The 57671-nt window shown below is 60.4% G+C and carries 48 protein-coding genes and 2 pseudogenes (1 of these 50 only partly in view); 20 read left to right on the top strand and 30 right to left on the bottom strand.

Annotation, left to right across the window (positions count from 1 at the left end; translation table 11 throughout):
• From E2H86_RS18445 to E2H86_RS18430, 4 genes are all read right to left on the bottom strand, one after another.
• Positions 1-758, bottom strand: partial view of a DUF1269 domain-containing protein gene (locus E2H86_RS18445; protein ID WP_133330376.1) — the 5' portion only. Its footprint begins 496 nt before the window's first position; the window shows 758 of its 1254 coding nt (coding positions 1-758); the start codon lies at positions 756-758; the stop codon falls past the left edge of the window.
• Between the two features lie 95 nt (positions 759-853).
• Positions 854-1489, bottom strand: coding sequence for a hypothetical protein (locus tag E2H86_RS18440; RefSeq protein WP_133330374.1), 636 nt, complete (start codon positions 1487-1489; stop codon positions 854-856).
• Positions 1489-3357: a dynamin family protein gene (locus E2H86_RS18435; RefSeq protein ID WP_133330372.1), complete on the bottom strand. Its 1869-nt coding sequence runs from the start codon at positions 3355-3357 to the stop codon at positions 1489-1491. The genes E2H86_RS18440 and E2H86_RS18435 overlap by 1 nt, the downstream gene beginning before the upstream one ends.
• A complete protein-coding gene (locus E2H86_RS18430) occupies positions 3332-5449 on the bottom strand; it encodes a hypothetical protein (protein WP_133330370.1) in 2118 nt (705 codons plus the stop codon). The genes E2H86_RS18435 and E2H86_RS18430 overlap by 26 nt, the downstream gene beginning before the upstream one ends.
• Positions 5450-5776: 327 nt before the next feature.
• Between E2H86_RS18430 and E2H86_RS18425 the strand changes: the two genes are divergently transcribed.
• The 7 genes and pseudogenes from E2H86_RS18425 to E2H86_RS26300 all read left to right on the top strand — a co-directional run.
• Positions 5777-6106, top strand: coding sequence for a hypothetical protein (locus E2H86_RS18425; protein WP_133330368.1), 330 nt, complete (start codon positions 5777-5779; stop codon positions 6104-6106).
• An 86-nt stretch (positions 6107-6192) separates the two neighbouring features.
• Positions 6193-7161 carry a DUF932 domain-containing protein gene (locus E2H86_RS18420; protein ID WP_133330366.1) on the top strand — a complete coding sequence of 323 codons (969 nt, stop codon included), beginning with the start codon at positions 6193-6195 and terminating at the stop codon, positions 7159-7161.
• A gap of 92 nt (positions 7162-7253) precedes the next feature.
• Positions 7254-8258, top strand: a complete 1005-nt coding sequence (locus E2H86_RS18415) for a YqaJ viral recombinase family nuclease (protein WP_133330364.1) — start codon at positions 7254-7256, stop codon at positions 8256-8258.
• Positions 8259-8333: 75 nt separating this feature from the next.
• On the top strand, positions 8334-9245 hold the full coding sequence (locus E2H86_RS18410; RefSeq protein ID WP_133330362.1) for a recombination directionality factor: 912 nt from the start codon (positions 8334-8336) through the stop codon (positions 9243-9245).
• A gap of 42 nt (positions 9246-9287) precedes the next feature.
• Positions 9288-9785, top strand: coding sequence for a RadC family protein (radC, locus tag E2H86_RS18405; RefSeq protein WP_133330360.1), 498 nt, complete (start codon positions 9288-9290; stop codon positions 9783-9785).
• 105 nt (positions 9786-9890) lie between these two features.
• On the top strand, positions 9891-10067 hold the full coding sequence (locus tag E2H86_RS26000; protein WP_165976089.1) for a hypothetical protein: 177 nt from the start codon (positions 9891-9893) through the stop codon (positions 10065-10067).
• Positions 10068-10265: 198 nt separating this feature from the next.
• Positions 10266-10493 (top strand): annotated as a pseudogene (locus E2H86_RS26300) (lysophospholipid acyltransferase); the annotation flags it as partial.
• 418 nt (positions 10494-10911) lie between these two features.
• On the opposite strand, the gene E2H86_RS18400 reads toward E2H86_RS26300, so the two are convergent.
• Genes E2H86_RS18400 through mads1 form a run of 4 tightly spaced genes read right to left on the bottom strand, consistent with a single transcriptional unit; the run spans position 10912 to position 18638 of the window.
• The gene (locus E2H86_RS18400; RefSeq protein ID WP_133330358.1) at positions 10912-13596 is read right to left on the bottom strand and encodes a TnsA endonuclease N-terminal domain-containing protein; all 2685 of its coding nucleotides are present in this window, start codon (positions 13594-13596) and stop codon (positions 10912-10914) included.
• Positions 13586-15514 (bottom strand): site-specific DNA-methyltransferase, encoded by a 1929-nt coding sequence (locus E2H86_RS18395; RefSeq protein WP_133330356.1) that lies wholly within the window; start codon positions 15512-15514, stop codon positions 13586-13588. Before E2H86_RS18395 ends, E2H86_RS18400 begins: the two co-directional genes overlap by 11 nt.
• Complete coding sequence (locus E2H86_RS18390; protein WP_133330354.1) at positions 15511-18429, bottom strand: ATP-dependent helicase; 2919 nt, start codon at positions 18427-18429, stop codon at positions 15511-15513. Before E2H86_RS18390 ends, E2H86_RS18395 begins: the two co-directional genes overlap by 4 nt.
• Entirely contained in the window at positions 18426-18638 is a 213-nt protein-coding gene (gene mads1 / locus E2H86_RS18385) for a methylation-associated defense system helix-turn-helix domain-containing protein MAD1 (protein ID WP_133330352.1), read from the bottom strand. Before mads1 ends, E2H86_RS18390 begins: the two co-directional genes overlap by 4 nt.
• Before the next feature lie 123 nt (positions 18639-18761).
• Between mads1 and E2H86_RS18380 the strand changes: the two genes are divergently transcribed.
• Both E2H86_RS18380 and E2H86_RS18375 read left to right on the top strand, forming a co-directional pair.
• Positions 18762-22037, top strand: coding sequence for a sacsin N-terminal ATP-binding-like domain-containing protein (locus E2H86_RS18380; protein WP_243744075.1), 3276 nt, complete (start codon positions 18762-18764; stop codon positions 22035-22037).
• A gap of 166 nt (positions 22038-22203) precedes the next feature.
• Positions 22204-22365: pseudogene (locus E2H86_RS18375) on the top strand (DUF4113 domain-containing protein); the annotation flags it as partial.
• Positions 22366-22434: 69 nt separating this feature from the next.
• Here E2H86_RS18375 and E2H86_RS18370 read toward each other — a convergent pair.
• Complete coding sequence (locus E2H86_RS18370) at positions 22435-23388, bottom strand: YagK/YfjJ domain-containing protein (RefSeq protein WP_133330346.1); 954 nt, start codon at positions 23386-23388, stop codon at positions 22435-22437.
• Positions 23389-23709: 321 nt separating this feature from the next.
• Positions 23710-23910: a helix-turn-helix transcriptional regulator gene (locus E2H86_RS18365; protein WP_133330344.1), complete on the bottom strand. Its 201-nt coding sequence runs from the start codon at positions 23908-23910 to the stop codon at positions 23710-23712.
• A 738-nt stretch (positions 23911-24648) separates the two neighbouring features.
• Here E2H86_RS18365 and E2H86_RS18360 point away from each other — a divergent pair.
• Both E2H86_RS18360 and E2H86_RS18355 read left to right on the top strand, forming a co-directional pair.
• On the top strand, positions 24649-25533 hold the full coding sequence (locus tag E2H86_RS18360) for a hypothetical protein (RefSeq protein ID WP_133330342.1): 885 nt from the start codon (positions 24649-24651) through the stop codon (positions 25531-25533).
• Positions 25534-25925: 392 nt separating this feature from the next.
• On the top strand, positions 25926-28100 hold the full coding sequence (locus tag E2H86_RS18355; RefSeq protein ID WP_427593320.1) for a methyl-accepting chemotaxis protein: 2175 nt from the start codon (positions 25926-25928) through the stop codon (positions 28098-28100).
• 49 nt (positions 28101-28149) lie between these two features.
• Here the strand turns inward: E2H86_RS18355 and E2H86_RS18350 are convergent, their stop codons facing one another.
• The 9 genes from E2H86_RS18350 to E2H86_RS18310 all read right to left on the bottom strand — a co-directional run bounded on the left by E2H86_RS18350 (position 28150) and on the right by E2H86_RS18310 (position 37988).
• On the bottom strand, positions 28150-30096 hold the full coding sequence (locus tag E2H86_RS18350) for a response regulator (RefSeq protein ID WP_133330338.1): 1947 nt from the start codon (positions 30094-30096) through the stop codon (positions 28150-28152).
• Positions 30086-30952, bottom strand: a complete 867-nt coding sequence (locus E2H86_RS18345; RefSeq protein ID WP_133330336.1) for a sensor histidine kinase — start codon at positions 30950-30952, stop codon at positions 30086-30088. The genes E2H86_RS18350 and E2H86_RS18345 overlap by 11 nt, the downstream gene beginning before the upstream one ends.
• Positions 30945-31955 carry an ATP-binding protein gene (locus tag E2H86_RS18340; RefSeq protein WP_133330334.1) on the bottom strand — a complete coding sequence of 337 codons (1011 nt, stop codon included), beginning with the start codon at positions 31953-31955 and terminating at the stop codon, positions 30945-30947. Before E2H86_RS18340 ends, E2H86_RS18345 begins: the two co-directional genes overlap by 8 nt.
• The gene (locus tag E2H86_RS18335; RefSeq protein ID WP_133330332.1) at positions 31952-32356 is read right to left on the bottom strand and encodes an anti-sigma regulatory factor; all 405 of its coding nucleotides are present in this window, start codon (positions 32354-32356) and stop codon (positions 31952-31954) included. Before E2H86_RS18335 ends, E2H86_RS18340 begins: the two co-directional genes overlap by 4 nt.
• On the bottom strand, positions 32353-32715 hold the full coding sequence (locus tag E2H86_RS18330; protein ID WP_133330330.1) for an STAS domain-containing protein: 363 nt from the start codon (positions 32713-32715) through the stop codon (positions 32353-32355). Before E2H86_RS18330 ends, E2H86_RS18335 begins: the two co-directional genes overlap by 4 nt.
• A gap of 4 nt (positions 32716-32719) precedes the next feature.
• Positions 32720-33571: an STAS domain-containing protein gene (locus E2H86_RS18325; RefSeq protein ID WP_133330328.1), complete on the bottom strand. Its 852-nt coding sequence runs from the start codon at positions 33569-33571 to the stop codon at positions 32720-32722.
• A gap of 232 nt (positions 33572-33803) precedes the next feature.
• Entirely contained in the window at positions 33804-35195 is a 1392-nt protein-coding gene (gene gabP / locus E2H86_RS18320) for a GABA permease (RefSeq protein ID WP_133330326.1), read from the bottom strand.
• Between the two features lie 402 nt (positions 35196-35597).
• Positions 35598-36941 carry an MFS transporter gene (locus tag E2H86_RS18315; RefSeq protein WP_133330324.1) on the bottom strand — a complete coding sequence of 448 codons (1344 nt, stop codon included), beginning with the start codon at positions 36939-36941 and terminating at the stop codon, positions 35598-35600.
• Positions 36942-37046: 105 nt separating this feature from the next.
• Complete coding sequence (locus E2H86_RS18310; RefSeq protein ID WP_133330322.1) at positions 37047-37988, bottom strand: 2-hydroxyacid dehydrogenase; 942 nt, start codon at positions 37986-37988, stop codon at positions 37047-37049.
• Between the two features lie 99 nt (positions 37989-38087).
• Between E2H86_RS18310 and E2H86_RS18305 the strand changes: the two genes are divergently transcribed.
• Positions 38088-38975, top strand: coding sequence for a LysR substrate-binding domain-containing protein (locus tag E2H86_RS18305; RefSeq protein WP_133330320.1), 888 nt, complete (start codon positions 38088-38090; stop codon positions 38973-38975).
• 94 nt (positions 38976-39069) lie between these two features.
• On the opposite strand, the gene gudD is transcribed toward E2H86_RS18305, so the two are convergent.
• Both gudD and E2H86_RS18295 read right to left on the bottom strand, forming a co-directional pair.
• Positions 39070-40425 carry a glucarate dehydratase gene (gene gudD / locus E2H86_RS18300; protein WP_133330318.1) on the bottom strand — a complete coding sequence of 452 codons (1356 nt, stop codon included), beginning with the start codon at positions 40423-40425 and terminating at the stop codon, positions 39070-39072.
• Between the two features lie 19 nt (positions 40426-40444).
• The gene (locus E2H86_RS18295) at positions 40445-41797 is read right to left on the bottom strand and encodes an MFS transporter (protein ID WP_133330316.1); all 1353 of its coding nucleotides are present in this window, start codon (positions 41795-41797) and stop codon (positions 40445-40447) included.
• Positions 41798-42058: 261 nt separating this feature from the next.
• On the opposite strand from E2H86_RS18295, the gene E2H86_RS18290 reads away from it, so the two are divergent.
• On the top strand, positions 42059-42757 hold the full coding sequence (locus E2H86_RS18290) for a FadR/GntR family transcriptional regulator (RefSeq protein WP_133330314.1): 699 nt from the start codon (positions 42059-42061) through the stop codon (positions 42755-42757).
• A 25-nt stretch (positions 42758-42782) separates the two neighbouring features.
• On the opposite strand, the gene E2H86_RS18285 is transcribed toward E2H86_RS18290, so the two are convergent.
• From E2H86_RS18285 to E2H86_RS18270, 4 genes are all read right to left on the bottom strand, one after another.
• On the bottom strand, positions 42783-43793 hold the full coding sequence (locus E2H86_RS18285) for a zinc-dependent alcohol dehydrogenase family protein (RefSeq protein ID WP_133330312.1): 1011 nt from the start codon (positions 43791-43793) through the stop codon (positions 42783-42785).
• Between the two features lie 102 nt (positions 43794-43895).
• Complete coding sequence (locus E2H86_RS18280) at positions 43896-44486, bottom strand: HAD family hydrolase (protein WP_133330310.1); 591 nt, start codon at positions 44484-44486, stop codon at positions 43896-43898.
• A complete protein-coding gene (gene tesB, locus E2H86_RS18275) occupies positions 44483-45352 on the bottom strand; it encodes an acyl-CoA thioesterase II (protein WP_133330308.1) in 870 nt (289 codons plus the stop codon). Before tesB ends, E2H86_RS18280 begins: the two co-directional genes overlap by 4 nt.
• An 89-nt stretch (positions 45353-45441) precedes the next feature.
• Entirely contained in the window at positions 45442-46014 is a 573-nt protein-coding gene (locus tag E2H86_RS18270; RefSeq protein ID WP_133330306.1) for a GNAT family N-acetyltransferase, read from the bottom strand.
• 164 nt (positions 46015-46178) lie between these two features.
• Here E2H86_RS18270 and E2H86_RS18265 point away from each other — a divergent pair, with 164 nt between their 5' ends.
• The 3 genes from E2H86_RS18265 (at position 46179) to E2H86_RS18255 (ending at position 49269) form a co-directional block, all read left to right on the top strand.
• Positions 46179-46865, top strand: coding sequence for a histidine phosphatase family protein (locus E2H86_RS18265; protein ID WP_133330304.1), 687 nt, complete (start codon positions 46179-46181; stop codon positions 46863-46865).
• Positions 46866-46964: 99 nt separating this feature from the next.
• Positions 46965-47873, top strand: a complete 909-nt coding sequence (locus tag E2H86_RS18260; protein ID WP_133330474.1) for a histone deacetylase family protein — start codon at positions 46965-46967, stop codon at positions 47871-47873.
• Positions 47874-48027: 154 nt separating this feature from the next.
• A complete protein-coding gene (locus E2H86_RS18255; RefSeq protein WP_133330302.1) occupies positions 48028-49269 on the top strand; it encodes a TIGR03862 family flavoprotein in 1242 nt (413 codons plus the stop codon).
• Between the two features lie 131 nt (positions 49270-49400).
• Here the strand turns inward: E2H86_RS18255 and E2H86_RS18245 are convergent, their stop codons facing one another.
• The 4 genes from E2H86_RS18245 to E2H86_RS18230 form a co-directional block, all read right to left on the bottom strand.
• Positions 49401-50729, bottom strand: coding sequence for a DEAD/DEAH box helicase (locus E2H86_RS18245; RefSeq protein ID WP_133330300.1), 1329 nt, complete (start codon positions 50727-50729; stop codon positions 49401-49403).
• Between the two features lie 55 nt (positions 50730-50784).
• Positions 50785-51696, bottom strand: a complete 912-nt coding sequence (gene yedA / locus E2H86_RS18240; RefSeq protein WP_133330298.1) for a drug/metabolite exporter YedA — start codon at positions 51694-51696, stop codon at positions 50785-50787.
• Between the two features lie 133 nt (positions 51697-51829).
• The gene (locus E2H86_RS18235) at positions 51830-52309 is read right to left on the bottom strand and encodes a LabA-like NYN domain-containing protein (protein WP_133330296.1); all 480 of its coding nucleotides are present in this window, start codon (positions 52307-52309) and stop codon (positions 51830-51832) included.
• A gap of 63 nt (positions 52310-52372) precedes the next feature.
• Complete coding sequence (locus E2H86_RS18230; RefSeq protein WP_133330294.1) at positions 52373-53143, bottom strand: DUF2076 domain-containing protein; 771 nt, start codon at positions 53141-53143, stop codon at positions 52373-52375.
• Positions 53144-53297: 154 nt separating this feature from the next.
• Between E2H86_RS18230 and E2H86_RS18225 the strand changes: the two genes are divergently transcribed.
• The 3 genes from E2H86_RS18225 (at position 53298) to E2H86_RS18215 (ending at position 55717) form a co-directional block, all read left to right on the top strand.
• Positions 53298-53954 carry a YciC family protein gene (locus tag E2H86_RS18225; protein ID WP_133330292.1) on the top strand — a complete coding sequence of 219 codons (657 nt, stop codon included), beginning with the start codon at positions 53298-53300 and terminating at the stop codon, positions 53952-53954.
• Positions 53955-54015: 61 nt separating this feature from the next.
• A complete protein-coding gene (locus E2H86_RS18220; protein WP_133330290.1) occupies positions 54016-55095 on the top strand; it encodes an endonuclease/exonuclease/phosphatase family protein in 1080 nt (359 codons plus the stop codon).
• Positions 55096-55291: 196 nt separating this feature from the next.
• The gene (locus E2H86_RS18215; RefSeq protein ID WP_133330288.1) at positions 55292-55717 is read left to right on the top strand and encodes a VOC family protein; all 426 of its coding nucleotides are present in this window, start codon (positions 55292-55294) and stop codon (positions 55715-55717) included.
• A 48-nt stretch (positions 55718-55765) separates the two neighbouring features.
• Here E2H86_RS18215 and csiR read toward each other — a convergent pair whose 3' ends face one another.
• Positions 55766-56458, bottom strand: a complete 693-nt coding sequence (csiR, locus tag E2H86_RS18210; protein ID WP_133330286.1) for a DNA-binding transcriptional regulator CsiR — start codon at positions 56456-56458, stop codon at positions 55766-55768.
• Positions 56459-56641: 183 nt separating this feature from the next.
• On the opposite strand from csiR, the gene glaH reads away from it, so the two are divergent.
• Entirely contained in the window at positions 56642-57628 is a 987-nt protein-coding gene (gene glaH, locus E2H86_RS18205) for a glutarate dioxygenase GlaH (protein WP_133330284.1), read from the top strand.
• Positions 57629-57671 lie beyond the last annotated feature (43 nt).

Below are 57671 nucleotides of genomic sequence, written 5' to 3'. Positions count from 1 at the left end.
ACATGGTCGGCCGACTTCAGCGAGCTGTCGAAGAATGCCTGCATCGCCACACTTGCGGGTGCGTTTTCCTCACCTCGCCACCAGTTCCAGGTGCGCTGTCCGAGGATACGGGCACCGTGGTACGAAGCGTTCAGGGCGGCATTCAGCAGCGCTTGCTTGTTGATCTCCCTGGAAATTTCCAAGCGGGAGGTTTCGTCCCAGATGGTCGGCTGGGTTTCAGCAAGAATCGGCGAAGAATTACCGGTGACATCGTCAGGCACAGTGGAATGGCGCACACTCGGATCGAGTTTTTGCGCCAGCGACACATTGGCTGACGCCAGCATGCTCTGCACCTGGCCCGCGTATTCACTTGGATTCAACTCAGGGTTGTTCTGCACGTCCTGTTCCAGCTCTCTGGCCAGCCAATTGACCGCGCTCTTTCCCTTGTCGAGGTGTTGTTGCAACGACGCTTTGTGCTGATGAGTTCGCGAGATCGAGTTGATCAACGTACGTGCAACAGCCTCGACCTCAGCATTGCCCTGCCAAAGTTGCGGGTACTTTTTGAGCTCTTGGGTGAGCCACTGGTCCAGCGGCATCTCGTTGCGGTGCTGGTCATAAGAGCGAATGAAGCTCCAGATGACCGCAACCGCCTTCGGTGCGCTGGCTGTATCAGTGAAGGCAACCTGGTCGAGCAGGTCGGCTTGGCGCTCCTGCTCGCGTTCTTCGAGAAGCCGTTGCACAGTAGTATCAGGGGAAGAAAGTACGTTTGAGGAACTCACGACGGGCTGTCCTTGACCGGTTCAAAAAGGAGGAAGAAGACGATCCGACTGCAACATTCGGGCGCCGCGACAATGCCGGGCACCCGAGCAAGCCTCTACAGGAATGCTTTGACCAATACGGCTACGAGAACACCAAGATTCAAGCCAAGCGCCGCACAGATCCAGATAAAGCGCCGCTTGGACAACTGTTGCACCGTCTGCGACTGAGCCTGCTGCGCTGCAATCGTGGACGCGATTTCATCCAGTCTGGCCAACGACTGTTGCTGGTCATCGCGGCGTTCAGCACGCTGGCTGTGAATATCTGCAGCCAGCGCTTTCAACGCGGCGTTCAGGTGATGCAGTTGGGCGGCGCCAAGTTTGCTCAAGCGCTCCTCGACACCGGCGATCCCTTCGGTAACCAGGCGAGCGCTTTCGACAACCTGCAAGCCAGCATTCTCGAACCGGCCATCCTGCGCAGACTCAACCTTCTGAACCAGTGTCTCGATGCGCTTGGACACCTGGCGGACGCTGCCAAGGTCGTCGCCCAAGTCCTCGAACGCGCTGTGCAGCTTTTTCAGCTCCGACCGTAGGCTGAGCACGGTGGACTCGAAGTCGCCCTTGAGTGTGAGCGACAGCCCCCCGCTCACTTCCTCGATGCTTCGCTTCACCGGCGCATTGATGTGCTTTTCCAACAGCGCTGACAGCTCTTGATCAGCGGCTAAGATTTCGGCATCCAAATCGGATCGTTCCATCAGAACTTCTTCCCTTCCAGCATTTTGTCGAGTTCGCCCAGCAGCACATGGAGGTAGAACATGTCGTAGAGCTGTTCTATCGCATTGAGCGGACGGCGGATGGCTTCCCGGACGCGATCGAGCTCGGCCTTGAACGCTTCGAGGATGTATTGTTCAAACTTGTGCGAGTGTTCCATGCTGAACTGCATGCGCGCTTTGAATTCCGCGTGGGCCTGTTCAAGATGGTGGCGCTTGCCTTGTATGCCCTTCACCGCCTGCTGGCGCTCTGCTACGGCTGTTTTCATCACGGCAAGCCGCCGCTCGTAATCCGAGTATTTTCGCTTCAGGCCATTCGCCTGATGCTCCATATACTTGCGAATTTCCTCGGTGGCGGCTTCGGTGTAGGCGTCCACGACCTTCTCGGCCGCCCCCAGCAGCATGCTGTGATCGGTACGGAAGTTCTCGCTTGACCACCAGTAGCCGTCGGTAAGGTACCCGTTCATTTTCTGATAGAAGCTGTTCAGCGCGCTGGTCGTGGGAGGCGAAAGCTCGGCCAGTCGGGAATTGGCCTGACGATGGGCGTGGCGCTCACACATCGCTTTCCATTTGGCCTGGATACCGTTCTCGAACTGCATGGCAAGCGACTTCAGGGCACTGACTGATTCCGTAGTACTCGGCAAAGGCTGAGTGAAGTAGCGGCGAAGATCATTGCCCCGGTAAACCTTCAGGTACCGGTGCAGGCAACGTCTGTGATGATGTAGCGCGCCGCTTTCTTTCTGGCAGTCATTCAACAAGCCCTCGCTCTGCATCAGCGCATCCAGTGCCTGCTGAAGGGCGACCTCCAACTCCTTCCTGTGCTTTTCGTATTGAACCTGCTCTCGCTCAAGCCTTACATCGATCAAGGTTTTCATCTTGAATGCGGAGGCCAGACGCCCGTACGGGCTTGCAGATTTTGTGATGCCGGCCAGTAATTCACTTCGCAACCGCAGGATCAGTTTCACGGCTCTCTGGTGATATACCGGGTCGGCACTGAGGCTTCCCAGCGAGTCGCCAAACTCCAGTGGAAACAACATCTTTTCCACTTCCGGCGGCGGCATGTAGTCGTGGGTACCCAGCTCTTGGTAAATATAGGCTCTCACCTGATCCACCGTGCGCTCGTCCTGCCCGAACCAAGTCTTGAAACTGGCAGGCGAGAACGTATAGGAGAGCACCACACGATAGCGGTTGGGTTGCAGCATCCAGTCACCCAACGCCGCCAGCTTGAGCTTGTTGGGATGAAGGAAGCCCAGGTCATCTGCACGCCCGACCAGCAAGATCAGATCGGCCGTGGCCACATACTTCTCCGCCACTCGCGCGACCTGAGCCTGCTCAGCCTCGTTAACAGCATTGATGCCCGGGATATCGAGAATGCGCAGGTCCAGGCTCAGCGCATCCCCTCCCCCTTGCTCGAAGAACATCGATGGCAACCGCACAGACAACACCTCAACGGACTGTGCCCAGCCCTCCTCCATCTCAGTGCGTATCGCGGAAAACTGTACCCTTGCGGCTTCATCATCCAACGCCCCACCGTCATCGCCGATGTACCAGTGATCATCCTTCGAGCGGCCGTAACGAATCGCACAGGCCGTCGAAGACTTGCCCATGCGTTGATCGCCTCGCAATACACTGGAAGCGCGCTCCAGAGCCTCACCGGTCACGCCCAGCAAATCCAGAATCAGCGTGGTCTTGCCGACCTGAGTGGCGCCATAGACGGCGACCGTCACATGGCTGGAGCGGTTGAAGTCTCCAGCCAGGCTTGGGTCCATTTCGTCGATGAAGCGCTGATACGCGTTATAGGCCCAGCGATAGCGGTTGCTGTATTTCTCAAGCCACATGGCGGCTTTGCGCATCGTCGATGGCTTTGACCAGGTTCACCCGAGCGTGCTCCAGGCGCGTCAACCCACGTGCCAGTGCGTCTTTTACCGTGAGGTCGGCGCCCAGGCCATAGGCCACCCGCAGGTTGCGCACCAGGCGCTCTTCGAGGGTTTCCATCAGGTCGTCGTAGAGCTCCAGGCCCTTCTTGATATGGGCCTCGGCGAACTGGTTGAGGCTTTCGGCGATGAAGCCCTTGCGCGCCGCATCATAGCGCTGAATTTCGGAAGCACCGCGATAGGCGATGAAACCAAGGGTGATCGCCCCGGCAGCGGCCATGGACAACGAAGCGCCCAGCGAAGCAGCAGCGGTCTGGCCGCCCGTCAGCGTGCCCGCGATGGCCGGGATGGTGTCGATGGAGCCGTCGATGACCACGTCCACTGCGAGGATTGCCGCAAGGGTATTGAGCAGCGGCTTGGCCGAGGCGGCGACCTTGGGGAGGTCTTGCTGAATGGACGAAGCGAGCTTGCCGAAATCGAACGCTTCCAGTTCGGTGCGGGCCAGCTCAGGAGTACGGATGGCAACTGCCTGGTTGAGACGGAAGTACTCCATGGTCATCGCGGGCAGCGCCTTGAGCACCTCTTCGACATGCTCCGCTTTGAATCGCTCGACGTCATTGGTGGTAGTACTACCCTTGGAAAGCAGCAGACGCAGATCATGCTGCAGCTCCTGGGTACCCACCGCAGGCACTTCGAGAGAGGCACCCTCGTAACCCAGCAGTTTGTTCAGGCCCTCATGCTTGATCGCAGCGAGCTCCGTGGATTTGATTTCCTGAATGCCGAGTTCTTTCGCGGACATGTCCGAGATGGCCAGGTAATCGGACTCCAGCGGGGATTGCAGAATCTTGGTCCCGTTGCACCAGCAATCGATGATTCGCGACCTGAAACGGGTTTCGTTTTCACCGGATTGCAGCGTGAGGAAGTTCGCCGCATGCCTAAGCTTGTTGGTGAAGTTCTCTTCTTCCTTAATGTACCTATCCTCAGCAATTTTCTGGACCTGATTGAGATAGGACATGGTGTGCTCGCGCAGCCGTTTGGCATAACGGTTCCGGTAGCGCTCCGACGCCTTGGTGAAAACCTCTCGCATCCGCTCGGCCTGGCGCTCGGTCAGGTGTTCGCTAATGCTCTGAGCGTCCAACTCACTTTCCAGCGCCGCCTTGACTGTTGCCAGTTCCGTGTCCAGCAGCTTCTCCAGCTCCCGCAGACGACCTGCGTCCGAGCCGCCTGCAGACAGCGCATATTTGTTGATGACTTGGATGAGTTGGCTGCTCCAGGCAGAGCGGTAGGAGTCGTCGCCAACGCCGGTGAATATCACACGGTCTTGCTCGTCAGAGCGGATCTGGAACACTTCGGCCACAGTGCCTGCCAGTTCATCCATCTGCCCTGGGGTGAGCGTTTCAGTCTTGGTGACGGCGATGGCAGGTTTGCGATCGGGGAAGTAGCGGGCAACCAGATCGTTGAGGATCTGCTTCTGGCTGTTGTCGGCGACGCGGGTGCGGTCGGTGACCAGAATGCTGCCCAGGGAGTGCACCAGGGTGTGGCGCATGAGGCCCTGCCACTCGACGTTGTCCGGGTTCAGCATTTCGTAGCCTGGGAGCAGTACGAAGCCGCAGCGCTGGCCGTCGAAGTAGCGACGTGGGACGTAGAGCTTGGGGAACAGGCAGTCGAGGTCGCCAGAATTGTCGTAGCCGCTGATCAGCGCCCGGAAGACACTCTGGGAGACCTCTTCTTCTTGCTCGTTGCCTTGGGCGTCGTACTTGACGACTACAGCGTAGGGCGCGTCGCAGTCCTTTTCGAGGATGAACACCGGGATACGCTCGCCACGGCCTTGGTTGTCTGCCAGCCAGCTATCGCCCAGCTCGTAGAGTTCGCGGACGAGGCGGGTCTTGCCGGCGCTTTGGCTGCCGGCTACGCAGATGTAGTAGACCGAGGAAAGCTCGCGGGCGATGCGCAGTTTACGCAGGATCGAGACCAAGGCTGGGCGGGGGTTGCTACGAGTCTTCAGCTCGGCTGAGATCTTGAGCACAACGGCTACAGCGGTTTCCATGTCTTTGATCAGGGGGGCTTTCATCAACTACTCCTGTTGAAACACGCGCAATGTTGGTGAGGTCATCGGCTTGTAAAGGGATTTCTTGATTATCTAACCGACGCAATGATGGCCATTAGCCCGCCATCAACTCAAGTCTGTATTTATCCTCGGACGCTCTTCTCTTTGGCACGTTTACTCTTTCAGCAAAAGTGGCGAATTGGCCCTTTAAATGCTGATGAATTGCTATAGATATCAACAGTGAGGTCACCGATCAGACAGACGTGAGAAAGATATTCAGCAAAAAATCGACTCAAAAAAATTTCAATCACACATAACCCCAACGACATCATCACCATTGAGGTTCCCCCCATGTCGTTGCAATGCCCTCTCTGCCACTCCCCTAGAATCGCCTCCTTCCATCACGCCATGAAGGTCGGTGCGACCATCGGCACCGTGGGCGGTGTTGCGCGTGGCGTCAGCGCGGCCCTATCTGGCGGTCAAACTGGCGCAACCATCGGCGCTATCGCCGGACCGGTCGGTATCACCCTCGGCTCCGTATCGGGTGCCATATTCGGCGGCCTGGCCGGCGGTGTCGGTGGCTGCGTGCTCGGCGCCCAGCTCGGTGAATCACTCGACCGCCACATCTTGGCCCATAACCTCTGCCTGCTATGCGGTCATCGGTTCAACCTGCCGACCTGATTGGCCCTCTCTCTTTTCATTTATCTGTCCGGTGCTGCGCCTCGCGCAGCGCTTTATGCCTGCCTGTATTAAAAGGAATCACTCACATGGCACATCTCATCGAAACCATGGCCTACGCTGGCGCTACCCCATGGCATGGCCTGGGCAATCAGCTCAGTCAGAAGCAACCTATCGAAATCTGGCAACGCGAAGCTGGAATGGACTGGCAGATTCTGGAAAGCCCCGTGCATTTCAAATCGGATGCTATCGGCCACCTGGGCGCGATCCACTCCTTCCCCGAGCAAAAGGTGCTCTATCGATCCGACAGCAAGGCGCCGCTGTCGGTGGTCTCTCAGCGCTACCACACGGTGCAGCCCCGAGAGGTACTCGAATTTTATCGTGACCTCACCGAAGTTTCCGGCTACGAGCTGGAAACCGCCGGCGTGCTTAAAGGTGGTCGTAAGTTCTGGGCTCTGGCCCGTACTGGGCAAGATACGGCGTTGAAGGGCAACGACCAGGTCAATGGCTACCTGCTACTGGCAACTTCCTGCGACGGCACCCTAGCCACCACTGCCACACCGACCACCGTGCGCGTGGTGTGCAACAACACCCTGACCATTTCCCTGAACGGCTCTATCAGCGCAATCAAGGTGCCGCACAGCACACGCTTCGATCCACAGGCAGTGAAGAAACAACTGTGCATCGCTGTCTCGCAATGGGACGAGTTCATGTATCGCATGCGCGCCCTGGCTGAACGCAAGGTGCAGTGGCATGAGGCAATGGGCTTCTTCATGAATGTGCTGTGTGACGTAGCCCCCAATAGCAAACTGCCAGAAGTGCTGCAGAATGAGCGGGCACTGCGCAAAGTCCAAGGGTTGTATGAAGGCAAAGGCCGAGGAGCGACGCTTGAATCAGCCCAAGGAACTGCGTGGGGCTTGCTCAACGCCGTGACGGAGTATGTCGATCACGAGCGACGCGCTCGGAGTACTGAATACCGCATGGACTCCGCCTGGTTCGGCCAAGGTGCTGTGATCAAACAACGCGCACTGGACGCCGCCCTGCAACTCGCTGCTTAGTCTCTTCTTTATTCCCCGCTCATTTTTCTCACGGCTAAACGCCTGGTCAGCTTCTGCTGGCCGGGCGTTTTTTATGCCCACAGGAAATCATCATGGCAACGCAAACACTGCAAAACCCCAGCGGCAAATCCCTTCCTGCCTTGCGCCTGGTCAGCACCAAACAGCTGCCCCGCGAGGACTGGCTGGCCGTGCGTAAACGAGGCATCGGCAGCTCGGATGCCGCTGCCGCAGTAGGCCTTAACCCTTACAAATCTCAGCTGGAGCTGTGGCTGGAGAAAACTGGCCGTGACGCCTCACTGCCCAAGCTCGACCCTCAGGATGAAGAGAGCCCGGCCTATTGGGGCAACGTCCTCGAACCTATTGTGGCGACCCACTACACCAAGCGCAATGGTTACCGGGTGCGGCGTGTCAATGCCGTGTTGCAGCATCCTGATCCTCAACTGCCGTGGATGCTGGCGAACATCGACCGAGAGGTCATCGGCGCCGACGATGTACAGATCCTTGAATGCAAAACTGCCGGCATAAACGGCGCACGCCTCTGGAAAGAGGGCGTACCAGAATTTGTGCAGTTACAAGTGATGCACCAGTTGGCTGTTACTGGCAAGCAAGCGGCCGATGTCGCTGTTCTACTCGGAGGCCAGAACCTGCAGATCCATCGCATTCAACGCGACGAGTCGATGATTGCCCGGTTAATCGATCTGGAGCGGCTGTTCTGGGATTACGTGGTCAGTGACACCCCACCACCGGCCGATGGCACGGACTCCGCAGAGGCAGCATTGCGTTGCCTCTACCCAGAGGACAACGGTCAGACGCTAGACTTCACTCAAAACATGGAACTAGCCGCCACCTACCGGGAGCTCAAGGCTGTTCGCCAAAGCATTGCTCAGCAAGAGACTCGCGAGGCGCAGCTCAAGCAAGTCCTGCAACAGGCCATGGGTCCAGCCACCCGTGCTCAGTTTGCCGAGGGCTACATCAGCTGGAAGAAGTCCAAGGACAGCATCGGGTTGGATGTCGAACGGATGCTCAAGGACAAACCCTACCTTCAAATCCGCTACAGCAAGTTGCGAGAAGGCAGCCGCCGATTTTTGATTGACTGAAGCACACCCTCACTCAAGCCCACCCGGACCATACGTCCCAGTGGGCTTTTTATTTTCAGATGCTGGAGAACCATCATGCTCAAAGGCTTAGTTATCACCCCACCGGTACTCGGGCGCATTTCCATCGGCAAGGTAGTCGAGAAAAACGGCAAGCGCCTGCCGGAGAAAGACGATCAGTTCACCATCACGTCCCAGGTACAGAGCCGCGACGGCTGGTTACCGCACCCATTGAATGAAGAGCTGCGTAATGGGCAGGACGGCAAGCTGCGCAGTATTCCAATCCGTTTGCTGTTCAATGAGCCCGATCTGAATTTTCGTGCCGACTACAGCCTGTTCGACCGCACCACCGGTAGGCCGATGTGCGTCGGCAATGGCGACACCTGCAAACGACAGTGTGAGGATGGGATCAAGACTTTGCCCTGCCTTTCGCCGGATGGCTGTTCATTGGCCCAAGGCAACGCCTGCAAACCCTATGGTCGGCTGAATGTGGTGATTGGCGACGACGATCCGCTGGGCAGCTTTGTGTTTCGAACTACCGGTTTCAACAGCATTCGCACCCTGGCGGCACGGTTGCAGTACTTCCAGGCCATCTCAGGCAACCGTCTGGCCTGTCTGCCGCTGGAGTTGCGCCTGCGCGGCAAATCCACCCGGCAGAGCCATGGCACACCAATTTTCTACGTGGACATCACGATACGCAGTGGCCTGAGCATGGAAGACGCCTTACAGGAAGCCAAGCGCCTGGATGAAACTCGGCAGGTCTCGGGCTTTGACCAAACCGCCTTGGATCACGCGGCACGTCAGGGCTTTAACAATGGCGCGTTTGAAGATAGTGAAGAAGACACCGGCGTCATCGTAGAGGAGTTCTTTCCCACCAGTGAGACCGTGCACAGCCACGCAGAACACCAACCGGCAACGCCTGAAAAAACATCACTGGCCCAAAAGCTGGAATCTCAAGCCAGCCGGCACTCTAGACCCAACGTCCAGTAACCGCGCGCCTCAATCCCCTCGTATTCGCACAGGAAGACCATCATGAAATATTACAAGCTCATAGCCGGTGAAACGACCGGTACCTATGTCATGGAATCCCTTGTCACCGAAGCTGACATCCTGCAGATGGCGCAACAACTGGCGATGAGTCGTTTGTCGAATGGCCGGGCATTGACTGAGTCAAAGCAGGTTTTCAGCCTGCTGCAAACACTGCTGCAGTACCACGAGCATGAAGTCTTTGCATTGCTGCTGCTCGATACCCAGCACCGGGTCATTGGTTTCCGAGAGTTATTCAGAGACACCCTAAACGGAGCCAGCGTGTACCCTAGGGAAGTGGTAAAGATCGCCCTGGAACACAACGCTGCGGCCGTAATTCTCGTACATAACCATCCCTCCGGTGACCCGGAGCCCAGTCAAGCCGATCGCGCACTGACCACAACCCTCAAAAATGCTGTCAACATGATTGGCACCCAAATATTGGATCATGTCGTCGTGGGTAATGACGGCTGCGTATCGCTGGCAGAGCGGGGATATCTGTAGGGGCGCTGTGCCCTTGGAGACATGCGCCAGCCAAGCCGCACCAGCAGGTCGCAACCGATACATCCGGGGCCAGAACCTACATCACCACGACGCCAGGAGATTTCCATGGCATTGATACGCTTCCTAATCGCACTTCTCACCTTCATCGGTGCACTGGCAAGCGCTTTTGCACTAGTGCTGGCGGTGATCCTGATTCTGCGATTTCCGCCGATATTGATCGCAGTTGGCATTGCCTGCCTGCTCTTCAGCTGGGTGCTCAAGCGCTTCCCCAAAATCGGATAAACGACATAAGGCAGACAGGAGGCTGAAGTGCCTCCTGTCTGTCTAAATGCTGTTTTCTTTTTTTGTCTGAACTGCGAAAAGCTTAGACCCTAGCCGAACTCAGCGGGTCTGCCCCGGCATCCTTTTTCAGCGACATATACACCACTGTCAGGTAGATTCGATGATCGGCTGAGTCATGCCCCCCGCCCGCTCCCGTGACGCGATGCGGTGCAGATCAATCTGGTCAAGTGCTTTCTGGAAATGGACGCTGCTCAGCGCGAGCGTTTAGTGGGACGGAGCCTGAATGACAGGCAAGTCCGTGACCGAAAATGCCTGCGCCTCGTTCTGCCCGGCCTAGCGCTGCATAAGTCTGAAACGTGAAGACAACGATCTCGAGGTGCTCAGGGCGCGCCGGCCTGTGGTAAGGGCGTGGCCCGCATTACTAGTACCTCATCACCGAGGATTTGACTGTTTAATCTTCAACTAGCTAAAGCCAGGCAGCAAGTCGTACTCGACCAGAACCGATAGGCTGCGAGCGCGCCCAGACTGGCGTAAAACCAGCCCAGTCTTTTTGAGGGTCAGAAGCCTCTGGTGAACCGACAGTGGAGTGACTTTAAACAAGCGTTATATGTTGGCCTGAGCAGGTGCGTGAACGTTAACCAGGGTATAGCCTGAATGAACTCCAAATACTGCCCCTGCTTTTGGGTGAATGTTTGTGCCGATTGATGGTGAGATCCGTCGTTGCGCGCCACAACGAAAGCCCCGCTTTGCGGGGCTTTTTTAATGTTAGCCAACTGAGAGAGGGTCCACCTGGTGGGCTCAAGAAGTTGAGACACCAGCTCCGCTTACGATGCAACTCCCCGTATTAGAGCAACACTCGGAAATTTCTCTTGTCGGCGTCCGACGATTTGAGGATTCGGTACTCCATCCCACTGGCCACGGCGATCTGCTGGGCGAAGTCCTTTTTGGCCTGCACCACGGCATCTTCGATCTGGTTGTCGGCTTTCACCTCGACGATGACGTACTTCAGGCTGCCATCCGGCTCTTCACGCTGGAAGATGAAGTCGGGATAGTAGCTGCGCACAGTCCGTGAATTAGGGTCGATGTACTGAATAAAGAAGTCGGACTGACCGTGCGTCAGCATTCCGGTGAAGTAGATCTTCCTTACCCGCTGCTCGCGCATCAGGTCCCAAAACAGCCAGTTCTCCGAGCCCGAATCGAAACAGTAGGTGTCGAGGTGGAAGCTCTTGGCGCGCTCCTCGTCCTTGATCTGCGCGTCGTTCATCCGGACGATCTTGTCCTTCGCCGCCGACACCTCGTAGTAGCCGTTAGCAGGCGCTTTAATCAGGTCGACCTCGTACTCGTCCTTCTTCTCATACTCGTCAAGATCAAACAGCTTACGGAAGAGGCGTGGGACGATCTCGTCATAGAGCAGTTCATTGAACTCGTTGGTGATGGCCACCAGTTCGTCGATGCCTTCGCTGGTCGCGCTGAGTAGCTCCTCAATCTCTAAGGGGCTTCGATTCAAATAGCGAGATACCTCGGCCACCAGCGATAACTGTGAGAAGGTACGCTTTTCCCGACGCGAGGTCAGGTCGAAAGTTCGACTACTGGAGACACGCGCCGCGTCGGCGGCAGTCAAGCCGTCTTGCTGCGTTTCGATCAGGCGGTACTTCTCGACCAGCGCATTCCAGCTTTCCTTGTCGGCGCGCTCGATGCCCAGCGTCTGGCCGGGCACCATCACCTTCTCGCGCATCTGATAAAGCTTGCGCACGCGCACCAGCTTGATCTTTACCGGGGGCGCGACCACCCGTACTTCAACGCGCTCCTTGTCCTTACCGGTTTTCTGCAGCTCGTCGGCGCTTATGTGGAAGTTCTGTTGGAGCTCATCGTTTAGGGTGTTGAGGTTGTCGACCGAAAGGAAGATGTGACCTGTGTGTTGTGCCCCGCCGATGGCGCGCAAGCAGCGCATGGTGGCTTGGAGGACGAACACCTTGGACTTTGGCTCCCGGAACAGACCAACACCGAACAGCGATCGGCAGTTCCAGCCCTCACGCCCCTTGTTGACCAGCAGGATGAACTGCTTTTCCGAGCCTTCAGTATCGAGCCGGTTGAACTCACGGATGTCGTCGTTGTTAGTGATTTTACTGTCGCCCACGTTGACGAGGATGCGTGAGGTCGGGATGCCGTGCTTGAGCAGTGCGCGCTCGACGGCGGGTTTCAACTCTTCGGTCAGCTCCTCTACGGTGGCGGCAAAAAAGGCCAGTTTGGGCAGCAAACCTTCCGGTCGCAACTCACCTGATTCCTTCAGGAAGTTTTCGATGGCAATGTCGACAAACTCGTCGGTTCGAGTGTTGGCATAGCCGTGCAGTGTCACCTTTTTGAGGAAGCCCTTGTCGATGGCCTCCTTCAGGCCGTAGGCGTAGACCACCTCAGGCAAAACCTCGCGGCCGACGTAGGGCGTGCCGGTGTAGTTGTAGCAGGCCACCACCCGCGTCCCCGCCGCATTCAGACTGGCCGCGAGGATATCGATGGTTGTACGTAGGCTGGTGTCGGTTTCCTTGGCCCCGACCCCCATGTCCTTGGCCAATGTCTTGCCGAAGGCATGGTGGGCCTCATCAACGTAGATACCAAGTTGCTCCAGGCGGCGCAGCTTCTCAAAGCGCTGGTTGGTGGTCAGCTCACCTTCTTCTTCCGGCTGATCGAAGTTGTAGAGGTCGGCAGCATCGGCATAAACGCCGGTGGCAGAGAGCGTTTCGCCGGTGGCGCCGAACAGCTTGTCGACAGAGTTTTTTTCCTTGTGCTTACGCTTGAGGATGATCTTCTGCGTATTGGAGACGATGATGTTGAAGCGCGAACGATCCAGAGTGTCCAGCGAGGTACCGGCCTCTTCGAGGAAGTGAAAGCGCAGGTGTGTGGTCAGGAAATTGACGTACTCCGGCGGCACCACACGGGTTAGATCAAAAGACTCAATTTCCTTCAGCGACTGCAGCACCGTCTTATCCGGCGCGAACACCAACGCGTTATGGCAGTAACGCGCGTCCTTCTCGAATTTGTTACCCAGCAGGAACTCGTAGAAGATGCAGGTCGCCATCAGAATAGTTTTGCCGGTGCCCATTGTTAGAGCGAATATGTAGTTCGGATAGGCGCGCGAGTTCTTGCGCATCGCCGCGAACACTGCCTTGTACTGATCCTGCGTAATCTTGTCGAAAAGGCCCACCTGACCCGCATTACCGGATACCACACCACCTTCGGCTCTGTCGGCAAAACGTCCTTGCTTCTCGAACCACTGTTTAAAGATTTCCTCGACCTTAACGTTACCGAGGAACTCTTTGAGGAAGACGTAAGTTTCCAGTGCCTCAAACTGGGGCTGGCGCAGGAAGGCCTTGGGATTCTTCTCCGGATTGTTGAAGTCAAGGAATTTTCGGGTGAGCTCCTTATAGTTCTGGCGAATAGCACCTCGATTGGCTTGATAGAACTGCCAGAGGAACTGGAAGAAGGCGAAGTCGAGCGATGCGCTCACTGTTTTGGTTACGCGTTTAGTCGCCATGGCTTACGCTCCCTTCCCAGGACTCCGACAGCAGATCGGTGATCTTCACGCGGATCGTGCCCGCATCGTCTGGAACCTTATATGCTCCTTTGACCATCTCGCTCTTACCGGGAATATCCACCGCTGTCGGTTGCAATACTGCGCCATCATAGTTCCAGTCGATCAACACTGATTCGACCAACTCCTTCCAATCGTCGACAGACGACTTCTGCAGCGAGAGCTTCTGCAACAGATTCATTGGGTAGAATTTCTCGATGACCAGCTCGCCGTTTTTAATGACGACCTGGGCCTGCGAGTCGCGCTTGAACTCTAGATCGGCCTTGTCGCGCAGGATGTCTACCACCTCGACGTCGATTTTGAAGGGTTTGGCCGCGTATTCCAGTTCCGCCCGTAGGGTAGGCTCGTGGCCCATGCAGACGAGAGTGATCTTCTCGACCGGACGGTTCGGGCTTTCGTTCTGCTTGCGCTCCCATGCCTTATAGTCGAAGCCTGCAATAAGCTCGTTCAGGTCGGCGCGCGTAGCGATACGATTGACCGGCATGATCTTGACCATGCGCCCGTCCTTCTCACCGTCGAACACGGTGCTGAACTCCAACTTCTGTACTTCAAGCGCCTCGATCAGCAGCTCCTTGGCCTGCACAGGGTTGCGGAAGATGTCGTAGTGGTTGACTGTGTGTAAATCGAAACCTGTATAGATATTTGGCTGAGCATCAATCGACTGTTGTCGAAGCTCTTCAGCTGCCTTGATTAGCCTTTTACTTGTAGTTTGAATTGCCCCAAGATTAATATCCGCACCGATAAAGCGACGACCGAGCCTCATCGCAACAGATTGCGTTGTCCCAGATCCCATAAAGCAGTCGAAAACCAAGTCACCAGCCTGCGTTGTTGTCTTAATTATGCGCTCCAGCAGTTGCTCGGGTTTTTGTGTGGGGTAATTTGTTCGAGCATTTGACATCGGATTGTCGAGGTTTATGTCGCCCCACATTGAACCAACCTCTTCCTCGTCCTGGGCTAGATCATCCCAGAAGTCGTCGGCCTGAACCCCTTTTGAATCAGACAGATATTGCTTATAAGACCAACCCGCTCCGACTGTTTTTGGTGGAATAAGTCGCCCCTCTTTCTGCCACTGCTCAAAGCGCTCCTTAGAGTAAGATTTCAGTGAGGTAATCCTATATGGGCCTCGAGGATCATTGTCTAGATTCTTGAACCGTTTGAGATATTCTTCAGAGTAATCTGAGTAGTCATGCTCAAACTGGAACTCCCCCGCCTTTGAGTAAAAGAGAATTACATCGTGATTTGCAGGAAATTTATGCGCACGCGCCTTACTGCTTCCCGCGAATGGCGATCTTTTCCAGCAAATTGCATTTTGGAAATTCTGCCTTCCAAAAAGTTCATCCATGATCGACTGAAGGTGATGCGCTCTTCGTGTATCAAGGTGCACAAATATTGAGCCATTTGGCGAGAGCAGCTCTCTTAAGAGTGCCAGTCGCTCATACATAAATTGCAAGTACTCGTCATTTGTCCAAATATCGGCATACTGTTTTTCTTCAAACGAATTAAGGTCGTTATCAACCGCCTTCCCTTTGAGCTCAATCTTCTTCTTGTAGTCCGCCTTTGAGTCAAACGGCGGGTCAATGTAGATTAGATCCACCTTGCCTCGGAACTCCTTCAGCAGGTGACTCATCACCTGAAGGTTGTCGCCCCAGAAAATCTTGTTGCGCCAGCCGTCCACCTCTTCTCCGTGGACCTCTTTTAACTGCGCGGGAAAATACTGTGTCGAAGTAAAGGGGCGTTTGCCGCGCCAGTTGAGCATCGGGTAGCCCTTGATCGGCTCGAACTGGTACTTTTCGACGTCTGTGACGCTGCTATCAGGCGTAGCCAGTTGCAGGCTTTCCTGTGCGGATGTGTTCTTGCTCATTGATCGTTGTTCCTGAATTTCCAAATTTTGTTGTCGCAATAGGCACGCATATCGCAGCTCTGGCACAGTTTGGCCGGGCGGGCTGCGATCTGGTAATCGTGCCGTTCGATGCGCGCCACGATGTCATCGAAGCGCGCAATGGTCTTGCCGATGGCTCGGTCGTCTTTTGTGAAGGATACGTATGGATTGCCGCCGTCTTCGCCGGTGTAGTAGAGGTGCATCCGGCTGACCTTCTGGCCGGTGCGCTCTTCCACCAGGTGGGCGTACACCTCCAACTGGTGCTGGTACTGGCGCAGGCGATCCCGATCCTTCTCCATGTTGGGCTTCTTCTCCGACTTGAAGTCAATGATCTCGACTGTGTCGTGCTCGCCCCGGATCAGGTCGACGCTGCCCTTCAAGATGTACTGATCCTTAATAAGCGATATCTCGACCTCAGCCTCCTTGATGCGATCCCAGTGGCCGTTCTCACGCTCGTAGTAACGCTGCACGTGCTGTAGCGCCGCCTGTTGCGAGGAGGGCGCGAGGTAGACGCGCTCCTTTTTTGAGAGCATGACGTAGTTGATCGAAAACCAGCCCTTGATGGCATCGAAGGAAAGGCTGCCTTCCTCACCGCGCAACACGACTTTATGGATGTCCTCGATGGTCTGGTGCACTAGCGTACCGAACAGCATCGGACTTTCGCGGATGGGCGTGAACTGTAGCTCTTTGAAGAAGCGGTACTGCTCGGCGCAGTTCTCGAACACCGTTATGTGCGAGGTGAAGGAGTATTCGCGCTTGAGGTTGATCTGCTTGACGGCCTCGAAGGTCAGCGCCGACAGATCAACATCACGCCAATTGGGCAGCTCGTAAAACAGCCGCTCGAAGTATTTGGACGGCGACTTGCCGCGCCCCTGCTTTTCTTGCGCGGCCAGCACCAACAGGTTCTGGGCACGCGAGAAGGCGGTGTAGAACAGCCGCCAGAAGTCAAAGTTCTTGATGTGGTCGAGCGGCTCGAAGCGTTCCTTGGAAAGGTAGCCGCCATCTTCCAGCAGCACATCGAGCGCGCTGTATTGCTTGCGCGGCACCGCCTCCAGCGAGCCGCACACCACCACCGGAAATTCCAGGCCCTTGGACTGGTGGATCGTCAGGAACGAGACACAGCCCTTGGGTGCGTACTCGGCCTCGTCCTCGTACTCGCCGATGCCGCCATCCTGCAGGAAGCGCAGGAACTGGTTGAACAGGTCGCGCAGGTTTTTTTCCAGCCACTCGGGGTTGAGCACGCTGACAAAGTGCAGGTACTCGAACTTGGTGAGCAGTTTGGAAAAGGTGCCGAGGTTGCGGGCGGCACGCCCTTTGTCCACGCCTTGGACGGCCTCCTCAGTGAGGAAGCGCGAGAACAGCGGGAATTGCAGCAACTGGTAGAACAGGCCAGAGAAGGCATAGTCGGTGTTCTGCGTGAGCACGGCGTGGCGTTTGGCCATCGGGCGTGCCCAGTCCAGCAACGCCTTGTTCTCCGGCTTGCGCAGCTCGTCGATGAAGGGCTTGAAGCACTGGTGGTCGTAGTAGTCCCAGATGGGCAGCGTGACGCCTTCGGCCCACGCCCGTACTTTGGGGAACTGCGGGAACAGGAAGATCAGCGCCCCGATCATCAGGCGGATTTCCTCGCGCTCGAAGAACATATTTGAGCGGGGCGAGAACACGGGTATACCCTGGGCTTCGAGGAAGTGCGCCAGTGCTACCACCTTGTCGCTCTTGACCGAACGAAACAGGAAGGCGACCTGATTCCAGTCCGAGAGTTGGCCGGAGTTCTTCAACCCGTTGAGGAGGGCCAGTACCTCGGTGTGCCAGTTGGTGATGTCGCCATTGTCGTCACTAGCGGTCAGTCGCACCGCCGCAGGCAGATCGGGGAAGTCATCCTCGCGCGGGACGATCTGCTTGGCGAAGCGAAACACCCGAGTGCCGTCGTCCCAAACCTGCTCCTTCATCCACTCGTTGTAAAAACGGATGATATCCGGGTGGGAGCGGTAGTTGACGGTGAGCTTGACCTGCTTGCACTGGCCGTCGTTGAACAGCGCAGGGAACTCCAGAATGTTGCGGATTGTGGCCCCGCGAAAGCGGTACAAGCCCTGGTCGTCGTCGCCCACCACGCACAGATTGCGACGCTCGCCCGTGAGCAGCAGAAGGATGCGTTCCTGAATGGTGTTGGTGTCCTGGTACTCGTCCACCATCAGGTGGGTGAGCTTGTCGCGCAATTGCGCCAGCACCCCGGGGCGCTTTTCCAGCAGTTGCAGGGCCTCGTACTGGATGCCGGAAAAGTCCAGCGAGTTGTGCTCGTTGAGCAGCTCCTGGTACTTGGCAAAACAGGTGGCCAGGGCGCGGACTTCCACTTCCGGCGCCACCGCCAGCGTAGCTGCGTCGAGCGCCTCCTCGCTGACCTTGTTGAGCCACTTGAGCAGGTTCTCCGACTGCGCCCAGCGGCCCGTCTGGTCATGGCCCATGACAAGCTGGGCGTCTGGCAGCTCGCGGAAGTCTTTGATGTGCTGGTAGAGGAAGTACTGCTGATCGAACTGGTCGAACAGCGTGAAGCTGCGCTTGAGCCGGGTGAACTCGCGGTAGTCTTCCAAGAGCCGTAGGCAAATGGAGTGGAATGTGCCGAGATACATCTCGTTCAGGTTGAATTGGATGTTCAGCTCGGCCAGCCGATTGGAGATGCGAGTAGTGAGCTCGCGCGCGGCCTTGTCGGTGAAGGTGACAACCAACAGCGACTCGGGGGCAACTCCCTTGTGGGTGATGAGATAGACGATGCGCTCTACCAGCGTGAAAGTCTTGCCAGACCCAGGCCCGGCAATGATGAGCACCGGGCCATCGGTGGCCAGAATGGCTTCAAGCTGCTGGGGATTGGCCTTGGACTGGAGGGTGGTGGCGTTGGAGGTCATTCAGCCCCCTCGTCATAACCCACTGTCATTTTGCCGATGCGGTTGGCAATCCACTTGTCCAGGTCACTGCGCCGAAAGCGCCACGTTCCACCGAGTTTAAAGGCCGGGAGCTTACCGCTCGCGGCCAGGCGATAGACCGTGCGCTTACCTGCCTTCAAAAAGGCAGCAACCTCGTCAATCGTGAGGATCTCGTCTGGCTGGTCGCTCATCGGCTTTCCCATTTCATCTGCAGAGTGCTTGGTTTACTACCACATCTTGTCATTTTATTCCCAGATTGTGCAGACTTGTGCAAGCTTGGCATCGGAAAGATGCCTGACCGAGAGGGAACAGCGGTGGCATCGAACTACGAGTCAATTTGCGAGGAAAACCGGGAGAGCTACGGCACCAAAGGCGCTCAAAAATCCGGGAAGCTAGCCGCTGGGCTTTACGACGACCGCACGCACTTCATCTTCGAATTGCTGCAAAACGCCGAAGATGCCCTCGGCAGGCGCAGAGACTGGCACGGGTCGCGCAAGGTTGCCTTCACTCTAGATTCGACCCGCCTGTCGCTCTCCCACTTCGGCAAGCCGTTCGACGAGGCTGACGTCCGAAGCGTCTGCGACATAGCTGAGAGCACCAAGAACGAGTCCTCGATTGGCCGCTTCGGCCTTGGTTTCAAGTCCGTCTATACCGTTACCGATCTTCCGGAGATTCACTCTGGCGATGAGGATTTCGCTATTGAGAACTACGTCTTTCCCAAGCGAATCGCACGGTTGGCGCGCGCGGCGGATGAAACTCAGATCGTCCTGCCCCTGAAACCCGAGGACACGAGCGCAGCCCAGGACATCACAGCAGGGTTTCGCCACTTGGGCCCAGGCGCGCTGCTGTTCCTGCGTCACATCGACGAAATCAACTGGAGCGTCGAAGGCGGCGCCTCCGGGTTCTACCTGCGCAACAGCCCAGAAACGCTTGGGCCCAATGTTCAGCGCATCACGGTAATCGGCAACGAGGATGATCGCTCCGAAGTCGATCAGAACTGGCTGGTGTTCCACCGCGACGTGTTTTCTGCCGAACAGCAAAAGGTCGGACGGGTAGAAATCGCCTTCTCGCTAATCGCAGTGAAGGACGCTCCCGGCCGCTGGGCAGTGCAGCCACTGGCCAAGTCACCATTGGTGGTGTTCTTCCCGACAGTGGTTGAAAGCCACCTTGGCTTTCTCGTGCAGGGCCCGTACCGCACCACGCCCAGCCGCGACAACATCCCGCCCGGCGAGCCGTGGAACCAACATCTGGTCAAGGAAACATCCAGCTTGCTGGTGGAAGCAATGCGCTGGATGCGGGACAAGGCCATGCTGGATGTCTCGGCGCTTCGGTGTCTTCCACTTGACCGCGAGAAGTTCCCACAAGATTCGCGGTTCGCGCCGATGTTCGATGCCGTCCAGCAGGCATTTCAGAAGGAGGCGCTACTTCCGACATTCGACGGCGGGCACGTTAGCGCCAATCAGGCCAAGCTGGCGCGCACGCAAGATCTGCGCGAGCTGTTCAGCCCGGAGCAGGTTGCAGCACTGTTCGACTCGGAGGTCGCCGCTTGGTTGTCTGGCGACATTACTCAGGACAAGGCACCCGAGATTCGCCATTACCTGATGCGCGAACTCGACATCGACGAAATCACGCCAACAAAGCTGGTGCCAAGCCTAAGCAAATCATTCCTTGAGGCTCAACCTGATGAGTGGGTATTGCGGCTGTACGAATTCCTGAGCGGCCAGGAGAAGGCTCTGCGTCGCCATCTCGACACTGTACCACTCATCCGCCTTGATGATGGCAGCCACGTTGTCGCCCGCGAGAACGGGAAAACCAAGGCATTCTTGCCAAGCGCTATTGCCACCAGCTTCCCGACGATGCGCCGTGCTGTGTGCGCGACACCCGAGGTGCGCCTGTTCCTAATTTCCCTGGGCATCACCGAACCCGATCCAGTGGATGACGTGATCTGGAACCTCCTGCCGAAGTACCAGCAAGAAGAAGTGGATGTAGGCGACGATGCCTACGCTGCAGACATCGAGCGCATCCGTACTGCCTTCAGCACTGACTCGGCCAGCCAGAAGGAAAAACTCCGTTCAGCCTTGCGCGATACCAACTTTGTAATGGCGGTCGACACCGGCGATGGTAAAGCCTACGTTGCCAAGCCCGGAGACATCTACATCGCCACCGACCGCCTGCAGCAGTTATTCGCCGGCGTGCTGGATATCCTGATCGTCGACAACGAATACGACTGCTTGCGCGGTGAAGACATCCGCGACCTGCTGGTGTCGTGTGGCGCAAGCCGCTACCTCATTTCGCAAGCAATACCATCGGGTCTGGGGCATGCCGAGAAAGTTCAGATTCGCCGTGAAGCAGGCCTTGAGCGCGCGAGCTGGGAGGATAAACCAGAAGACTTCACTCTTCGCGGGCTGACGCAGCTGCTGGAGTTCTTGCCCTCTCTGAGGCCAGAGGAGGCAGCAGCCAAAGTGAAGGTGCTGTGGGAGGCGTTAGCTGACCTTGAGGCGCGCGGCACTGCCGCCTTCTACGGTTCCTACAAATGGGGCTATTTCCACGAGACAAAGACCGTCCGATTCGACGCCACCTTCATCCGGACGCTCAATCAGGTCGCCTGGGTGCCAGACGCCGACGGGAAGCTCGTACCTCCGGGGCTCGTAGTGTTCGACACCCTTGGCTGGAAGCCCAATCCCTTCCTACTGACTAAGATCGCCTTCAAGCCGCCGATCATCGATCAGTTGGCCAAAGAGGTGGGCATCGACCCGGCGATTCTCGATCTACTAAGAAGAGATCCCGCTATCGTTGCTGAGCTGGCAAATCGATTGAGCACCACTCCAATATCAGAGCCCGAAACATCAACAGTCCCCGAGCTGGAGGTCCACGAACCATCCGACGGCGACGTGTACGACGATGCGAAAGACCTGTACGGCGACGATATGCCAGATATCCCACCCGGCACACCTGATCCCGAGGGTGGCGACGGCATGGGCAATGGTGCGGGACGCGGCGGCCAAGGCCGTACTGGTACCGGCACACCGCGCGGCAACGGCCAAGGCAATGGAGGCGCAAACGGTGGCTCAGGTGACCACGGCGCGTCTGCCGGTAAAGGAAGTGGAAATGACGGTGGCTATGGTAAGAGGACGCCCGGCCAGATCGGGGCACGCCCCTTCATTTCCTACGTCGGCGCACATCCGGATGATGATGGCCCAGATCCCGATGACCTCGATCAGGTGGCGCGAATGCAGATCGAAGGGCACGCCATCGACCTAATCATTCGCCTTGAGCCGAAACTGTGCCGCACACAGGACGGTAACCCCGGTTTTGACCTTTTTGAGGCCGACAGCAGTGGCAGGCAGATTCGATGGGTAGAAGTGAAGTCGATGACCGGCAGCCTACGAGATCGGCCCGTGGGGTTGTCACACACGCAATTCGACTGTGCCCGTGAAAAAGGCGATGCGTATTGGTTGTACGTGGTCGAACACGCGACCGATTCAGCAAAAGCGCGCGTGCTCCGAATTCAGAACCCCGTCGCTCACGCCAAGACGTTCACGTTCGATCGGGGGTGGAGCGAAATCGCTCAAACGGGACTTCCAACTTAAACGATTCGAGATGGGGTTTGCGGGGCAGCGACTGAGCTCAAGTGCACTTTTGTTCAGTTGCCCCTCAAATCCCATTTTAAAGCGACGGCGTCCCCCTCTAAGACCTCAACCTGACAGACAGAGCGCTTAGCGTACGAAAATTTCCGTTTTCTCTTTTCGCCCCACAAAGGTTATGTCGGTACTGGATGAAATCAACAGTCGATGGGGTCGCGGCACTCTACGGGTGGCAAGTGTCCCATCGAGTCCAGAATGGCCCATGCGGCGCAGCCTCATGAGCCAGAGTTACACGACTAAACTCGACCAGTTATGGCGCATTAACTGTTCATAGCCGCCTATACAAGCCAGAGCCAGCACCATGGTGCTGAGATTCTGACCTGTAGCTTTTTCAAGCAGTTGCTCAGCTAATACGACCAGTGCGGTAGGTTCTCGCCCTAGCCGGTTTCATGCGCAGATATTGGTTCTCCTTGGTCAGATAACTCACGGCCTTGATGGACTTTCGACATGCCTCGGTGTCAGATCGCTTGATCACCCCGATTCCCAGCTCGTCACCATAGCGGTCCTTGTCATCGTTGCAGCTGAAAAAGTAACCCTGGCCACGAGTGATCTGTTCCCACAACTCACCGACCTTTCTCGCCTTAGTGAAATCGCTGCGTACCTCAGCTCCGTTGAAGAAGAAGGCTGCATGGATATGAAAGCCTTTATCCTCTCCGTGCTCGACTGAACAGATATAGCCTGTCTCATGCTCGAAGATGGGATTGCGCTCCCGCGCACGAATTAGCTTGTCCAGGTCATTGAACACATGCTCAATGCGCAAGCGTGGACGAGCTATCGCTCGATAATGCAGATCCACACGAACGACCACCGTGCGGGAGTAACGATCAAGCACCTGGCTGACGTACTCGCTAAGCATGGCCTGCCTGCGAGTGGCTTCGTAGCGGCGGTCGTCCACCTTGCGCTTGTACCTCTTGCTGCTGATCAGTTGCCGAATCCGAGCGACCAGTATGTTCATTGAATGATGGAAATCCAGGTACGCCGTCTTATGTTCATTCAGGCAGGTAACGCCTGCCCGGCTACGCTCCAGGCCAATGTCCTGACAGGCTTCCCAGAAAGCTTGCAGGTGCTCGCTGTAGACGTAAGGGTGACGATCATCAAAAAGATCCACCATCTGCTGTATGGCATCGAAGTATTTGGAGATCCTGGTCCGTTGTGCACGTTCGTATCCAGCCTGAGTTTGGATGACCTCGAAAGCTGGCTTGTCAGTACGCTCAATGGACTGAACGAGTCGTTCGATCCTAATAGCAGCTTGGGACTGGGAGAAATTGGTGAAGGCTTTATTGCTGAATGAGTGCATGGTTGAGTACCTGGTTGGTTGGATACACACCAGGTACTCACTGAGTATCTTTTTACTGCTGAGGCATACCGCACTTGAAACTATCGAAAGTTATTGAATGATTGAAAAAGACTATATAAATAAAACCAGCTTTGCTAAGGAGAGCACTGCCCCGAGAAGCGGCACAATAGGAAGCAGGATTGCCCAGCCTATGGGAGACTTTTGCGATGAGCCCATCGGGGGAGTTGTCTGAGACCTCAACCACCCCATCTGGCGGATGCGGCATAAAGCACCATGACCGGGCGACGCCCGAGTCATGGCGCTTTCTCATTCTCTTTTCAATTACGCTGCAGCGATTTCTGCCAGGTCACGCTCCTTTATCCTTGCCAGGATCCAATCACGCACCTCCCCTTCAACCCAGCCGACGCAACGGTCGCCCAGCGAGACCGGCTTGGGGAAGGTCCCTTCCGAGATGTACTTGTAGACAGTGGACCGGCCCAGGCCGGTGGAATCGATGACATCTTTCAGGCGAATAATCCTCATGAACAGGCTCCTCATGTTTGTTCAGAGGATCGGTAGGGACGGTAAATAAATACGCGCCATACCTACTGCATGACATTAACCACCTAGGTTTCATGGAGCCTCCTGGGCTTGTAACAACACGACATAGGTTTGCAGCTCAAGTTGACGGATAGCTGGCCGTAAATTTGATCGGTGCCGAAATAGGGCAGGTTTCAGCAACCAACGCTGGTTGAGTCAAGACACGCACTCTCGCGGAACCGTGTAGCCGATTACTTGATCCCCAGGTATGCAAGCTAAGAATCAAAACTGCTGGGCACAGCCTAGAGATCGTGTCCCCCCCCTGCCGCCCATCAAAGATTAAAGATGCCTGCTTTGATCAGTCACATGCGACCGCATGCGAGCCCTCAACGTCAAATAGCCCCGACAATCTCATCAGAACTCGATACGCGCCGCACTTGCCAACCTACTCGATGACATACGCTCCCACCAGCTGCATAGCAAAGCTTCACTGACGTCCTCATGCATCTTCAAAATTCTGGGCTTAAAAACCGATGTGATTCAAATCACGGATAAATACGGTTAGAGGCCCATGATTTGAGACGCGCAGGCAAAAAAATATTCTAGAATAGCCATAGAATACCTGTAGAATTTTGCTTAAAGACCCATATTTTCTTCACAGATCCTATCTAGAATCGCGCTAGAATTAGAAACAATAATAGTCACAACACCAACAATTTTGATTCCTAATAGATTTTAACTATGAAAGAGAAAAGTGGTCTTATTTTCACGGATGACTGGCACGATGAGCTAAGCCAACTCATTGAGGACCCGCGAAACAATATTCGTCGAGACATCTGGCTATGGCTCTACCTGTATTCTTACGAAAAGGCTGATTTAGAACCCGCCACCTGCAACGGCACGACCATGAGGAGCGCCATTGCCCGCGTTTTGAAGCGAAATACCCGCCTGCTTGGGAGAATAGACAGGGATAAAGACCGGTTTATGGTGCCCATTGACTACATCAAGTGGATAGACGGAGGTCCAAGACAGTATCAATGGCTGCTTAGAAGGATTGAAGACCTCACTGATTTGCGACCTCTTCGTGGAGTGCCTCAAGGGCTGGTGCATCTCACCGGCAGAAATCATCTCATCGCCCTGCTCGATCTCTGGGATATCGATATCGCAAAGAAAGCAGACAAAATCGAACACCTACGCAAGGAGTGGCTTGGACACAAGGCAAGTGATAGTGATTTTGAGTGGTTCGAAGACAAAAAGGATGGCGCCAGACGCTGCCAATGCGCTTGGGAGTGGCTGGAGAAGAATCATAAACCCCTACCAGATGAGCAGCTCCCTATTCGAGATCACACAGCTCTGCTCATGTACTTCGATAAAGCGACAATTAGCCGCACCGAACAGAAACTCATCATCAAGGAGATCAAGAAGCGATGGAGCCGAAAGCAGTTCGGCGAACGCAATGATGACAAGAAGCAGGTTAACGTCTGGCTTTCGAAAACTGTGATCGCCCTCCTCGACGGGCTGGCAGAAAAGCACAATCTGAAGCGATCTGATGTATTGGAGCATCTGATAAAGATAGAGTCTGAATCTAGCGCGTGCCTGGCAGACAAGCTGAAAGACCGCAGATGAGCAGCCTCCTTGGGAAGAGGATGGAATGGATCCGCCCTCTCCCTGCGCCACCACCTCAGCGGACCAGTATTCCAAAAAGTATTCCAAATAAATAAACAAACAGATAATTTACTTTAAAATCAATGCACTAAATCATCAGTTCAGATTACCCCGGCCCACCAAATCCTCAAAAAGACACGTCCGCGGACGTCTTTTTTTGCGCCTGAAATTCGCTCCTTACCCACACCCAATCCATACCTGCCCCCACCAGTGCATCAGCCGCACCAATTTGGCTCAACAAAAGCGCCCACCGCCGACCTTCTAACGCTCTGCCCCTGCTACACCCCGCACAATCGTTAGCACGCTTACGACCTGGCGCGCAAATTGCTGTCAATTTGCCATCTAACTAGAGGATGGAGATGACAATGACCCTCGCCAGTACCTCCATGCAGTTATCCTCAAGCGAAAAGCGCTGGTTACCCTGGTTCGGCAAGACCGGAAAACTCGCCATGGGCTGGGCCTGCCGTCTTAACCAGACCACCTACCCCGTCATCGAACAAACCTTCGAAGCGATCGCTCAAACCCGCGTGCGCCTTCTGCAGAACTGGGCCCGGGAACAGTGGGAACACCTGGCCGAAGTGGCCGAGCATTTCAGCGACGATCTGACCCAGCTCGACCGTGCACTGCTGATGGACAAGCTCAATCAAGCTGAAGACTTTTCCGAACTGTTCGTCGTCGACAGCACCGGCAGCGTCATCACCTCGACTTGGGAGCATCGCCCCGATCAGGCCCAAGCGCCAGCCAAGGCCCTGGCCCAAGGCCTGAAAGCGCGTTTCCTCCACGGTCCCTACAGCGACCCCCTGACCGTGACGGTCGGTCCTTCATCGTCGCGCTTCCACGATGCCGTGACTTTGATGTTCTACCTGCCACTGAACGTCGCCGGAAAAACCCTCGGCTGCCTCTGCGGTCGAGTGCCCAACGATGTACTGGGCGACCTCATTCAGCGCGAGGCCGGGCACATCTTCGCCGAGTCGGGCGACAACTACCTGTTCATGGCCAGATCGCATTTTGACCCGACCCTGGAGCCCGGCACCGCGCTGTCACGTTCGCGCTTCGAGGATGGCACCTTCACCCACGGCGAGAACCTCAAGAGCGGCGTGCACACGCCCTGGTCCACGGTAAAGGTGCAGCAGCACACCGAACTGGAATTACGCTTCACCGACCCGGCGACGCAGCAACTTCACCCCGGTGTGCGCGAGACCATTCGCCATGGCTCGAACCTGTTCGTGACCTACCCTGGCTATTCCGACTACCGCCACATCCCGGTAATCGGCAAGGGCATCACCTTCCAGCTACCGGGCTCGCCTGACCTTTGGGGCATGATGTGCGAGGCGGACCTGGAGGAAGTCTATCGCCGCCGCTCGCTCACCCATGGACTGATGAAACCCTACGTGGCCACCATGGCTGCATTGCTCGGCTGCAACGTGGCCGTGCAGCACTATGCCGGTCTGTCGCAAGGCATGAACGACGTTGTCATGCTGCTGAGCATGCTTTGTGCGGCTGTGCTGTTCAGCCGCCTGGGCCCAAAGCGCCTGGCCGCGCGCTTGAATGGCATGACCAATGTGCTGCGTACCATCGCCGAAGGTGAAGGCAACCTGCGTCAGCGGCTGGACGTCACCGCCATGGCCAATGATGAAACGGGCGACATGGGGCGTTGGATCAACAGCTTCATCGACCGTCTCGACTCGGTGGTGGGCCAAGTGGTCAAGGCCAGCCGCAACGTCGGCGTCACCAACCAGATGATGCTCGGACGCAGCCAACAGGCCAGCCTGACCTCCACCGAGGTGGCCGACGCGGTGCACCAGATGATGATCATCGTCGAAGACCAGTTGGGCGAGATCCAGCAGGCCTCGGCCAGCGCCGAGCAGATGAAACAGGCCATGGACGAAGTCGTCAGCCGCGCTCGCGAGGAGTTCGCGGCGGTACAGGCAGGTACGCAATCGATACGCGATGTCGTGCAGCGCTCGTCTTCGAGCGTGCAATTGCTCGACAGCCGTATGACGCAGATCGGCAACATCACCGGGTTGATCAGCGATATCACCAGCCAGACCAACCTATTGGCCCTGAACGCGGCGATCGAAGCCGCACGCGCCGGCGAGCACGGGCGCGGCTTCGCCGTCGTCGCGGAGGAAGTGCGCAGCCTGGCGGCGCGCACTTCGCGTGCGGCCGACGACATCCGCAGCATGGTCGAAGGCCTGCAGAACGAGACTCAAAAGGCTGTGGGCTTCATGCAGGAGGGCGTCAAGAACGTCGATGAAAGCCTGCGCCTGGCCGAGGATGCCTCATCGGAGAACGTCCAGTTGCATCAGGCGGTGGAGAGCATGTTCGCGATCATCCAGCAGCTCAACGCGCACAGTCTGGCCTGCGGCAAGACCATCGAGAAGGTTGATCAGTCCTCGGCCGAGATGCGCCAGACAGTGGTGGTACTGCAGAGCAGCGCAGAGACGGTGAAGGTCAACGCCAACAAGCTGGAAAAACTGGTGGGTCAGTTCGAAGTCAGCGGCGGCACGAATCGGGCAGCGGCCTGAGACTGGCGATGGTCTGGGAGCGCCAGCCGACCGGAGGGCGCAACCACCCTCACCCCACCCGCACGACCGCTTGCCGCACCCGGTCGAGCAGCTCGGACAGTTTGAACGGCTTGATCAACATGTCCATGCCCGTACCCAGAAACGCCTGACGGTCCAGCGCGGCATCGGCATAGCCGGTCATGAACAATACCGGCAACCCCGGCCGGTGGGTCCGGGCGATGTCGGCCAGTTCGCGTCCACTCAACGTCGGCAAGCCGACATCTGTCAGCAGCAGGTCAATGGTCTGCTCGCTGCGCAGATGCTCCAGCGCTTCTTCGATGGTCGAAGCCAAAGTGCAGCGGTAGCCACCCTCGGTCAGCGCTTCAGCCACTGACAGGCGCACCGAAGCCATGTCCTCGACGATCAGTACACGCTCGCCCTGGCCCTGCTGATCATCCCCCACCTCGCGCTCCACGGCTATCGCCACCTGGTCGCTCGCCGGCAGCAGCAACGTTACCTCGGTGCCCTTGCCGACCACGCTGCGCAACTCCACATGGCCGCCCGACTGGCGGGCGAAGCCGTAGATGGTGGATAACCCCAGGCCTGTACCTTGCCCCAGTGGCTTGGTGGTGAAGAACGGATCGAAGACCTTGTCCAGCAACTCGGCCTCGATGCCGCTACCGTTGTCGCGCACGGTCACGACCACATAGGGCCCATCGGCCAGGTTGGGGTCGCCGTGGCACCAGGCCGCCGACGTGTTCACCCAGATCTGTCCGCCCTTGGGCAGGGCATCACGGGCGTTGATGACCAAGTTGAGTACCGCGCTTTCCAGTTGCACCGAGTCGACCAGGGCGATGACGGGAAGACTGGACAATTCGAGGGTCAGCGTGATCCTTTCGCCGATGGTGCGGGTGACCAGCTCCTCCAGCGAACGCACGTGCTGATTGACGTCCACCGGGCGTGTGTCGAGCGGCTGCTGGCGGGCGAAGGCCAGCAGACGGTGGGTGAGCACCGCGGCGCTGTTGGCCGAGCTCAGTGCAGCCTCGGCATAGCGGGGCACGTTTTCGACGCGGTTTTCCGCCACCCGCTTACGGATCAGCTCAAGGCTGGTGATGATGCCGGTGAGCAGATTGTTGAAGTCATGGGCGATACCGCCAGTGAGGCTGCCCAGCGCATCCATCTTCTGCAACTGCAACAGTTGCGCCTCGGTGCGTACGCGCTCGGCCACTTCCTTGGCCAACTGGCTGTTGGCGTCGTCCAGGCGGGCCAGGTGCGAGCGCTCACGATGGCGGTGCTCGGTGATGTCCTCGACGAAGACCAGGCACAACCCGGGCGCCTGGTAGGGCGACAACTGCCACTCGGTGTCCCGTGGCTGGCCGTGCAGACGCATGCCCAAGGTGCCCTTCCAGCGTTGGCCAGCTACCAGATGCTGGCGCAGCTCTTCGAGCGCCGCCTCCTGGCCATCGGCGAAGCATTCACTCAGCCGCTGCGGGTCGCGGTTATCCTGCACCAGATGAGCGAAGGCATGGTTGCACTCGTGCACCTTGAGTTCGCCGTCGAGTACGGCAATCGGCGCCGAAACGCCACGAAAGATCTCCTGAAAGCGCGCTTCGCTCTGGCGTAGCGCGCGCTCGGTGTCACGCACCCGCAACAAGGTGCGCAAGGTGGCGAGCAGCACGTCCGGGTCGACCGGGTGAATCAGGTAGGCATCGGCCCCGGCGTTGAGGCCGGTGATGATATCGCCGCTCTGGATCGACGCCGCCGATACGTGGATCACCGGTAGCAAAGCGGTGCGACTGTCCTGGCGTAACAACCGGACGATGTCGAAGCCGCTCATGTCCGGCAGATTGACGTCGAGGATCAACGCATCCACCTGTTCATCGCGAATCAACGCCAGCCCTTCGCCGCCGGTACCGGCCTCCAGCACCTCATAGCCATGGGCGTCCAGACGACGGCGCAGTGCATAGCGGGTGGCGGCGTTGTCATCGACGATGAGCAGGCGCACGTCAGCTTTCATCAGCGCTCTCCTGGGCCAGGGCCAGCGGAATGATCACGAAGAAAGAAGAGCCTACTCCAGGCGTACTGTCCACCCCGACCTCGCCACCGAGCAGCATGGCGAAACGCTTGCACAGTGACAGGCCCAGCCCGGTACCGCGCAGACGCTTCTGCAGCGGCGAATCGACCTGGGCGAAATCTTCGAACAGCGTCCCCAGCAGCTCTTCGGCGATGCCGATGCCGGTATCGCTGACAGCGAAGCGGACCTGGTCGGTGCCAAACAGCCGCGCGGAGACCCGCACCTCGCCCCGGGTGGTGAACTTGAGGGCATTGGAGATGAAGTTGCGCAGGATCTGCGCGAGCTTCTTGTCGTCGGTATAAAGCCGTGGCAGCCCCACCGGCTCTTCGAAGATCAGATCGACCGCCGAAGCGTCGACAATCGGCCGGAACATGCCACGCAGCGCGGCGAACAGGTCGAACATATCGAACCAGGCCGGCGAGATGGTGATGCGTCCGGCTTCGATCTTGGCCAGGTCGAGCAGATCGTCGACCATGTCGGACAGCTCGCGGGTAGCGGTGCTGACGAACGCCACCTGGCGATGCTGTTCTTCGGACAACGGCCCGTCCAGTTCGTCGGCCAGCAAACTGGTGATGCTCAGGATCGAACCGAGCGGCGTGCGAAACTCGTGGCTCATGTACGACAGGAAGCGGCTTTTCAGATCGGACGCCTGGCGCAGTTGCTCGGCCTGGATGTCCAGCTCCGCGTACAGGGCCAGCACGCCCTGGTTGGTTTCATCGAGCTCGGCACGCAGGGCCTCGTTGTCGGCCTGCAGGCGGGCGATCAGGGCGGCCTGATCGTTGGAGGTGGGTTCAGCCATGGCTAGGCTCCAGGTCGATGACCAGCACTGTCACGTCGTCCCGCCCTCGGCAGAAATCGCGGTGCAGTACGGTGGCGATCACGGCCGGGTGGCGGTGCACCAGGCCTGGATAGTCTTGTAGGTTCCAGCGCGACTGCAGGCCGTCGCTGTAGAGGATCAGCAAGTTGCCGGTGACGTCGGCATAATCGAACACCTGCACCTTGCGGTACTGACCGCCAACGATACCCGGCAGTGAGGCCAGGCCACGGTAGCAGTTGCCGGAGACCAGGGTCGCGCCGATGTTGCCGATGCCGGTGTAGGCCAACCGGTCATTGTGGGCGTCGTGCTGGGCGATGGCCACGGCACCGCCACGGGTTCCGCCCATGGCCTGGTGCAGGTGCTCGATCAGCAACAACGGGTCGCGCATAGGGTGCTGGGCGAAGGCGTTGACAGCGGCCAGGGCCGCTTGCTCAGCCTCGGGGCCATGACCCAGGCCATCGACCAGCAAGGCGCTGAGACGGCCGTCGGCGAGCGTCACGTGCCAAGTGTCGCCACAGGCCGGGTCATCGTGCAAGGCATGGTGACTGACGCCGATACGCAGGTCCGCACACGGGATATCGCGCCGATACAGCCGCGCCAGGATCACCGAGCCACGAGCGTCGGTGTACATGTCGAACACCTGGGCCAGACGGGTCACCGCCCCCAGGCCAATGCCCTGGGTACCTAGCGTCGAATAACCATCGGTCAGGCAGACATCGGCATCGAAGCCCTCGGCGCGATCGACGGCCAGCATCTCGATACCCGGCCCATCGGCACCTGGCACGCTGCGCAAGTGCAAAGCACCATGACCTGCATGCTTGAGCACGTTGCTGGCCAACTCGGTGGCGAGCAGCGCCACGCGGCCGGCGTCCTCGCTGTCGAAGCCTTGGCGCTCGGCCAGTTGTTGCGCTGTGCGCCGGGCATGTCCGACCTGGCTTGCGTCTTCCAGGGGAAGTACCAGCGTTCTGCTGGCGGGGATATTCATGCCCATCGCGTGATCGTCACGCGGGTGCCCTCGCCTGGGGCGGTGTCGAGCTCGAACTCGTCCACCAGGCGCCGGGCGCCGGTCAGGCCAAGCCCCAGGCCGTTGCCGGAGGTCCAGCCATCGGTGAGGGCCAGCTTGGTATCGGCGATGCCGGGGCCTTCGTCGCGAAACACCAGGCGCAGTCCAGTGCGTCCGGCTTGATCGAGCACCTCCCAGTCCATGTCGCCGCCGCCACCATAGACCACGGTGTTGCGCGCCAGCTCGCTGACCGCGGTCACCAGCTTGGTCAGGTCCACCAGGCGCATGCCGCAGTCGCTGGCCAGCTTGCGCGCCAACTGCCGTGCCAGCACCACGTCCTGTTCGATACGCACCGGCAGGCTGCCGCTGTGTTCGCCACTCATAGGGGCCTCACATGCTGGCTGAGCCGCTGCATGCCGCGCTCCACATCGAGGGCGGTGCTCACCCCAGGCAGGGTCAGGCCCAGTTCCACCAAGGTGATGGCCACGGCCGGCTGCATGCCCACCACCATCACCTGGGCGTCCATCAGTCGGGACAGGCTGGCGATATCGGCGATCATCCGGCCGATGAACGAGTCGACCATGTCCAGTGCCGAGATATCGAGCAATACACCCCGGGCGGATGTCGCGCTGATGCGGTCGGTGAGGTCGTCCTGCAGACGCATGGCGAGCTTGTCATGCATGTCCACCTGAATGGTCACCAACAGAAATTCGCCCATGCGAAGAATCGGTATGCGTTCCATCGGCTCAATCCCGTTCGCTCATGCTGACACCCAGGCGGCTCAGCGCCAGCCTCAAGGCATCGGCGAGGTTGGCCTTGGTGGTCAGGTTGCCCAGGTCCAGGCCAAGGTGCACGATGGTCTGCGCGATCTGCGGACGTACCCCGCTGATGATGCAGTCGGCGCCCATCAAGCGGATCGCGGTAACGGTCTTGAGCAGGTGCTGGGCGACCAGGGTATCCACGGTCGGCACGCCGGTGATGTCGATGATGGCAATTTCCGAACCGGTATCGACGATGCGCTGCAGCAAAGACTCCATCACGGTCTGGCTACGCTGCGAGTCGAGGGTACCGATCAGCGGCAGCGCGAGCACGCCATCCCACAGCTTGACCACCGGCGTGGACAGCTCCAGCAGCTCTTCCTGCTGGCGCTTGATCACCGCTTCGCGGGTCCTCTGGTAGGTGCGGATGGTGTGCATGCCCAAGTTGTCGAGCAGCCCGGAGATCTCCCACAGTTGCTCGGCAAGACGGGCTGGCTCATCGCTCAGTTGCGTCTGCAGCAAGCTGAACAGCGGGCCTTTCAGGGCGAAGATGAAGTACGCCGTCTGGTGCGAGTCATGGCCCAACTGGGCGCGGCTGGCAGAAAGCTTTTCCAGGAAGCGGCGGACATCTTCCCAACCAGCGGAGCCAATATCGCTTTCGCCGCCCACTTGCAGGGCATCGACGAACAGTTGCAGGAAATCGCGGGTTTCCTGCAATACGGTTTGTTCCTTGATATTGCGAGTGGCGCCGTTGGCCTCCAGGGCCGCCGTCCATTGCGCCAGCAATTGCGACTGATTGTGCTTGATGCTGTCAACGGTACGGTCTTGCAGTGCTGCCATTTGTCTTCGCTCCTATGCAGGTGTGCCGGCAGCTCCATAAACGGCCGACCCTCAAAGAATGACATTTGGCGGTAAAAATAGTTGTGACGTCAAAAAGATAATTGCAATGGGCCATCCAAGCTGCAGCGCAAGGGCTTGGGATGGCCCCCGCCGGCAGTCTTGAACAAGTATTTCAAAAAGCAAAGGGCACCCATCCACAGGTGCCCTTCGCTCTATCGCAAGGTGAACGGGTTCACCCCATCGAACGCGCACCCACCACCTGCGCATGGCCCCGTGAGGTGACGATTCCGAGGAAGGAGATTACGATCGCCAGGCCCAGGGTCGAGCTCACTTCCGCGCGGTGCTCGGGCGTGTACATCATTACCGCCAGCGCCCCACCGATGAACAGGATCACCGCCCAGGTCAGGTACGGGAACAGCCACATGCGGAACTTCAGTTCGGTGTTTTCGCGCTCCAGGCGGCGGCGCATGCGCAGCTGCGAGATGGCGATGACCAGGTACACCAGCAGCGCGATGGCGCCTGAGCTGGCCAGGAGGAATTCGAACACCCCCTTCGGCGCGAAGTAGTTCAGCACGGCGATGGCGGCGCCGATCAAGGTACTGCCGAAGACGGCCGCGCGCGGCACGCCAACCTTGGAAGTCTTGTTGAGCATGGCCGGCGCGTCGCCACGCTTGGCCAGCGAGTACATCATCCGCGAAGCGATGTAGATCGACGAGTTCATGCAACTGGTCACCGCCACCAGCACCACCAGATCGACCATGAAGGCGGCATTGGGGATGTTCATGATCTCCAGCGCTCGCTGGTAAGAGCCCACCACCGCCAGTTGCGGATCGTTCCACGGCACCACCGAGATGATCACGAAGATCGACAGGATGTAGAAGGTGCTGATCCGCCAGATCACCGAGCGCGTGGCCTTGGCGATGTTGCGCGACGGGTCGCTGGACTCGGATGCCGCGATGGTCACCGCCTCGGTACCGATGAAGCTGAACATCACGGTAATGAAGGCGCCGATCACCGCCGACCAGCCCTTGGGCGCGAAGCCGCCGTGCTCGGCCATCAGGCTGCTGAGGCCGCTGACCTCGCGATTGGGCAACCAGCCCATCAGCGCGGCGAAGCCCAGACCGATGAAGCCCAGAATGGCCGTGACCTTCAGAATGGCGAACCAGAACTCGAACTCGCCGTACTTGGCCACGCTGAACAGGTTGGTACCGGCCAGCAGCACCACCGAAGCCAGAGCGAAGATCCAGCTTGGGATGTCAGGGAACCAGGCGTTGAGCACGTGTCCGGCGGCCAGTGCTTCGATCGGGATGACCAACACCCAGAACCACCAGTACAACCAGCCGATGGTGTAACCGGCCCAACGGCCGATGGCCTGGTCGGCATAGGTGGAGAACGAACCGGTGTCGGGGTGCGCCACGGCCATTTCGCCGAGCATGCGCATGACCAGCACCACCAGGGTTCCGGCCACGAAATAAGAAACTATGGTTGCAGGCCCGGCTGCCGCGATGGCGTGCCCGGAACCCACGAAAAGTCCTGCTCCGATGATGCCCGCGATGGACAGCATCGTTACATGACGCGGCTTGAAACCTTGTGCAAGGTTGCCATCAGATCCCACGGTGTTCATTGATCTTGTTCTCTTTTTGCTGACACAAGGAAAGACGGGCAGGCGTAGGCGAAAATTGCTCCTGGAAGATGAGGGAAAAATGACACGTCGCTCACGCTCTGTTGTTGACCTTCTGCACGCTTTACAGAGCAACGCACCGGCAAATGCGGGGACCATTTAAGCCCCGCACGGCGCCGGGAATTTACACGAGAACGTCCCACAGGTGCGCGATCACGACAACGCATTTCCAATCGCGCCAGATGTCGCCAATGGCATGTCTGGATGCGTCATCGGGGCGTCTGGAGGTGGTGCGGAAATCGAGCGCCGCCCGCGCGGCGCTCGATCTCACAGGCGCCAAACAACGTACGGCAGGCATTAAAAAAAAGCCCCGGTCTCCCGGGGCCCTGTTGCTCAGGCGTCTGCCTACGCCTGTCCGGTACGCTCGAAGCGTCGGGCCAGCAACAGGTAAGCGAGGATTCCCAGCACGCCATGGGCGGCCACGAACCAGAGTGCGTTGTGGAATGAGCCGGTGGAGGCCACCACGTAACCGATCACCAGCGGGGTGACGATGCCGGCGATGTTGCCGATGCCGTTGAACACGCCACCACACAGGCCGACCATCTTCTTCGGCGCCACGTCCGACAGCACCGCCCAGCCTACCGCCGCCAGGCCCTTGCCGAAGAACGCCAAAGTCATCAAGCCGATCACGGCGGCGTTGCCGTCGACATAGTTGGCCAGCACCAGGCTGGTCGACAGTGCCATGCCCATCACGAACGGGGTCTTGCGCGCTTTCGACGGATGCACGCCACGACCGATCAACCAGTCGGACAGCAACCCACCGAGAATGCCGCCGGTGAAGCCGCAGATCGCCGGCAGCGCAGCGACCCAGCCGGCCTCCATGATAGTCATGCCACGGCCTTTGATCAGGTAGATCGGGAACCAGGTGATGAAGAAATAGGTCAGCGCGGTGATGCAGTACTGGCCCAGGTACACCGCCCACAGGTTGCGACTGGTGAACAGTTGCATCACTTCGGCGCGGGTCGGCTTGCTCTTGGCTGCCTTGCGTTCTTTTTCCAGATCGACCAGTGCGCCACCCTCACGCATGTAGTCGAGCTCTTCGCGGCTGAGTCGCGGGGCGCTGTGGGGTTCATGATAGAGGCGGAACCACACCAGGCTCAGCAGCAACCCCAGCACACCCATCCAGATGAATACCTGCTCCCAGCTCAGGGTGTGGGTCATCCACGCCATCAACGGGGCGAACACCACCACCGCCATGTACTGCGCCGAGTTGAACAAGGCCGATGCCGTGCCGCGTTCGCGAGTGGGGAACCAGCAGCTGACCACCCGCGAGTTGGCCGGAAATGCCGGCGACTCCACCAGTCCGAGCATAAAGCGCATGGAGAACAACGCCACCGCCGCCGATGCGCCGGCCAGGCCCATCCAGCCCACGGTGCCCTGCAGCAGGGTGAACAGCGACCAGAGGATCAGGCTGACGCCGTAGACCCGACGGGCACCGAAGCGATCGAGCAGCCAGCCGCCCGGCACTTGACCGAGGGCATAGGCCCAAGCGAACGCGGAAAACACCATGCCGAGCATGACCGGGTCCATGCCCAGATCCTTGAGCACTTCGGTTCCGGTGATCGACAGGGTGGCCCGGTCGGCGTAGTTGATGACGGTGATGACGAAGATCAGCGCCAGGATCAGGAAGCGATGGCGACCGACCCCAGCCAGTGCCTGTGGTGCGGCGACGGCGGATTTGCTGTTCATGTGACCCTCTTGCTTCTCGATGGAAGCGATTGTTCTTGTGAAGAGAAGGTGTGGCTTTTGGGCTGTGTGGTGTGTGTACGGGCCTGTAGAAGCCGGTGTTGGCAGCTAGGCGCAATTGGGCGGTATTTCGCCCCGGAAACAGGCAGCCAGGTTGTCGAGCACCATCTGCCCCATTGCCAGCCGGGTCTGCAGCGTGGCGCTGCCCCGGTGCGGTTGCAGACTGGCTTGGTTGAGGTCGAGCAATGCCGCAGGCACATGGGGCTCGTCGACGAACACGTCCAGCCCGGCACCAGCGATACGACCTTCCCGCAGCGCCTCGACCAGCGCCGGTTCATCCACCAGCTTGCCCCGTGCGACGTTGATCAGGTATCCCTGCGGCCCGAGCGCTTCGAGCACATCGGCCGTCACCAGAACCTGACCACCATCAGCGGAAGCGGCGACCACCAGCACGTCGACCGAGCGCGCCAGTTCGACCAGGTCGGCGGCGTAGCGGTAACCGCAATCCGCCTGCTCGCGACGTCCGTGATAGGCGATGCGCATGTCGAAGGCGGCGGCGCGCCGGGCGATGGCCTTGCCCACCTGGCCAAGGCCGACGATGCCCAGGTCGATGCCGCTGACCTTACGCGCCAACGGCAGGTTGACCGTGCCCCACAAGCCATCGCGCACCAACCGCTCACCTTCGCCCAGGCGGCGCAGGGTGCTGATGATCAGGCCCAGGGCCAGGTCGGCAACGTCGGCGGTGAGCACACCCGGCGTGGTGGTGACATGAATGTTGCGGCTGGCCGCATGGCGCAGGTCCACGGCGTCGGTACCGATGCCGCTGATGGCGATGATTTCCAGGGCCGGCAACTGGTCCATCAGGGCGTTGGACAGCCCCTTGGCGCCACCGGTGACCACACCGCGAATGCGCGGACCGAGTTGGTCGAGCAGCTGTTGCGGGTTGGCCTGCTGATACAGCCTGTGCACCTGATAGGCAGCGACCAGTTGGGCATCGATGGCCTCTGGCACGGGCTGGGTCAGCAGCACGTCGATGGTGTTGTGGTTCATCGTGGGTATCCGGCAGTTCGAAGACATAGGTCGATGCTAGGCCGGCATTTGATACAGGTCTAATATAGATACTGGATCGAATAATTCAGGATTTGAATCATGGAGTTGCACCAGCTGCGCTGTTTCGTCGCCGTTGCCGAAGAACTGCATTTCGGCCGTGCGGCCACCCGCCTGCACATGACGCAACCGCCGCTGAGCCGGCAGATCCAACTGCTGGAACATTCGCTCGGAGTGCTGCTGCTCGAGCGCAACAACCGCCAGGCGCGGCTGACCCTCGCCGGCCAGAGCTTCCTGGAAGATGCCCGACGCATCCTGCACATCGCCGAGACCGCCAGCCACTCGGCCCGGCGTATCGCCCACGGCGAGGCCGGTCGATTGACCCTGGGTTTCACTGCGGTGGGCGCCTACAGCATGATTCCGCGTCTGCTGGTCCATGCCGGCAAGGCTCTGCCGGATATCGAGCTGATGCTCAGCGAAAGCGTGTCCAGCACCCAGGTGCATGACCTCGAAGCCAGCCTGATCGACATCGGTCTGGTACGCCAGGTACTACCCAGCGCGCGGGTCGAGTACGTGCCGATCCACCGCGAGCCGTTCGTCGCGGCGCTGCCGGCAGGACATCCGTTGAGCAGCCGCGAGCGGCTCAGGCCGGAGGACTTCGATGGGCAGCCGTTCATCATGTACAGCGCCGGCGAAGGGCGCTACCTGCATGACCGCATCACCAATCTGTTCGCCCGGCACGAGGTGCAGCCGCGATACCTGCATCGGTTGGGGCAGACTCACTCGGTGCTGGGGTTGGTCAATGTCGGCTTGGGTTGCGCGGTGGTGCCGGCCTCGGCGCAGGCGTTGCGCCTGGAGCAGGTGGTGTTCAGGCCGTTGCTGGGAATGGAGCAGCAAGCGGAGATCTTTCTGGCGTATTGCCGGGATAACCCGAACCCGGTGTTGGGCGCGTTCGTGGCGATGGCGCGGGGGTTTTTCGAAGCCGGATAAATGGCGCTGGCCCCTTCGCGGGACAAGCCCGCTCCCACAGGCTGTGGGAGCGGCGGTTCGGCGCCCCGGCTTACCCGCGAAGAGGCCCTATGGCTCACCGCACCAGGCAAGGCCGCTTGTTATCGAACTGCCACCCCGGAATCAGGAACTGCATCGCCACGCTGTCATCCCGTGCCCCCAGCCCCATGTTGCGGTAGCACTCATGGGCCTTGGCCAACTGGTCTTCATCGATCTCCACACCCAATCCCGGGCGCTCCGGTACGCGCACATGGCCATCGACGATTCGCAGTGGCTCGCGGGTCAGGCGCTGGCCGTCCTGCCAGATCCAGTGCGTGTCGATCGCCGTGATCTCACCCGGCGCAGCCGCTGCCACCTGAGTGAACATGGCCAGGGAGATGTCGAAATGGTTGTTCGAATGCGAACCCCAGGTCAGGCCCCAGTCGTTGCACATCTGCGCCACCCGTACCGAACCTTGCAAGGTCCAGAAGTGCGGATCGGCCAGCGGAATATCCACCGACTGCAACTGGATGGCGTGGCCCATCTGGCGCCAGTCGGTGGCGATCATGTTGGTGGCCGTCGGCAGGCCGGTGGCGCGGCGGAACTCGGCCATCACCTCACGGCCCGAGTAACCGTTCTCGGCGCCGCACGGGTCCTCGGCATAGGCCAGCACATCGTGCTTGTCGCGGCACAGGGCGATAGCCTCCTTGAGCGACCAGGCACCGTTGGGGTCGAGGGTGATGCGCGCTTCGGGGAAGCGTTCGGCCAGCGCGGTCACCGCTTCCATCTCTTCTTCGCCGCGCAGTACACCGCCCTTGAGCTTGAAGTCGCTGAAGCCATAACGCTGCTTGGCGGCTTCGGCCAGGCGCACTACCGCCTCGGGGGTCAGCGCCTTTTCGTGACGCAGGCGGAACCAGTCGTCGTCGGCATCGGCTTCATTGCGGTAGGCCAGGTCGGTCTGCTGGCGGTCACCGATGTAGAACAGGTAGCCCAGCATCTTCACCGCATCGCGTTGCTGGCCTTCGCCGAGCAACGCCGCCATGGGCACATTCAGGTGCTGGCCGAGCAAGTCGAGCAAGGCCGACTCGATGGCGGTCACCGCATGCACGGTGATGCGCAGGTCGAAGGTCTGCAGACCACGGCCTGCGGCATCGCGATTGGCAAAGGTCTGGCGCATGGCGTTGAGCACACGCTGGTAATGGCCGATGGGCTGGCCGACCACCAGGCTGCGAGCGTCTTCAAGGGTCTGGCGGATCTTCTCGCCACCCGGCACTTCGCCCAGGCCGGTGTTGCCAGCGCTGTCGCGCAGCACTACGACGTTACGGGTAAAGAACGGGCCATGGGCGCCACTGAGGTTGAGCAGCATGCTGTCGTGGCCAGCCACCGGAATCACGCGCAAGTCGGTGACCACGGGCGTTTGGGTATGGAGCGCGGGTGTCGTGTGCATGTTCATGGTTGTTGTCTCGCAGTCATCAGTGGGTCTGGCCCAAGGCCGACGGAGCCTTGAGGTCATGGGAGGGAGCGCCCTTGGGGCGGATACGGACGAAGAACACGGCGATGGCCGCCAGTACCGAGGTCACGGCCAGGCCATAGAGCCCACCCTGGATCGAGCCGGTCTGTTGTTCGAGCAGGCCGAACGTGGTGGGGGCGACGAAGCCGCCGAGGTTGCCGACCGAGTTGATCAGCGCGATCACCGCCGCGGCGATGCGTGCATCCAGGTAGCCCTGGGGAATCGGCCAGAACAGTGAGGACGCCGACTTGAAGCCGATGGCGGCAAAGCAGATGGCGATGAAGGCGAACACCGGTCCGCCGGTGGTGGACATGAACATACCGATCGCGGCGATCACCAGGGCGCTTGCCACCCATGCCTGCTGGAACCTCCAGCGGGCGGAACCGGCGGCGAAGGCGTACATGGCCAGGATCGAGATCAGCCAGGGAATGGAGTTGAAGAAGCCGACCTGCAGGTCGCTCAGCTCGCCCATGCGCTTGATGATGCTCGGCAGCCAGAAGGTCGCTGCATAAATGGTCAGCTGAATGCAGAAGTAGATCAGGCAGAACAGCACGATCTGGCGGTCCTTGAGCAGGCTCCAGGCCGAAGGCCTGACCACGCCGGACGCTTCGCGCTCACGCTGCTCGCGGTCGATGGTCTCGACCAGCGCAGCCTGCTCGGCCTGGCTCAGCCACTTGGCATCCTGGGGTTTGGAGTCGAGCCAGAAGAACACGAAGAAGCACAGCGTCACCGAAGCCATGCCTTCGATGAACAACATCCATTGCCAGCCGTGAAGGCCCAGGCCCTGGATCTGCATCAGGGCACCGGCCAAGGGACCGGAGATCAGCGACGCCAATGCCGATCCGCTGAGGAAGATGGCGATCGCCTTACCGCGCTCGGCCGCTGGCAGCCAGCGGGTGAAGTAGTAGATCACGCCAGGGAAGAAGCCCGCCTCGGCCACGCCCAGCAGAAAGCGCAGCACATAGAACTGAGTTTCGTTCTGGACGAAGGCCATGGCCGTGGCCACCAGGCCCCAGGTGAACATGATGCGGGTCAACCACAGGCGCGCGCCCACGCGTTGCAGGAGCATGTTCGACGGCACCTCGAACAGTGCATAGCCAATGAAGAACAGGCCTGCGCCAAAGCCGTAGGCTGCAGCGCTGATGCCCAGGTCGCTTTCCAGGTGAGGGCGGACGAAGCCGATGTTGACGCGGTCGAGATAGTTGACGATGAACATGATGACGAACAGCGGCAGGACATGGCGCTTGACCTTGGCCACGGCGCTGGCCAGGGCATTGCCGTCATTGCGCGCAGGCGCAGCGAGGGTGTCGTTCACTTGTGAATCTCCCACTAATTGTTTTTGTGCGGGTTGGCTTGTCGGGCAGGACAGTGGGACGGAGCATATGCCCCGCAAGGTTGTACGACAAGATGGGAAATACCACTCAAATGGCAAAATACAAGCATATAACTAGTAAACTTGCGGCCATCTAGTAGCTAAAGTGTCAACATGCGCATGAGCCGTGCGGGGAAAATCGAGCAGAAACTATTTTTATCGTTTAACTTGTCATACAAGCATGTACATCCCCGGAATCCTTCCATGTCCTCTTCGAACGTCAAACGTAGCCACAGCCGTGCTCATGATCTGGTGTCGAGCCTGACCCAGCAGATTCTGCTCGGCACCTTCAAGCCAGGCGACAAACTGCCCTCGGAAAACACCTTGGTGCGCGAGCATGGCGTCAGCCGCACTGTGGTGCGCGAAGCCTTGTCCAAGTTGCAGGCATCAGGGCTGGTCGAGCCGCGCCACGGCATCGGCACGTTCGTGATCGAGCGCCTGGGCCAGGGCACTTTGCGGGTGGGTGCGGAGAATGCCGCGAGCGTGCGTGATCTGCTGGAACTGCGCATTGGCCTGGAGGGCCAGGCCGCCGCTTTGGCCGCAGTACGCCGGGATGATCAGCACCTGGCACGCATGCGCCAGGCGCTGGACGACTACCAGGATCTGGCAGCCGCCGGAGACAGCTGCATCGAAGCGGACCGGCGCTTTCACCTATTGATCGCCGAAGCCACCGGCAACCTGTACTTCAGCGAAATGATGGCGCAACTGGGCAATGGCCTGATCCCGCGCAACCGCATGGCCCTGGCCGAGCGCGCCGGGGCCAACCTGGCGCGGCACGCCTACCTGGCCAACCTGGAGCACGAGGCGATCCTCAACGCCATTCGCCGCCAGGACCCCGATGCGGCGCGGGCGGCTATTTGTCTGCACCTGTCCAACAGCCGCGATCGGTTGTTGCCCGACTAGCGGCGCCATTACACCGCTGGCGGCCTTACCAGGTCAGGCAGATCTTGCCGAAATGCCGGTTGCTCTCCTGGTAGCGGAACGCATCGACGATCTGTTCCAGCTCGAAGTGTTTGTCCACCACAGGTCGCAGGCCATTGGCATCGATGGCCCGCACCATTGCCTGCTGCTGAGCGCGACTGCCGACCAACACCCCTTGCAGGCGGATCTGCCGGACCAACGCCTGCACCAGCGGAAACTCCCCGGCCACGCCGGTGAGGATGCCGATCAGCGACACATGCCCGCCGATCCGGGCAGCGATCATCGATTGCTCCAGGGTTGCCGGCCCACCGACCTCGATCACATGATCGACGCCGCGATTGCCGGTAAGCTCGCGCACCTTCTCGCCCCAGGTCGGGATACTGCGGTAGTTGATCAGATGGTCGGCGCCCAGGGCCTTGAGGCGCTCGAGCTTGGCATCGCTGGACGAGGTGGCGATCACCGTGGCGCCAGCCAGCTTGGCGAACTGCAAGGCGAAGATCGACACCCCGCCGGTGCCCTGCACCAGCACGGTATCGCCCGGTTTCAGGTGATCGTCGCTCATCAGCGCGCGCCAAGCAGTGAGGCCGGCGGTGGTCAGAGTGGCAGCCTCGGCATGGCTGAAGCCCTCGGGCGCCAGGGTGAAGGAGGTAGCGCGGGCAGTGACCTGTTCGCGGGCATAGCCATCGATGCCGTCACCGGGCACGCTGGCGAAGCCTTCGAGCTGAGTCTGGCCGTCGAGCCAGTCGGGGAAGAAGGTACTGACGACGTGGTCGCCGACCTTGAATTCGGTCACGCCGGCACCGACCGCAACGACCTCGCCGGCCCCATCGGCCATGGGAATGCGCCGCTCGCTCGGGCCCCACATGCCGCTGACCACGGCGAAGTCGTGGTAGTTGAGGGAGCTGGCATGCAGGCGCACGGTGATCTCGCCGGCCTGCGGCGCGGGGGCCTCGCAGGTGCCGACTTCGACCTTGTCGTAACCGCCACCGGGTTGCAGGTAGATGGCCTTGTGGGTCATGGCAGGGGGTTCCATTCACGGGGAAGACAAGGGTTCAGCATAGTCAGTGGCGGACCTTTCGCGGCGGTTCGGCGCGAAAGGTCCAGCACTGACACGGTGAAGTCAGCCCAGCATCCCCTGCAACGCCCGACAGTCCGCCGCATGCCAATCCGCCAACTGCGGCCAGGGATTGTCCGGCAGGTTGACCAGTACCGTGCGCGCCCCTGCCGCACGCCCGCAATCGAGGTCGAAGCGGTAGTCGCCCACCATCACCATCTCGCCGGGCGGCACACCCCAGGCATCGGCGATCTTCAGCAAACCATCCGGGCTCGGCTTGGGTGCGGCTTCGTCACGGCCGAGAATGTGCTCGACCGGAAAACAATCCGCCAGACCGATGGCCTCCAGGGTGACATGCGCCAGCTCCCGGGCATTACGGGTGAGGATGCCCAGCCGGCAACCGCGCCCGGCCAACTCACGCACCAGCGCCACCGCACCTTCGGCAGCGGTGGACGCCACGGCCAGGTCGCGCTCGTGTTCCAGCAGCCAGGCATGCTTGGCCGCCGCCTGCTCGGCAGGCAAGGCGGCCAGATGGGTAAGGATGTCGTCTTCGGGCGGAATGCCCAACGCCACGCGAATGGCGGCGAAGTCATGCACCGCCACGGTCAGGGTGCCGTCCATGTCGAACACCCAGTTGCGGATCTGGCCGAGGCTCATGCCCAGTCCTTGCGATGACGGATCAGGCCTTCCTGGGTCGACGAGGCCACCAGTTTGCCGGCGCGGTTGAAGATGCTGCCGCGGCAGAAACCGCGGGCATTGCCGGCCCAAGGGCTGTCGGTGGCATACAGCAGCCAGTCGTCGGCACGCAGGTCGCCGTGGAACCACAGGGCATGGTCGAGGCTGGCGATCTGCATGTCGCGGTGCCAAACCGACTTGCCGTGGGGTTGCAGCGAAGTGGTCAGCAAGCCGAAGTCGGATGCGTAGGCCAGCAGGTACTTGTGCAGCGCCGGTACATCCGGAAGCACGCCGTCGGCGCGGAACCAGGCGTACTTCACCGGGTCGCCAGGCTTGGGGTTGTAAGGGTCGCGCTCGGTCACCGGGCGGATCTCGATCGGCTTGGCGCACAGCACTTTGTCGCGGATCCGCTCGGGCAGCAGGTGGGCCATGGGTTGGGCCAGCTCGACCTCGGTCGGTAAGTTTTCCGGGCCGACCACGTCGGGCATTTGCGCCTGGTGCTCGAAGCCCTCTTCGTCGTACTGGAACGACGCGCTGAGGGTGAAAATGGTCTGGCCCTTCTGGATCGCGGTCACCCGGCGGGTGCTGAAGCTGCCGCCATCACGCACGCGGTCGACCGAGTACACCACCGGCAAGGTGGCATCGCCAGGGCGCAGGAAATAGCCGTGCAGCGAATGCACATGGCGCGCATCCTCGACTGTCTGACTGGCCGCCGACAGCGACTGGCCCAGTACCTGACCACCGTACAGTTGGCGGAAGCCCAAGTCCTGGCTGCGCCCACGGAACAGGTTTTCCTCGATCGACTCCAGGCTCAACAGGTCGACCAGGTCGTCCAGCACATGACTCATTGGAAGTTCTCCTCGCTAGGCATCACAGCTCTACTGCGCTCACAGAAACGAATGATACAGAATTTGTCATTGGCGCCACGCATGGTGGCTCATTCAGTGCGCAGGGTCTGTTCCCAGTGCGGGCGGTCCATTCGATAGAGCACATGGGGGCGCAGCGGATGGCCCGTGGGCAGGCGCGGGTGCTCGAAGCTGCCATCGGGGTCCTGGACCATGCCAATGGCCTGCATGACTTTCTGCGAGGGCAGGTTGCTCTGGGTAGTGAACGACACCACTTGGTCCAGGCGCAATTGGGCGAAAGCACAACGCAGGCAGGTCCAGGCCGCCTCGCTGGCGAAGCCAAGGCCCCAGTGACGCCGGGCCAGACGCCAGCTGATTTCCACCGCCGGCGCGAACGGCGCGTCGAAGTTGACGTTGAGCAGCCCGGTCATGCCGATGAAGGCGCCGCTGTCGGTCCGCTCCAAGGCCCAAAGACCGAAACCGTACTCGCTGAAATGACCGCGGATGCGACCGATCAGCGCCGCCGCTTCCAGGCGCGTCAGAGGCGCTGGAAAATACCGCATCACCTGCGGATCGGCGCACATTGCCGCGAACTCCCGCAGGTCGTCATCCTGCCATTGGCGCAGCAACAGGCGGGCACTGTGCAGTTCGAGGATGGGGCTCATCGGGCGTGCTCCGATTTTACGGTGGCTCAGTCTACAGCGTAGGCGCACGCCGCACTTTCACCCAACCCTGCCAATGCAATGCAATTTTCACAGGGCCTTCACCGGGCTCCGACAGCAGCCTTCTCACAATGCCAGCCAATCATTGCCTGCCATTGGAGTCCTGCATGCTACCAAGCACCACCCTGGGTCATTCGGCCATCCGCCTGCGGCGCAAGCGACGGCTGTCACGCAAGGCCCTCGGTGCCGTCCTCGGCCTGTGCATGGTCGTGGCGGCGTTGACCACCTGGCTGGCGACGAGGACGCACATCGTGGACCTTGGCAACGAACAGCAATTGAGTGACAGCGGCCTGTTGCAGGACTGGGCCGAGGGCGCGGTGATCGTGATGATCCGCCATGCCGAGCGCTGCGACAGCGCACCGGGCCCCTGCCTGGACGACGCCACCGGCATCACCGTGGCCGGCAGCCAAGCGGCATCGCGGGTCGGTCAAGGCTTGCAGCAACTCGGGCTGTCCGGCGCCGACCTGATCAGCAGCCCGAAACTGCGTACCCGGCAAACCGCGCACTTCATCCTCGGCCAGCACGTGGCGAGCGAAGACTGGCTGGAAAACTGCGACCGCCAGTTCGCCAGCGAAGCCCTGGCGCACAAACGGGCCGGGCATAATCTGGTGCTGGTGACCCACAACGGCTGCATCGATCACTTCCAGCGCTCCCAGGGCGTGGCCGGGGGCGAGCGTGAAAGCGGCTATGCCAGCGCCTTGTTCGTCTCCGTCGATGCCACCGGCAAGACGCGGATTCTCGGCCGCCTCAACGAGCCCGACTGGCGGCGGGTACTGGCCAGCGTCGGTCGCTAGGCTGCCCGCACCAGCGAACCGATGCCTGCCATCATGCAGTTGGCAGGCTATACCGCGACCATGGCAAGATCAGCGCTGGCCCCACGTTGCGAACACCCCATGCCGTTGCCGCTGATCTACCACGACGACTACAGCCCGGAGTTCCCCGCCGAGCACCGCTTCCCCATGGACAAGTTCCGCCTGCTGCGCGACCACCTGGTCGACAGCGGGCTGGTCAGCGACCAGGACTTGCTGCGTCCGGAAATCTGTCCCAACGACATCCTCGCCCTGGCCCATGACCGCGACTACATCGAGCGCTACATGAACGGCGAGCTGTCCCGCGAGGACCAGCGCCGCCTCGGCCTGCCCTGGAGTGAGGCGCTGGCCCGGCGCACCGTGCGCGCGGTAGGTGGCTCGCTGCTGACCGCAGAGATGGCCCTGCAGCATGGCGTCGCCTGCCATCTGGCTGGCGGCACTCATCACGCCCACTACGACCATCCGGCCGGCTTTTGCATCTTCAACGACCTGGCGGTGATCAGCCGCTACCTGCTCGAAGCCGGACGGGTGCACCGGGTACTGATCTTCGACTGCGACGTGCACCAGGGCGACGGCACCGCGCGCATTCTCCACGACACGCCGGAGGCGATCACCGTGTCGCTGCACTGCGAGCAAAACTTCCCGGCACGCAAGGCCGACAGTGACTGGGACATACCGCTGCCACGGTGCATGGACGATGCCGCCTACCTGAAGGTGGTGGACGATGCCTTGAATTACCTGCTGCCGTTGTACCGCCCGGACCTGGTGCTGTACGACGCCGGTGTCGACGTGCACAAGGACGATGCCCTGGGCTACCTGCAACTGACCGACGAAGGTCTGGCCGCACGTGACGAACAGGTGCTGCGCCATTGCCTGGGCCGGGATATCCCCGTGGTCGGCGTGATCGGTGGAGGCTATAGCAAGGATCGCCAGGCATTGGCCCGGCGTCACGGCATCCTCCACCACAGCGCGGCACGGGTCGTGGGTTGTTAACAATGACTGTGGAACCGCTTGTGGATAACCTCTGTGAAAGCTCCTGCAGCCCTCGTCCAGCCTGGCCTGCGGGGAAGTGTTCGTTTTTTGACCAGTGCTTCCGACGGCTGCGCTAGGCTAGAATGTGCGGTCTTTTCCACAGCCTGTCGCCCCCATGTCCGAAATTCACCGCGCATCCCCTCCCCTGGCCGTCGTCATCGGTGGTGGCCCGGCCGGCCTCATGGCCGCCGAAGCATTGGCCCAGGCGGGCCTGGCGGTACAGGTGTTCGACGCCATGCCATCGGTAGGGCGCAAGTTCCTGCTGGCCGGTGTAGGCGGCATGAACATCACCCATTCGGAAGGTTATCCACAATTCAAGGCGCGCTACGCCGGGCGTCAGGATGAGATCGACGCTCTGTTGCGCGACTTCGATGCCGATGCCCTGCGCCAGTGGATTCATGGTCTCGGCATCGACACTTTCGTCGGCACTTCGGGCCGGGTGTTTCCCACCGACATGAAGGCGGCGCCGCTGCTACGCGCCTGGCTCAAGCGCCTGCGCGACAGCGGCGTGGTTATCCACACCCGCCACCGCTGGCTCGGATGGAATGCCGACGGCAGCTTGCGGATCAGTTATCCACAAGGCGAACTGCAGGTGCGGGCCGACGCCGTAGTCCTTGCTTTGGGCGGCGGCAGTTGGACGCGATTGGGCTCCGATGGCGCCTGGCAGCCGCTCCTGACCGAACGCGCTGTGGATATCTCGCCATTGCGGCCCAGCAACTGTGGCTTCGAAGTCCAGGGCTGGAGCACTGTGCTGCGCGACAAGTTCGCCGGGGCGCCGCTGAAGAACATCGCCTTGGGCATGCCCGGTATGCCTGCGCGTAAAGGAGAGTTCATCCTCACCGCCCAAGGCGTCGAAGGCAGCCTGGTGTACGCCTGGTCGGCGCCGCTGCGCGATGCCATCGCCCGCGATGGGCATGCCACGCTGCTGCTCGATCTGTTGCCGGACAAGCCTGTGGACAACATCGCCAAGGCGCTGGCCAAGCCACGTGGATCACGCTCGATGGCCAAGCATCTGCAAGGCCAGTTGGGGATCGACGGGGTCAAAGCGGGGTTGCTGCGCGAGCTCACCGATGCACCGACCTTCGCCGACCCGCAGGCGCTGGCACGGGCGATCAAGGCGCTGCCGATCACTTTGGTGCGCACGCGTCCCCTGGACGAAGCGATCAGCAGTGCCGGCGGAGTGCGCTTCGAGGGGCTGGATGCGGGGTTGATGGTGAAGGCGCTGCCGGGCGTGTTCTGTGCTGGCGAGATGCTCGACTGGGAAGCGCCGACCGGTGGCTATCTGTTGACCGCATGCTTTGCCAGTGGATTGCGGGCAGGGCGAGCGGCGGCAGAGTGGTTGGGATCCACAAGCTGACGCGATCCAGTTGGATCAACAGCCTTGCTCAAAATTGTGGGAGCGGGCTTGCCCGCGAACACCGGCGTAGCCGGTGCCATGCATCGCGGAGGCTTCTTCGCGGGCAAGCCCGCTCCCACAGAGCCAAGCGCTTATGGCTTGCGCTTGCGCGGCCCGCTGTTGAAGCTCGGCACCTTGCGCACCGCCTTGATCGGCGCTGGGGCAGCGTTTTCTTCACTGTCCATCCAGCGCCCCAGACCGCGCTTGGCGCTGTTTTCCTTTGGCTTCTTGGGCTTTTTCGGCTTCTTGATCACCTGACCACTGGCGTCGGTCATCGGCACCCGATGGTCGGGGATGAAGTCCGGCTCTTCATGGCGCGGCAGGGTCTGACGAATCAGGATCTCGATCGCTGCCAGCAGTTGCACTTCATCGGCACACACCAGCGAAATCGCCTCACCCTTGTTGCCCGCCCGGCCTGTACGGCCAATGCGGTGCACGTAGTCCTCGGCGACGATGGGCAGGTCGAGGTTGACCACCAGCGGCAGATCGTCGATGTCCAGACCACGGGCCGCTACATCGGTCGCTACCAGTACCTGCACCTCACGCGCCTTGAAGCTGTCCAGGGCGCGCTGGCGCGTGGCCTGGGGACGGTCACCATGGATACCGTCGGCATTCACGCCCTCGCCCAGCAGGCGCTCGACCAGTTGGTCGACGCCGTTGCGGGTCTTGGCGAATACCAGCACCTGTTGCCAACGCTGCTTGCGCAGCAAGTGACAGAACAGGTCGGCCTTGCGCTTCTTGTCCACCGGTACCAACCATTGCTTGACCGTCGTGGCTGCGGCATTGCGCGGGCTGACTTCGACGCTCAGCGGGTCATTCAGGGCAAGCCCGGCAAGCATGCGGATCTGCTCCGAGAAGGTGGCCGAGAACAACAAGGTCTGGCGCTTGCGCGGCAAGGCCGCGTACACCGCCTGCAATTCCTCGGCAAAGCCCAGGTCGAGCATGCGGTCGGCTTCATCGAGAACCAGCATCTGGACCTGGTTGAACTTGATGGCGTTCTGCCGGAACAGGTCGAGCAGCCGGCCTGGGGTTGCCACCAGCAAATCGACACCGCGACGCAAGCGCATCATCTGTGGGTTGATGCTGACACCACCGTATACCGCGTAAGTGCTCAGCGGCAGGTTCTCGGCGTACTCGCGGACGTTGGCATGGACTTGCTCGGCCAATTCCCGAGTCGGCACCAACACCAGGGCGCGGATCGAGTTGCTGGCGACCTTCTCGCCCTCCAGCGCCAGACGTTGCAACACCGGCAGGGCAAAGCCGGCGGTTTTGCCGGTGCCGGTCTGGGCCGCGGCCATCAGGTCGCGGCCGGCCAGCACGGCGGGGATAGCCTGGGCCTGGACCGGGGTCGGGGTGGTGTAGCCCAACTGCTGCAAGGTCTGCAGCAGGGGTTCGATCAGGCCGAGTTTGGCGAAATTCATGTCGGTACCGTCAGGGGGTTCAGCGAAGCCCGCAAGTTTACCGCAATGCCCTGCCCTACTTGCAGATTTCCCCTTCCAACGGCTGCGGCGGCCGGCGCCATTGCGGCAGACCGATCAACACCACCGCGCTGATGATCACGGCCATGGCCAGGCATTCCTCGGCGCCGATCTGCTCACCGGCAAAAATGATCCCCAGCAGGACCGCGACCGCCGGGTTGACGTAGGCATAGCTGGTGGCAGCTGCCGGGCGTACGTGCTTGAGCAGGTACATGTAGGCGCTGAACGCCAGGATCGAGCCGAACAGCACCAGATAGGCCAGCGCGCCCCAGCCAGCGGCACTGGGCATCTGAGTCATGCGCTCGCCCGAAACGGCACTGCCCAGCAGCAGCACCGCGCCCCCGACAAGCATTTCCGCGGCGCTGGCCATGGGGCCGGCGGGCAGCGGCAAAGATTTGCTCCACACCGAACCAAAGGCCCAGGACGCGGCGGCGAACAGGATCAGTGCCGCGCCGATAGGGCTGGCCTGCAGGTTCGAGCCCAGGTTGAGCAGGCCGATGCCGACCAGGCCCAAGGCGATACCTGCCCATTCCAAGGGCGAGTTGCGGTGGCCGAACAACAGACCGAACAGCAAAGTGAACAGCGGTACGGTGGCGATGGCCAGGGCCGCCACACCCGAGGCGACCCCGGCGTGTTCGGCCACCGTCACGCCACCGTTGCCGCAGCTCAGCAGCAGAAAGCCGATCGCCCCCGCTGCCCGCCATTGCCGCCAGGTCGGCGCCGGCACCCCGCGCCAGCGCAGAAAGCCATACAGCAGACCGCCGGCAATCATGAAGCGCACACCCGCCATGAGCATCGGCGGCCAGGACTCCACGCCGATGCGGATGAACAGGTAGGTGGAGCCCCAGACCAGATACAGGGCCAGAAAGGCACCGATGAGCAACAGCGGGAAGCGGCGGGAGGCAGGCATGGCAAGGGCACTCTAAGTCCGTTTACAGGTGCCCCAGTTTAGTGCGGAGGTTGCCTGGGAATAAGTTACAAAACTGGGCAAAAACACCGAAACACTTTGCCGGAGTGTGGGGTCATCATTGGCACAAGAGAGCTCAATGCCGCAACAACAATCGCCCCTCGATCGGCACATAACGGCTGGCCGCACGTATCAACGACAACGCCGTCAGCCCCGGCACGCCATACACCACTGCCTCGGTGCCGTGACGCTGAATCACCCGCTCGAGCAACAGGTCGAAATCACCATCGCCGGAGGCCAGCACCACCTGATCGACACGGCTGGCCGCATCGATCACATCCAGCGTGATTCCAACGTCCCAATCGCCCTTGGCCGAGCCATCGCTACGCTGGATGAACGGCTTGAGCCGCACCTCGAAGCCCAGGTTGCGCAATATCTGCTGGAACTGCTGTTGCTTGCTGTCACCGCGGTCGATGGCATAGGCGAAGGCCTCGACGATCTGCCCTTCACGGCTGACGTCGGCCCACAGTGCGGTGTAGTCGAAATGGCAACCGTGCGCCTGGCGCACGGTGTAATAGAGGTTCTGCACATCGGCGAACAACGCGATCTTCTTCACGACCCAACCTCGGCAGAAGGGGCGCGTCGCACCCCTGAAAATGACCGCAGTATGCCAGAGCTATCAGACGTAGGAGTCGTCGTCGGAGAAGAAGCCGCCATCGTCGCCATCATAGCCAGCGTCGTAGCCGCTGTCGGCATAGCCACCCTGGTTGCCCCAGCCACCATTGTCGGCGACCTGCTGCTGGCCGCTCTGGTCCTGCCAGCCACCGCTATCGCTGGCCGGCGCGGGTTCTTCCTTGATCACCTCGACCACTTCCTCGGGCTGCGAGTGGTGGTTGAACAAGCTGCTGATCCCCTGCGCCAGCAACACACCACCGGCCACGCCAGCCGCAGTCTGCATGGCACCGCCGAGGAAGCTGCTGGCACCGCCGCGGGCTGGCGCGGCGGCGAAGCCCGGCTGTTGTGCCTGGGGGGCGGTGTAGCCTGGGGCCGAGGGTTCGCGCCAGCCGCCGCCAGTAGCCTGGGGACGCGGCGGCGGGGCCTGGAACTGGGATTGCGGCTGGGGCGCAGGTGCCGGGCTGCGCGAGCCCGAACCGAACAGACCGGAGAGGAAACCACCCCCACCACTGCTGGCCTGCCCCCGGCTGGCCTCGGCCTGGGCACGGGCCTGCTCCAGTTCGCCCTGGAGCTGCTTGTTCTGTTCGTCCAAGCGCTTGAGCGCAGCTTCCTGCACCAGAATCGCCTGGGCCATGTAGTACGGCGCGGCCGGTTGCTGACGCAGGTGTTCTTCGATGCGCGCCTGGGCCTGGGCGTCACGCGGCTGGCTCGGATCCTCGGCTTGCTTGATGCGGCCGAACAGGCCGTCGATCAGGGTTTGTTCTTCAGTGTTCATGGGGCTACCTCATGGGGAGCAGGACATCGGACAGTGTCAAGATGGGGCGCTTGGGCACCGGATTCAATCAACCGAAGGGTGAAAGTTTTTTCAGCAAATGACCGCCCTGGGCTAAAGTTAGGCCCCTGTTTTGACTGTCATGCGATGTCTACCCATGAACCCGCTTAGCATTCTGCGCGACTCCTTCAATTTCTTCAGCCGCCACCTGACCCCCATCATCACCCTGTGCCTGCCGCTGATCGTGCTCGAGTCCCTGCTCGCGCAACTGCTGCAAGGCCAACTGAGCGATCGCGCGGCGATGGCGGCCGCGACCTTGGTCGGCCTGGCGTTGTACCCGCTGTACAACGCCGCGCTGATCCTCTATCTCGACACCCGCAGCAACGGCCAGGACATCGCCAAGCGCGACCTGCTGGCACGCGCGGCCCAGCTCTGGGCGCCGTTGGTACTGCTGCTGGTGATCAGCTTCCTGTTGATCCTCGCTGGCCTTGCCCTGCTGATCATTCCGGGCATCTGGATCATGATCAACCTGGTGTTCGCCGAATATCTGGTCGTGCTGCGCGGCTTGCCGGTGGTACAGGCGATGCGCGAAAGCGCACGTATGACCACCGGCCACTTCCTGCGCATCCTGGTCTGCCTGCTGGCAGTGCTGGCGCCGCTGTGGCTGATCGATGCCCTGCTGATGACGCTGTTCCCCGAGCCTGCTCCCGGTATCGAACTGCTGCTCAACAGCCTGAACGGCTTCCTCAGCCTGTTCATCACCGTGGTGCTGTACCGCCTGTTCATGCTGCTGGAGAACGAAGCAGGCGCTTGAACTGGCCTGCCGACGAACGGCTCGGTTATGCTGGCACCACCCGCACCGACAAGCCGAGCCGATGACCCGACTACTGCGCAACGTCCTGCTCCTGATTATCCTGCTGCTGGCCCTGCTGTGGTTGCTCGCCCACCACCTGAGCTGGCAGCCCGCGCAGCGCGAGGCAGTGCCGGTGGCCTGCCAGGGCAACCCGGCAGCACTGCAACCGGGGCAGACCCTGAAGGTCATGACCTGGAACGTGCAGTACCTGGCCGGCAAGCGCTATGTGTTCTGGTACGACCAGGGCCGTGGTGACGACACCCGCCCCAGCGCCGAAGACCTGGCGTTCAACCTCGATGAAGTGGCCCGTGTCATCCGCACGCAAAAGCCGGACGTGGTACTGCTGCAGCAGTTGGACAAGAACACCAAGGCCACCGACTACCAGGACCAGCTGGCGCTGCTGCGCGAACGCCTGGCCGACCTCTACCCCTGTGCTGCCCAGGCCTACGACTGGCAGGCCGGGCTGGTACCCGACCGGCACATCCTCGGCAGCGTCGGCCGCACCCTGGCCACCCTCAGCCGCTACCCGATCGGCAAGGCCGAACGCCTGGCACTGCCCAACGATGCCGACACGGTCCTGCAGCGTCTGTTGCGACCGCAGCCAGGGCTTCTGGTCAGCTACCTGCCCATCGCCGGCGGTGGCCGCCTGGCAGTGCTCAACACCCGCCTCTCGCCCTACCAACCCGGCAGCGACGTGCAACGCCGCCAGGTCGCCCATGTGGCCAAGGTGCTCGATCGCCTGGAAGGCCAGGGCACGCCCTGGGTGATCGGCGGCGACTTCAACCTGCTGCCCCTGGGTCAGTACCGGCGCCTGCCGCCGGCCCTGCGCGGCACCTACTCAGCCGACAGCGACCTGCACCTGCTGTGGGACAAGTACCCGCTGATACCCAGCAACGCCGAAGCCAGTGGCGCCGAGCGCGATGCCTGGCTGACCCACTTCCCCAACGACCCGGCGGCCAACGGGCCGGACCGCACGCTGGACTACCTGGTGCACAGCCCTAGGCTGCTACGCCAGGATGCCCAGGTACTGCAGCAGGACACCCTGCAGATCTCCGATCACCTGCCGGTGCTCGCCCGCCTGCAAATCCCTGGGCGTCCCTGATGCCTGGGCCTCCCTGGGGCTTCGAGCAGCCCCGCCAGGACCTCCAGCGGCTGGTGTATGAGCGGTGCAGCCCCTCAAAAAATGTTGTTTTTTCTGGTTGATCGGCTATCCCTTAGATGGCTCTAAGGCGTAAGGCAGCTGGCCGAATGCAAGCGGCCCCAAGCCCCCATCAAAACGGACAAGACTGGAGCCCCTGATGAGCCTCTCCCCTTTCCACCTGGCAATCCCTGTATACGACCTCCCGACCGCTCGTGCTTTCTATGGCGATCTGTTCGGCCTGGCCGAAGGCCGCTCCAGCACCCATTGGGTCGACTTCGATTTCTATGGCCACCAACTGGTCATCCACGAGCACCCCAAGACCGCCAGCCAGGAGTCGGCCCACACCAACGCCGTCGACGGTCACGACGTACCGGTGCCGCATTTCGGCATCATTCTCGACTGGGACGAGTGGGAAGCCCTGGCCGAGCGCCTAAAGGCGCACGAAACCAAGTTCGTCATCGAGCCCTACGTGCGCTTCAAGGGCCAGGTCGGCGAGCAGGCCACCATGTTCCTCTTCGACCCGTGCGGCAATGCCCTGGAGTTCAAGGCGTTCAAGGATATGAGCCAGCTGTTCGCCAAGTGACCGACCAGACCGCGCCCTGAGAGGTTGGGCGGGGGGCGCTACAAGCCTCTACAAAAGGCCCTGTTCGCTCTCGATGATCTGGGTGATGATCGGCACCGGCGTCAGCAGGTGATCGAGCATCATCTTGCTGGCCTTGTCGGCGTCGCGCCCGATGATCGCCTCGACCAGCGCCGCGTGCTCGGCGCGCTTGAGGCGCAGCGCATCTTCCGATAGCACCGTGCGCTTGAGCCAGATCTGGCGATAGCGTTCGGCCTGGTCCTGAAGGAACGCCCGGGCCTGCAGCAAGCTCTTGGACCCGCATCCACTGGCGATGGCGCTGTGGAACGCCTTGTGCCGGGCATCCCAGATCTCGACCATTTCCTGGGGGCTGTGCAGCTCCACCACCTTCGACAACACATGCGAGCGGGCGATGATCGAGGCCTCCCAGGCCTCGTCGCCGCGCTCGACAGCCAAGCCGACGATCATCGCTTCGAGATGCGCCCGGGCCTCGTACACGTCGCGCATTTCTTCCAGCGACATGCTCGCCACGCGATACCCCTTCTGGTTGACCGAACTCACCAGACGCTCGGCGACCAGCCGCGCCAGCACCTCGCGCATCGGGCCAACACCCAGCGCGTAGCGCTCTTTGAGGCTGCTCATCAACAGCTTTTCACCCGGCCGATAGGCGCCTTGGAGAATGTCGGCCTTCAGGCGCGCGTAGGCGGCATCCGAGGCGGGTTCAGCCAGAGAAAGGTCATCCATAGAGGGGTTCCATTGCTAGATAGCGCCGATCATACCGGAAATGGCGCCACCTCCGCTTTGCGTCTACCTCAATGCGTTTTAACTACATAAATTAAAAATGTAGACATTTTGTTAAAGTGACGATAATTTTCCCTCACAGCCGCACATCACCGACATTCCCGACTGGCCCGCCCAGGAGACGCCATGAACGCTTTCACCCAGATCGACGCCCCCGCCGTTCCCCAGCCCGTAGCCCTGCAAGGCTTCACCCTGCAGGCCAGCGAACAGTCCGACCGCCTGCTGGAGCTGCGCTTGCCGAAAGCCACAGTCGATGCCTTCGTCGCGGCAGTGGCGCAATGGCCGGTACAGGCACTGGAGTACAAGTCGTTCCTGCGCTTCCAGGTCGGCAAGATCCTCGATGACATCTGCCAGGGCACCCTGCGCCCGGTCATCATCAACACCCTGCTCGACCGCAGCACCGGCGGCCTGCTGGTGATCCCGGAAGGGCTGGACGATGTGAGCCAGGCCGAAGACATGGTCAAGCTGTCGACCGCCGTTGCTCACCTGTTGGGCCGCTCGAACTTCGACGCCATGAGCGGCCAGTTCTACGCACGCTTCGTGGTCGAGAACGTCGACAATTCCGACAGCTACCTGCGCCAGCCGCACCGGGTCATGGAGCTTCACAACGACGGCACCTTCGTCAACCAGATCACCGACTACGTGCTGATGATGAAGATCGACGAGCAAAACATGGAAGGCGGCAACTCGCTGTTGCAGCACCTGGACGACTGGGCCGACCTGGATACCTTCTACAAGCACCCGCTGGCCCGCCGCGTGATGCGCTGGACCGCGCCGCCCAGCAAGAACACCCGCGAGGATGTGTTCCACGCAGTGTTCGACACCGACGCCGCCGGCCGCCCGACCATGCGCTACATTGATCAGTTCGTGCAGCCCGAGAACTTCGAGGAAGGCACCTGGCTGTTCCAGCTGGGCGAGTCGCTGGAAGGCAGCGCGAGCAAGGTCTCGATACCGGTGCCGGTGGGTTCGTTCCTGCTGATCAACAATCTGTTCTGGCTGCACGGTCGCGATCGTTTCACCGCTCACCCGGGCCTGCGCCGCGAGCTGATGCGCCAGCGGGGCTACTTCAGCTTCCCGAAAATGCAGCACCACCGCGGCCAGACCTCCAACTGATACGCGACACGCCAGCGGCCGGATCCCCGGTCGCTGGCGTGTC

The organism is Pseudomonas putida (genome assembly GCF_004357765.1).
Lineage (GTDB): Bacteria > Pseudomonadota > Gammaproteobacteria > Pseudomonadales > Pseudomonadaceae > Aquipseudomonas > Aquipseudomonas putida_U.
This window is presented reverse-complemented; position numbering and strand designations above follow the sequence as displayed.

Coding starts and splice junctions, on each gene's coding strand:
- csiR (WP_133330286.1), bottom strand. CDS start 56,458: ATGGATGACCTTTCTCTGGCTGAACCCGCCTCGGATGCCGCCTACGCG.
- E2H86_RS18310 (WP_133330322.1), bottom strand. CDS start 37,988: ATGAACCACAACACCATCGACGTGCTGCTGACCCAGCCCGTGCCAGAG.
- E2H86_RS18345 (WP_133330336.1), bottom strand. CDS start 30,952: ATGGCTGAACCCACCTCCAACGATCAGGCCGCCCTGATCGCCCGCCTG.
- E2H86_RS18440 (WP_133330374.1), bottom strand. CDS start 1,489: ATGGAACGATCCGATTTGGATGCCGAAATCTTAGCCGCTGATCAAGAG.
- gabP (WP_133330326.1), bottom strand. CDS start 35,195: ATGAACACCGTGGGATCTGATGGCAACCTTGCACAAGGTTTCAAGCCG.
- E2H86_RS18280 (WP_133330310.1), bottom strand. CDS start 44,486: ATGAGCCTCGGCCAGATCCGCAACTGGGTGTTCGACATGGACGGCACC.
- E2H86_RS18335 (WP_133330332.1), bottom strand. CDS start 32,356: ATGAGTGGCGAACACAGCGGCAGCCTGCCGGTGCGTATCGAACAGGAC.
- radC (WP_133330360.1), top strand. CDS start 9,288: ATGAAATATTACAAGCTCATAGCCGGTGAAACGACCGGTACCTATGTC.
- E2H86_RS18400 (WP_133330358.1), bottom strand. CDS start 13,596: ATGGCGACTAAACGCGTAACCAAAACAGTGAGCGCATCGCTCGACTTC.
- E2H86_RS18420 (WP_133330366.1), top strand. CDS start 6,193: ATGGCACATCTCATCGAAACCATGGCCTACGCTGGCGCTACCCCATGG.
- E2H86_RS18260 (WP_133330474.1), top strand. CDS start 46,965: ATGCCGTTGCCGCTGATCTACCACGACGACTACAGCCCGGAGTTCCCC.
- E2H86_RS18340 (WP_133330334.1), bottom strand. CDS start 31,955: ATGAATATCCCCGCCAGCAGAACGCTGGTACTTCCCCTGGAAGACGCA.
- E2H86_RS18415 (WP_133330364.1), top strand. CDS start 7,254: ATGGCAACGCAAACACTGCAAAACCCCAGCGGCAAATCCCTTCCTGCC.
- E2H86_RS18435 (WP_133330372.1), bottom strand. CDS start 3,357: ATGCGCAAAGCCGCCATGTGGCTTGAGAAATACAGCAACCGCTATCGC.
- E2H86_RS18410 (WP_133330362.1), top strand. CDS start 8,334: ATGCTCAAAGGCTTAGTTATCACCCCACCGGTACTCGGGCGCATTTCC.
- gudD (WP_133330318.1), bottom strand. CDS start 40,425: ATGAACATGCACACGACACCCGCGCTCCATACCCAAACGCCCGTGGTC.
- E2H86_RS18270 (WP_133330306.1), bottom strand. CDS start 46,014: ATGAGCCCCATCCTCGAACTGCACAGTGCCCGCCTGTTGCTGCGCCAA.
- E2H86_RS18255 (WP_133330302.1), top strand. CDS start 48,028: ATGTCCGAAATTCACCGCGCATCCCCTCCCCTGGCCGTCGTCATCGGT.
- E2H86_RS18225 (WP_133330292.1), top strand. CDS start 53,298: ATGAACCCGCTTAGCATTCTGCGCGACTCCTTCAATTTCTTCAGCCGC.
- E2H86_RS18360 (WP_133330342.1), top strand. CDS start 24,649: ATGAAAGAGAAAAGTGGTCTTATTTTCACGGATGACTGGCACGATGAG.
- E2H86_RS18220 (WP_133330290.1), top strand. CDS start 54,016: ATGACCCGACTACTGCGCAACGTCCTGCTCCTGATTATCCTGCTGCTG.
- E2H86_RS18390 (WP_133330354.1), bottom strand. CDS start 18,429: ATGACCTCCAACGCCACCACCCTCCAGTCCAAGGCCAATCCCCAGCAG.
- E2H86_RS18350 (WP_133330338.1), bottom strand. CDS start 30,096: ATGAAAGCTGACGTGCGCCTGCTCATCGTCGATGACAACGCCGCCACC.
- E2H86_RS18365 (WP_133330344.1), bottom strand. CDS start 23,910: ATGAGGATTATTCGCCTGAAAGATGTCATCGATTCCACCGGCCTGGGC.
- E2H86_RS18290 (WP_133330314.1), top strand. CDS start 42,059: ATGTCCTCTTCGAACGTCAAACGTAGCCACAGCCGTGCTCATGATCTG.
- E2H86_RS18395 (WP_133330356.1), bottom strand. CDS start 15,514: ATGAGCAAGAACACATCCGCACAGGAAAGCCTGCAACTGGCTACGCCT.
- mads1 (WP_133330352.1), bottom strand. CDS start 18,638: ATGAGCGACCAGCCAGACGAGATCCTCACGATTGACGAGGTTGCTGCC.
- glaH (WP_133330284.1), top strand. CDS start 56,642: ATGAACGCTTTCACCCAGATCGACGCCCCCGCCGTTCCCCAGCCCGTA.
- E2H86_RS26000 (WP_165976089.1), top strand. CDS start 9,891: ATGGCATTGATACGCTTCCTAATCGCACTTCTCACCTTCATCGGTGCA.
- E2H86_RS18230 (WP_133330294.1), bottom strand. CDS start 53,143: ATGAACACTGAAGAACAAACCCTGATCGACGGCCTGTTCGGCCGCATC.
- E2H86_RS18285 (WP_133330312.1), bottom strand. CDS start 43,793: ATGACCCACAAGGCCATCTACCTGCAACCCGGTGGCGGTTACGACAAG.
- E2H86_RS18315 (WP_133330324.1), bottom strand. CDS start 36,941: ATGAACAGCAAATCCGCCGTCGCCGCACCACAGGCACTGGCTGGGGTC.
- E2H86_RS18305 (WP_133330320.1), top strand. CDS start 38,088: ATGGAGTTGCACCAGCTGCGCTGTTTCGTCGCCGTTGCCGAAGAACTG.
- E2H86_RS18215 (WP_133330288.1), top strand. CDS start 55,292: ATGAGCCTCTCCCCTTTCCACCTGGCAATCCCTGTATACGACCTCCCG.
- E2H86_RS18430 (WP_133330370.1), bottom strand. CDS start 5,449: ATGAAAGCCCCCCTGATCAAAGACATGGAAACCGCTGTAGCCGTTGTG.
- E2H86_RS18425 (WP_133330368.1), top strand. CDS start 5,777: ATGTCGTTGCAATGCCCTCTCTGCCACTCCCCTAGAATCGCCTCCTTC.
- E2H86_RS18325 (WP_133330328.1), bottom strand. CDS start 33,571: ATGGCAGCACTGCAAGACCGTACCGTTGACAGCATCAAGCACAATCAG.
- E2H86_RS18245 (WP_133330300.1), bottom strand. CDS start 50,729: ATGAATTTCGCCAAACTCGGCCTGATCGAACCCCTGCTGCAGACCTTG.
- tesB (WP_133330308.1), bottom strand. CDS start 45,352: ATGAGTCATGTGCTGGACGACCTGGTCGACCTGTTGAGCCTGGAGTCG.
- E2H86_RS18355 (WP_427593320.1), top strand. CDS start 25,926: ATGGAGATGACAATGACCCTCGCCAGTACCTCCATGCAGTTATCCTCA.
- yedA (WP_133330298.1), bottom strand. CDS start 51,696: ATGCCTGCCTCCCGCCGCTTCCCGCTGTTGCTCATCGGTGCCTTTCTG.
- E2H86_RS18370 (WP_133330346.1), bottom strand. CDS start 23,388: ATGCACTCATTCAGCAATAAAGCCTTCACCAATTTCTCCCAGTCCCAA.
- E2H86_RS18265 (WP_133330304.1), top strand. CDS start 46,179: ATGCTACCAAGCACCACCCTGGGTCATTCGGCCATCCGCCTGCGGCGC.
- E2H86_RS18330 (WP_133330330.1), bottom strand. CDS start 32,715: ATGGAACGCATACCGATTCTTCGCATGGGCGAATTTCTGTTGGTGACC.